The organism is Micromonospora chalcea, from assembly GCF_002926165.1.
In the GTDB taxonomy this organism is placed as follows: Bacteria; Actinomycetota; Actinomycetes; order Mycobacteriales; family Micromonosporaceae; genus Micromonospora; species Micromonospora chalcea.
In genome coordinates this window covers 54,223-111,893 of record NZ_MAGP01000154.1, presented here as the reverse complement: position 1 = coordinate 111,893, position 57,671 = coordinate 54,223, and the positions used below count along the sequence as shown (strand labels likewise).

General features: G+C 71.7%; 49 protein-coding genes (2 of these 49 only partly in view). 28 read left to right on the top strand and 21 right to left on the bottom strand.

The genetic code is table 11. The features are described from left to right. A protein-coding gene (locus BAW75_RS26870) for a helix-turn-helix transcriptional regulator (RefSeq protein WP_064447392.1) crosses the window boundary here: on the bottom strand, positions 1–54 show its beginning. Its footprint begins 786 nt before the window's first position; only the first 54 of its 840 coding nucleotides appear in the window; its start codon is at positions 52–54; the stop codon falls past the left edge of the window. 86 nt (positions 55–140) lie between these two features. Between BAW75_RS26870 and BAW75_RS26865 the strand changes: the two genes are divergently transcribed. Continuing rightward, positions 141–920 (top strand): SDR family NAD(P)-dependent oxidoreductase, encoded by a 780-nt coding sequence (locus BAW75_RS26865; protein ID WP_104115323.1) that lies wholly within the window; start codon positions 141–143, stop codon positions 918–920. A 5-nt stretch (positions 921–925) separates the two neighbouring features. Here the strand turns inward: BAW75_RS26865 and BAW75_RS26860 are convergent, their stop codons facing one another. The 13 genes from BAW75_RS26860 to BAW75_RS26800 form a co-directional block, all read right to left on the bottom strand. Then, positions 926–1,618, bottom strand: a complete 693-nt coding sequence (locus BAW75_RS26860) for a DUF4386 domain-containing protein (protein ID WP_104115322.1) — start codon at positions 1,616–1,618, stop codon at positions 926–928. 159 nt (positions 1,619–1,777) lie between these two features. Further along, on the bottom strand, positions 1,778–2,866 hold the full coding sequence (locus tag BAW75_RS26855; RefSeq protein ID WP_104115321.1) for a TFIIB-type zinc ribbon-containing protein: 1,089 nt from the start codon (positions 2,864–2,866) through the stop codon (positions 1,778–1,780). A gap of 46 nt (positions 2,867–2,912) precedes the next feature. Further along, positions 2,913–4,055, bottom strand: coding sequence for an SPFH domain-containing protein (locus BAW75_RS26850; protein WP_104115320.1), 1,143 nt, complete (start codon positions 4,053–4,055; stop codon positions 2,913–2,915). 114 nt (positions 4,056–4,169) lie between these two features. Next, positions 4,170–5,246: a glycosyltransferase family 2 protein gene (locus BAW75_RS26845; protein ID WP_223201151.1), complete on the bottom strand. Its 1,077-nt coding sequence runs from the start codon at positions 5,244–5,246 to the stop codon at positions 4,170–4,172. Positions 5,247–5,301: 55 nt separating this feature from the next. Next, positions 5,302–7,113, bottom strand: a complete 1,812-nt coding sequence (locus BAW75_RS26840) for a hypothetical protein (RefSeq protein ID WP_104115319.1) — start codon at positions 7,111–7,113, stop codon at positions 5,302–5,304. Between the two features lie 88 nt (positions 7,114–7,201). Next, positions 7,202–7,792 (bottom strand): DinB family protein, encoded by a 591-nt coding sequence (locus tag BAW75_RS26835; protein ID WP_104115318.1) that lies wholly within the window; start codon positions 7,790–7,792, stop codon positions 7,202–7,204. Between the two features lie 43 nt (positions 7,793–7,835). Further along, positions 7,836–8,252: a PPOX class F420-dependent oxidoreductase gene (locus BAW75_RS26830; protein WP_030499597.1), complete on the bottom strand. Its 417-nt coding sequence runs from the start codon at positions 8,250–8,252 to the stop codon at positions 7,836–7,838. 104 nt (positions 8,253–8,356) lie between these two features. Next, entirely contained in the window at positions 8,357–9,481 is a 1,125-nt protein-coding gene (locus tag BAW75_RS26825; RefSeq protein WP_104115317.1) for an RICIN domain-containing protein, read from the bottom strand. Positions 9,482–9,492: 11 nt separating this feature from the next. Further along, positions 9,493–11,232, bottom strand: coding sequence for a family 43 glycosylhydrolase (locus BAW75_RS26820; protein ID WP_244206285.1), 1,740 nt, complete (start codon positions 11,230–11,232; stop codon positions 9,493–9,495). Between the two features lie 124 nt (positions 11,233–11,356). Continuing rightward, positions 11,357–13,765 (bottom strand): ricin-type beta-trefoil lectin domain protein, encoded by a 2,409-nt coding sequence (locus BAW75_RS26815; RefSeq protein ID WP_104115315.1) that lies wholly within the window; start codon positions 13,763–13,765, stop codon positions 11,357–11,359. A 50-nt stretch (positions 13,766–13,815) separates the two neighbouring features. Next, positions 13,816–15,291, bottom strand: a complete 1,476-nt coding sequence (locus BAW75_RS26810; RefSeq protein WP_104115314.1) for an arabinofuranosidase catalytic domain-containing protein — start codon at positions 15,289–15,291, stop codon at positions 13,816–13,818. 329 nt (positions 15,292–15,620) lie between these two features. Continuing rightward, positions 15,621–16,937: a CE1 family esterase gene (locus BAW75_RS26805; protein ID WP_104115313.1), complete on the bottom strand. Its 1,317-nt coding sequence runs from the start codon at positions 16,935–16,937 to the stop codon at positions 15,621–15,623. A 353-nt stretch (positions 16,938–17,290) separates the two neighbouring features. Next, positions 17,291–18,478 (bottom strand): ROK family transcriptional regulator, encoded by a 1,188-nt coding sequence (locus BAW75_RS26800; protein WP_064447530.1) that lies wholly within the window; start codon positions 18,476–18,478, stop codon positions 17,291–17,293. Positions 18,479–18,821: 343 nt separating this feature from the next. Here BAW75_RS26800 and BAW75_RS26795 point away from each other — a divergent pair, with 343 nt between their 5' ends. The 19 genes from BAW75_RS26795 to BAW75_RS26705 all read left to right on the top strand — a co-directional run bounded on the left by BAW75_RS26795 (position 18,822) and on the right by BAW75_RS26705 (position 41,370). Beyond that, entirely contained in the window at positions 18,822–19,937 is a 1,116-nt protein-coding gene (locus BAW75_RS26795) for a substrate-binding domain-containing protein (protein WP_043325211.1), read from the top strand. A gap of 109 nt (positions 19,938–20,046) precedes the next feature. Then, complete coding sequence (locus tag BAW75_RS26790; RefSeq protein ID WP_104115312.1) at positions 20,047–21,039, top strand: phosphotriesterase family protein; 993 nt, start codon at positions 20,047–20,049, stop codon at positions 21,037–21,039. Then, the gene (locus tag BAW75_RS26785) at positions 21,039–22,004 is read left to right on the top strand and encodes an ROK family protein (protein WP_104115311.1); all 966 of its coding nucleotides are present in this window, start codon (positions 21,039–21,041) and stop codon (positions 22,002–22,004) included. The genes BAW75_RS26790 and BAW75_RS26785 overlap by 1 nt, the downstream gene beginning before the upstream one ends. Continuing rightward, positions 22,005–22,985: an ABC transporter permease gene (locus BAW75_RS26780; protein WP_030499606.1), complete on the top strand. Its 981-nt coding sequence runs from the start codon at positions 22,005–22,007 to the stop codon at positions 22,983–22,985. It abuts the gene before it with no gap. Between the two features lie 19 nt (positions 22,986–23,004). Continuing rightward, on the top strand, positions 23,005–24,180 hold the full coding sequence (locus BAW75_RS26775; RefSeq protein WP_104115310.1) for an alanine racemase: 1,176 nt from the start codon (positions 23,005–23,007) through the stop codon (positions 24,178–24,180). Further along, positions 24,180–24,968, top strand: a complete 789-nt coding sequence (locus BAW75_RS26770) for an ATP-binding cassette domain-containing protein (protein ID WP_043325207.1) — start codon at positions 24,180–24,182, stop codon at positions 24,966–24,968. The genes BAW75_RS26775 and BAW75_RS26770 overlap by 1 nt, the downstream gene beginning before the upstream one ends. Positions 24,969–25,278: 310 nt before the next feature. Further along, positions 25,279–26,934, top strand: coding sequence for an ABC transporter substrate-binding protein (locus tag BAW75_RS26765; RefSeq protein ID WP_043325206.1), 1,656 nt, complete (start codon positions 25,279–25,281; stop codon positions 26,932–26,934). A 15-nt stretch (positions 26,935–26,949) separates the two neighbouring features. Further along, positions 26,950–27,960, top strand: coding sequence for an ABC transporter permease (locus BAW75_RS26760; RefSeq protein ID WP_043325205.1), 1,011 nt, complete (start codon positions 26,950–26,952; stop codon positions 27,958–27,960). Further along, entirely contained in the window at positions 27,960–28,847 is an 888-nt protein-coding gene (locus tag BAW75_RS26755; RefSeq protein ID WP_064447403.1) for an ABC transporter permease, read from the top strand. Before BAW75_RS26760 ends, BAW75_RS26755 begins: the two co-directional genes overlap by 1 nt. A gap of 2 nt (positions 28,848–28,849) precedes the next feature. After that, complete coding sequence (locus tag BAW75_RS26750; RefSeq protein WP_104115309.1) at positions 28,850–30,883, top strand: ABC transporter ATP-binding protein; 2,034 nt, start codon at positions 28,850–28,852, stop codon at positions 30,881–30,883. Next, a complete protein-coding gene (locus BAW75_RS26745; RefSeq protein ID WP_064447405.1) occupies positions 30,880–32,931 on the top strand; it encodes a hydantoinase/oxoprolinase family protein in 2,052 nt (683 codons plus the stop codon). Before BAW75_RS26750 ends, BAW75_RS26745 begins: the two co-directional genes overlap by 4 nt. Continuing rightward, the gene (locus tag BAW75_RS26740; RefSeq protein WP_043325202.1) at positions 32,928–34,616 is read left to right on the top strand and encodes a hydantoinase B/oxoprolinase family protein; all 1,689 of its coding nucleotides are present in this window, start codon (positions 32,928–32,930) and stop codon (positions 34,614–34,616) included. Before BAW75_RS26745 ends, BAW75_RS26740 begins: the two co-directional genes overlap by 4 nt. Continuing rightward, the gene (locus tag BAW75_RS26735) at positions 34,609–36,279 is read left to right on the top strand and encodes a hydantoinase B/oxoprolinase family protein (protein WP_104115308.1); all 1,671 of its coding nucleotides are present in this window, start codon (positions 34,609–34,611) and stop codon (positions 36,277–36,279) included. The genes BAW75_RS26740 and BAW75_RS26735 overlap by 8 nt, the downstream gene beginning before the upstream one ends. Continuing rightward, on the top strand, positions 36,276–37,541 hold the full coding sequence (locus BAW75_RS26730) for an amidohydrolase family protein (RefSeq protein ID WP_043325200.1): 1,266 nt from the start codon (positions 36,276–36,278) through the stop codon (positions 37,539–37,541). The genes BAW75_RS26735 and BAW75_RS26730 overlap by 4 nt, the downstream gene beginning before the upstream one ends. After that, complete coding sequence (locus BAW75_RS26725) at positions 37,538–37,951, top strand: nuclear transport factor 2 family protein (RefSeq protein ID WP_064447407.1); 414 nt, start codon at positions 37,538–37,540, stop codon at positions 37,949–37,951. The genes BAW75_RS26730 and BAW75_RS26725 overlap by 4 nt, the downstream gene beginning before the upstream one ends. Then, a complete protein-coding gene (locus tag BAW75_RS26720; protein ID WP_064447408.1) occupies positions 37,948–38,952 on the top strand; it encodes a zinc-binding dehydrogenase in 1,005 nt (334 codons plus the stop codon). Before BAW75_RS26725 ends, BAW75_RS26720 begins: the two co-directional genes overlap by 4 nt. Continuing rightward, positions 38,949–39,278 (top strand): TIGR04076 family protein, encoded by a 330-nt coding sequence (locus BAW75_RS26715; protein ID WP_043325197.1) that lies wholly within the window; start codon positions 38,949–38,951, stop codon positions 39,276–39,278. The genes BAW75_RS26720 and BAW75_RS26715 overlap by 4 nt, the downstream gene beginning before the upstream one ends. After that, entirely contained in the window at positions 39,275–40,273 is a 999-nt protein-coding gene (locus BAW75_RS26710; RefSeq protein WP_104115307.1) for an LLM class flavin-dependent oxidoreductase, read from the top strand. Before BAW75_RS26715 ends, BAW75_RS26710 begins: the two co-directional genes overlap by 4 nt. Positions 40,274–40,278: 5 nt before the next feature. Next, positions 40,279–41,370, top strand: coding sequence for an alpha/beta hydrolase (locus tag BAW75_RS26705; RefSeq protein ID WP_244206282.1), 1,092 nt, complete (start codon positions 40,279–40,281; stop codon positions 41,368–41,370). A 70-nt stretch (positions 41,371–41,440) separates the two neighbouring features. On the opposite strand, the gene BAW75_RS26700 is transcribed toward BAW75_RS26705, so the two are convergent. The 7 genes from BAW75_RS26700 to BAW75_RS26675 all read right to left on the bottom strand — a co-directional run bounded on the left by BAW75_RS26700 (position 41,441) and on the right by BAW75_RS26675 (position 47,262). Further along, entirely contained in the window at positions 41,441–42,076 is a 636-nt protein-coding gene (locus tag BAW75_RS26700) for a helix-turn-helix domain-containing protein (RefSeq protein ID WP_222948663.1), read from the bottom strand. A gap of 165 nt (positions 42,077–42,241) precedes the next feature. Next, positions 42,242–43,219 carry a cyclase family protein gene (locus BAW75_RS26695; RefSeq protein ID WP_167435625.1) on the bottom strand — a complete coding sequence of 326 codons (978 nt, stop codon included), beginning with the start codon at positions 43,217–43,219 and terminating at the stop codon, positions 42,242–42,244. Positions 43,220–43,239: 20 nt separating this feature from the next. Beyond that, positions 43,240–43,698: an acyl-CoA thioesterase gene (locus tag BAW75_RS32460; protein ID WP_167435624.1), complete on the bottom strand. Its 459-nt coding sequence runs from the start codon at positions 43,696–43,698 to the stop codon at positions 43,240–43,242. An 8-nt stretch (positions 43,699–43,706) separates the two neighbouring features. After that, the gene (locus tag BAW75_RS26690) at positions 43,707–44,507 is read right to left on the bottom strand and encodes an HpcH/HpaI aldolase family protein (protein WP_104115304.1); all 801 of its coding nucleotides are present in this window, start codon (positions 44,505–44,507) and stop codon (positions 43,707–43,709) included. Further along, complete coding sequence (locus tag BAW75_RS26685) at positions 44,504–45,421, bottom strand: cupin domain-containing protein (protein WP_208635317.1); 918 nt, start codon at positions 45,419–45,421, stop codon at positions 44,504–44,506. Before BAW75_RS26685 ends, BAW75_RS26690 begins: the two co-directional genes overlap by 4 nt. Positions 45,422–45,451: 30 nt before the next feature. Then, positions 45,452–46,384, bottom strand: a complete 933-nt coding sequence (kce, locus tag BAW75_RS26680; RefSeq protein WP_104115303.1) for a 3,5-dioxohexanoate:acetyl-CoA acetone transferase — start codon at positions 46,382–46,384, stop codon at positions 45,452–45,454. Next, a complete protein-coding gene (locus tag BAW75_RS26675) occupies positions 46,381–47,262 on the bottom strand; it encodes a DUF6282 family protein (protein WP_208635316.1) in 882 nt (293 codons plus the stop codon). Before BAW75_RS26675 ends, kce begins: the two co-directional genes overlap by 4 nt. A 403-nt stretch (positions 47,263–47,665) precedes the next feature. Between BAW75_RS26675 and BAW75_RS26670 the strand changes: the two genes are divergently transcribed. From BAW75_RS26670 to BAW75_RS26635, 8 genes are all read left to right on the top strand, one after another. Beyond that, positions 47,666–48,448, top strand: coding sequence for an IclR family transcriptional regulator (locus BAW75_RS26670; RefSeq protein ID WP_158559985.1), 783 nt, complete (start codon positions 47,666–47,668; stop codon positions 48,446–48,448). Positions 48,449–48,488: 40 nt separating this feature from the next. Further along, positions 48,489–49,355 (top strand): ABC transporter permease, encoded by an 867-nt coding sequence (locus BAW75_RS26665; protein WP_158559984.1) that lies wholly within the window; start codon positions 48,489–48,491, stop codon positions 49,353–49,355. Beyond that, entirely contained in the window at positions 49,352–50,209 is an 858-nt protein-coding gene (locus BAW75_RS26660; RefSeq protein ID WP_104115299.1) for an ABC transporter permease, read from the top strand. Before BAW75_RS26665 ends, BAW75_RS26660 begins: the two co-directional genes overlap by 4 nt. A gap of 7 nt (positions 50,210–50,216) precedes the next feature. After that, a complete protein-coding gene (locus BAW75_RS26655; RefSeq protein ID WP_104115298.1) occupies positions 50,217–51,350 on the top strand; it encodes an ABC transporter ATP-binding protein in 1,134 nt (377 codons plus the stop codon). A gap of 161 nt (positions 51,351–51,511) precedes the next feature. After that, entirely contained in the window at positions 51,512–52,585 is a 1,074-nt protein-coding gene (locus BAW75_RS26650; RefSeq protein ID WP_104115297.1) for an extracellular solute-binding protein, read from the top strand. Positions 52,586–52,634: 49 nt separating this feature from the next. After that, positions 52,635–53,405, top strand: a complete 771-nt coding sequence (locus BAW75_RS26645) for an IclR family transcriptional regulator (protein WP_158559983.1) — start codon at positions 52,635–52,637, stop codon at positions 53,403–53,405. 370 nt (positions 53,406–53,775) lie between these two features. Beyond that, on the top strand, positions 53,776–55,809 hold the full coding sequence (locus tag BAW75_RS26640) for a nuclear transport factor 2 family protein (RefSeq protein WP_104115295.1): 2,034 nt from the start codon (positions 53,776–53,778) through the stop codon (positions 55,807–55,809). A 274-nt stretch (positions 55,810–56,083) separates the two neighbouring features. Continuing rightward, positions 56,084–57,671: the 5' portion of a nuclear transport factor 2 family protein gene (locus BAW75_RS26635; RefSeq protein WP_104115294.1), read on the top strand. The gene runs 428 nt beyond the window's last position; 1,588 of the gene's 2,016 nt are visible here — the first part of the coding sequence; the start codon lies at positions 56,084–56,086; the stop codon falls past the right edge of the window.

Sequence of the window (57,671 nt, the reverse complement as noted above, 5' to 3'; positions counted from 1 at the left end):
GGCGATCCGCTCCCGCCTGCTGCGCAGGAACACTGCCAGCTCACGTCGGTCCACGACCCCAGTGTGCCCGTGCGCGGCGGCTGGTAGCCAGGTACCGCCGGTGCCTGGATGGGCTCCGCGCCCGGCCGCAGGCTTGCCGCATGGACACCACACGAACCACTGAGGGCCTGCTCGCAGACAAGGTCGCGTTCATCACCGGCGCCGGGCGGGGCATCGGCGCCGCGGCGGCCCGGCTGTTCGCCGCCGAGGGCGCCCGGGTGCTGCTCGCCGCCCGGACCGAGGAACAGTTGAAGGCGGTCACCGAACAGGTCCGGGCCGCCGGCGGCACCGCCGAGTACGTCGTCTGCGACCTGGCCGACGCGGCGAGCGTGCGCGCCGCCGTGGACCGCGTCGTCGAGGTGTACGGCCGCCTCGACGTCGCCTTCAACAACGGCGCGACGATCGTGCCGCCCGGACCGATGGACCGGGTGCGCGAAGAGGACTTCGACCACCTCTACACCGTCAACCTCAAGGGACCGTGGCTCGCCATGGTCGCCGAGGTCGCCGCGATCCGGGCCACCGCCGGCACCGGCGCGATCGTGAACAACTCCAGCGTCGGCAGCCTGATGGGCAACCCCGCGCTGCCCGCGTACGGCGCGATGAAGCGCGCGGTGAACAGCCTCACCGAATCCGCGGCGATCACCTACGGCCCGGAGGGCATCCGGGTCAACGCGATCGCCCCGGGCAGCACGCTCACCGAGATGATGCGCGCCTGGGATGCGGAGTCACCCGGGATCATCGAGCGGCTCGCCGCCGCCAGCCCGTTGCGCCGGGCCGCCGAACCCGACGAGATCGCCCAGGCCGCCGCGTGGCTGCTCAGCGACCGCGCCTCCTTCGTCACCGGTACGGTGCTGCGGGTCGACGGCGGCGCGCGGGCCTGACCGGCTCAGACGGTGGCGTCCTGGACCGGCCGGGGCGCGACCGTGTCGTCCGTGACCGGCTTGAAGCCCTTGACGACCAGGTAGACGCCGAGCGAGAACTCCCACACCGCGATGGGCAGCGCGGCGACCGCCGCCACCGGGGACAGCCGGTCCCAGGCGCCGAACAGCGTGCCCAGATCGGAGGCGACGAGCAGCGGCGCCCCGGCGAGCCCGAGCACCGGCAGGATGCGCGGCACCAGGCGGGACTGGTAGAGCAGGGAGCCCAGCAGCAGGGCGTTCACGGCCGGGAGGAGCGCCTGGCTGAGCAGGAACACCGAGTCGTAGAAGGCGACGAGTGTCCGGCCGGTGACCAGCGCGTCCGGTTCGGCGCCGGCCCGCCGCAGGGCGACCAGGGTCAGGATGCTCGCGACGCCGATGAAGATGCCGGCGGCCTCCAGCACGCGGGCGGCGACGAAGCCCAGCGCACGCACCTCACCCTGCCGCTTGAGCACCGGGTGCAGCGCGATCGCGGTGCCGATGCAGGCGAGGGCGACGATCACCTCCAGGACGCCGCCGACGACGACAGGGGTGTCCGGCGTGCCGCCGAGTATGTAGTCCGCCTCGCGTATCGGGGCGTACAGCGTGAGGGTCGGGATCGAGACGAAGGTGAGCAGGTAGAACCCGCCCGCGACCAGCGACGTCTTGCGCAGTGAGTCCATCGGGGCTGCCCTCCGCCGCTCGGCCGGTGGTCGTTCCCTCACTCTGCGGCGGATCGGCGCGGCGGCGAATCGGCCGCTCGGTCAGACTCCTCGCGCGATGCGCACGGGCCACCGGTAACGGATACCGGTGGCCCGTGGGCGTACGACAGCGCGGCGACGCTAACGGTTCATCATGAGCGCCACCACTACGGCGACGAGCACCAGCGCGGCGAACACCGCCGCCGCGATCTTCGCGGCGCTGTACGGTCGCTCACCGATCACCTCGCCGGTGCGCGCGTTCACCAGCACCTGGTACGAGCGGCCGGCGTGCAGGTACGCGGCGATCCACACCGGCAGCAGGATCAGCTTGTACGACACGTCGGAGTACGTGGTGTCCACTGCGGACACCCGCTGCTCGTCACCGCCGATGTCCGACCGGCAGTCCCGCTCGATGACCGGCGCCATCCGCGCCTTCGCCTCGGTCAGGCCCGCCTCGGGCTCGGTGTCGTACCGCAGCGCCTGGTATCCGGCCAGGTAGTCGCCGTGGTACGCGGCCGCCTCGGTCAGCGGCCACGGCGCCAGCTTGTCCAGCTGCTCGGTGGGCAGGTGGGTGGTGGCGGGCACCAGCACGTCGTCGAAGTCCCGGCTGACGGTGCCGGCGGCCGGATGCCACCGGGTGTGCCGCACCTGCCGGGTCCGCGTCTCCTGCTTGCCGTCGACGGTCACCGTGTACGTCTCGGTGACGTAGTAGTACTCGCCCCGCTGACCCCGGTAGTCCGACACGGTCCGCGCGTCGAACGTCCAGTGCGGCAGGTACGTGCCCTTCAGCGTCTCCGCCTCGCTGACCTTCTTCAGGCTCCCCGGCGCGAACCAGCGGCTGCGGCACCACTGGCCCAGCGCCGTCCGTACGCCGTTGCGGTCCACCGCGAACGGCAGCACCGCCTCCGGCGCGATCAGCTCGCCCGCCGCGGCGTCGGCCACCAGCGGCGTGGCGCAGAACTGGCAGCGCTGCGCCAGCACGTCGCTCTCCGTCCGGGCCCCGCAGCCCGGGCAGACGAACGTGTGCGCCCCGACGCTCGCCACCGGCTTGCGGGGCAGCGACGCGAGATCCGCGTACGCGTGCTCGCGCACCTCGCGGCGCGCGCCGGCGATCTCCTGCCGGTGCCCGCAGTACGGGCAACTGAGCGTCGTCGTGCCCGGCGCGAACTCCACCCGGGCCCCGCAACCCCCGCACCGGTACGAGGGCGGGGAGACAGTCGTGTCGCTCATGCCGGCACCTGCCCGGTGCGGGGACGACTCACCCGCTGACGCGCGTTCATTGCGGCGGCAGCGGCGGCGGGACGCTGGCCAGCACCGACGCCAGCTCCGGCACCTGCCCGGCGGGCTGCCACTGCGCCATCCCGGCACGCCAGACCAGCGTGTCCGGGCCGAGCGCGCCGGCGCCCGCCTGCTCGGCCAGCCCGCCGAGGTCGTACGGGCCCTGCCGCTGGCCACCGACGCCGACGTACCACTGGGCCTGGCCCGGCAGCGGCGGCGGCTCGGCGGCGCCCGGGTGCGCGGCCGACGGCAGTGCTCGGGCCGGCGCCGGCTGCGTGGCCCCGCCGCCGCCCATCGTCCGGGCCATCTGCTGGCCCATCGCCATGCCCAGGCCCAGGCCGATGCCCGCGCCCGCCTCGCCGCCCGGGTTGTTCGCCGCGGCCTCCATCGCGTTCGCGGCCTGGAAGCGGGTGTAGCGGTCCAGGTCGCCGACCGCGCCCATGCTGGTCCGCTTGTCCAGCGCCTGCTCGACCTCCGGCGGCACCGACACGTTCTCGATGACGAACTTGGGGATCGCGATACCGACCTCGGCCAGTTCCTCGGTCAGCACGGCGGCCAGCCGCCGGCCGATCGCGTCCTGGTGCGCGGCGAGGTCCAGCAGCGGCACGCCGGCCGTGGCGAGCGCGCCGCCGAGCCGGCCCACGATCAGCTGCCGCAGGTACTCCTGCACCTCCTCGGTGCGGAACTGCGGGTCGGTGCCGACCAGCTCACGCAGCAGCTGCGCCGGGTCGACCACCCGCGCCGCGAAGGCGCCGAACGCCCGCACCCGGACCACGCCGAACTCGGCGTCGCGCAGGATCACCGGGTTCTGGGTGCCCCACTTCATGTCCGTGAACTGCCGGGTGTTGACGAAGTACACCTCGGCCTTGAACGGCGAGTTGAAGCCGTACTTCCAGCCCTTCAGGGTGGACAGGATCGGCAGGTTGCGGGTCTCCAGCGTGTACGTTCCCGGCGGGAAGACGTCGGCGATCTTCCCCTCGTTGACGAACACCGCCGTCTGGGACTCCCGGACGACCAGCTTGGCGCCCATCTTGATCTCGTTCTGATACCGGGGGAACCGCCAGACGATCGTGTCCCGGCTGTCGTCCAGCCACTCGACGATGTCGATGAGCTCGCCCCGGAGCTTGTCCATCAGCCCCATCGCAACCCTTTCCTCGGCGCCGTTCTCCGGCGTCGCGGGCGACGATAGCAACCCCCCGCCACCTGCGAAAAGAGAACAATGGTGCGCTGATCGGCACCTACCGATCGCCGTCGTTCAGCCGGTGTCGCCGCTCATCGATTCCCCGCCCCCGTGACGCCGGGAGGCATCTCGGGACGGATCCTCCCAAGCCGGCGCCGCACGTGGACCCCGGTCGGTGGACCACGCGGCGCGCTGGTTCGGCAGCCGGGGCGGGCCTCCGGTCTCCGGGACCGGCCGTTCGGTCTCCTGCACCAGATAGTGCGGCCGGCGTTTGGTCTCGTAGTAGATCCGGCCGATGTACTCGCCGATCACGCCCAGGATCATCATCTGAATCCCGCCGAGGCCGATCACGCTGACGATGATGGTGGTGTAACCGGGCACGTCGATGCCCTTCTCCACGGCGTCGGCGACCACCCACGCCATGTAGCCCACCGCGATGAGCGTGAGGAAGAGCCCGCCGTAGATCGCCAGGCGCAGCGGCCGGTTGTTGAACGACAGCAGACCGTCGAACGCGTAGTTGAACAGCTTGCCGAACGTCCACCGGCTCCGCCCCGCCTGCCTGCTCTCGTTGCGGTGCGCCACCACCACGGTGCGGAAGCCGATCCACGAGAACAGGCCCTTGGAGAAGCGGTTGTACTCGGGCATCGCCAGGATCGCGTTCACCGCGAGCCGGGACAGCAGGCGGAAGTCACCCGCGCCGTCCAGCAGGCGGACGTCTATCCACCAGTTGACCAGGCGGTAGAACGAGCGTGAGGCGACCATCCGGATGAACCGGTCGCCGCGCCGGTCGCGGCGGGCGATCACCTGGTCGAAGCCCTGGCGGTAGAGCGCGACCATCTCGGGCAGCAGGCGCGGCGGATGCTGCAGGTCGGCGTCCATGATGACGACCGCGTCGCCGGTGGCCCGGTGCAGCCCGGCGAGCATGGCCGCCTCCTTGCCGAAGTTGCGGCTCAGCGACGTGTAGCAGACCGTCGGGTCGGCGGCGGCGAGCCGGCGCAGCGCCGCGAGCGTGCCGTCCTCGCTGCCGTCGTCGACGTACACCACCTCGACGTCCACGTCGGGCAGCTCGGCGAGCGCGGTGCTGAGCATCTCGTGCAGCCGCTCCACCGACTCTTCCTCGTTGAAGCAGGGCACCACCACCGACAGCCGCATCGGCGTCGTCCCGCCCGGCCCGGCGCCCGGGCGCGGGCCTCCGGCGCCGGCGGCGTCAGAGCCGGTAGACGAGCGTGCCATCGAGGTCCTCCCGGGTGATGCCCAATCCGTCGACGGGCCGGTTCTCGATGCCCTCCCACGGCGTGCCCGCCGCGCGGCTCGGCACCGCGACGACCGACTGGACGCCGATCCCGCGCAGGTACGCCACGCTGCCCGCGTCGGGGAACGTCGCCACGGCGACCCGGGTCTGCGCCTGGGTGACCGGCTCGAAACCGCCGAGCCCGTTGGTGATCCGGGGGAATCCGTCGGTGGACCAGAGCATGTAGTTCAGGTCGCCGATCCCGCCGGCGGGCAGCACCAGCATCGGCTCCGGCGCGGTACGCATCGCGGCCGGCGGCGTCGGCACGACCGGGTGCGGCGTGCGGTTGACGCCCTCCAGCGTCACCAGCGCGAGCGGCACCAGCAGGACCAGCGGCGCCACGGCCCGGGACCAGCGGTGGGCCGAGGGCCGGTGCCAGGACTCGGCGAGCGCGGTGACCAGCCCGGCGGCCAGCACCGCCAGCAGCAGGCTGGTCCAGTGCATCATCCGGCCCGGCGTGCGCAGCGCGTCCCAGCCGGGCAGGAGCGTGGACAGCGTCAGATAGCCGGGGTCGCCGTCCCCGCCGAGGGTGGCGCCCAGACCGAGCAGCACGGTGCCGACCACGCCGAGCCCCAGCGCGACCCGGTGCCGCACCGGGAACGACGAGACGAACAGCCCCGCCGCGGCCAGCCCGATCAGCGTCATCCCGGGCAGCAGCGCCATCTCCGGCGGCCAGGTCAGCTGTTCCCGGGCGGCGGCGTGCCGTTCCCCCCACAGCCACGAGTCGCCGGGCGCGGTGATGAACCCGATCAGCGGAGGGGAGAACATCTTGGTCCAGTCCAGCGAGCGGACGGCCTGCGGGTTGAGGTCGACGACGCGCAGGTAGACCAGGCCGAGCAGCAGCGTCACGGCGCCGAACACGGCGCCGCCGGCCAGGTCCGCGATCAGCAGCCGGCGGCCGAACGGCGGACGCTCCCGCTTGCGCCACCAGGACCAGCCGTAGCAGCCGGCCGCCACCAGCACGGCGGCCAGCAGGAAGTAGACGAGCGGCAGCCCGATGCCGAAGCCGAGCGTGACCTGCCAGGCGGCGACGAGCCACCCGGCCACCGCCCAGCCGGGACGGCGGCGCTCCGGCCGGTAGCCGTGGCGCAGCGACCAGCCGTGACCCCGGGCCAGCATCGCCAGGGCCAGCGCGATCCCGCCGCTGGACAGGATGTTCAGGTGGCCGGAGTGCGCCAGCCGCCAGGGTGCGTACGCCCACGCGATCCCGGCGACCGCGCCGCCCCAGCGGTTCGCGCCGAGCTGCCGGGCCAGCGCGTACGCCCCGAGGAACGCCAGCGCGTGCAGCAGCACGTAGAGCACGTTGTAGCGGATCACGGCGGCCTCGAAGCCGGAGCCGACCATTCCGAACGGCGCGTAGCCGAGCAGCGTGTCGCTGTAGGCGTAGGTGTAGCGCTCCGGGAAGAACGTGTTCGAGTGCCAGAGGTTGGCCGGGTCGTTGAGCAGGGCGTGCCCCGACCAGGCGACCTGCCACGCCTGCAACGTGGGGTCGCCCAGGTCGCCGGGGATGGTGGTCGCCGGGTGCCGCATCGTCGGCCAGGTCAGCACCACCGCCAGCAGCAGGCTGCCCAGGATCGCCAGCGTCCACTCCGGGTTCGGCCGCCATCGGCGTCTGCCGTCCACAGGCCGTTCGTCGGAGGGGCGGTCGTCCGAGGGCCGGTCGGCGGGAGGCTGCTCGGGACCGGTGTCCTCAGCGGTCGGCGGGGCGACGGCGGGCCGGATCTTCATGGGATAGATGCTTCACGATGCTGCTGGTCCTGTCGATCCACTGTCCGAAATGTGGTTGAAACTTCCGGCCGCATTACCGGAAAACCGCCTACGCGAACCGGTCGGCGAGCGCCGACAGCCGGTCGACGTACGCCGGCCAGTCGTAGCCCTCGGGGACGTTCCGGTTCTCCTGCCCCAGCCCGATCGCGGCGTCGTGCTGCTCGCGCAGGATGTCGGCGTGCCCCGCGTGCCGGGCCAGGTCGACGCAGACGTGCACGAGGACCTGGTGCAGCGTCACGTCCTGCCGGCCGGGCAGCCACCACGGCACCCGCCCCGGCGCGTCCAGCGGCAGCATGTCGATCGTCTCGTCCGCGAACGCCGCGACGCGGCGGTACAGGTCGATCAGCCCGTCCTTGGTCTCGTCCTCGCGGGCGTACCAGTCGGCCTGCGGGTCGGCGTCGAACGTCTCGGTGGCGACCAGCTCCGCCGGTGTGGGGAACTCGCGGCCGAACGTCGGCCCGAAGTAGCCGGCCTCGACGTTCAGGCAGTGCTTGAGCACCCCCAGCAGGTTGTTGCCGGTCGCGGTGCGGGGAAGCCGGGCCTCGCGTTCGCTCAGCCCGTCGAGCTTCCAGATCAGATTCTCCCGGATCGCGCGCAGGTAGTGGTGCAGCGCTGCCTTCGGGTCGTACGGCTCACTCATGCCCGACACTCTTCCGCATGGGTCGGACATCGTGGGGGCGCCGTCAGCCGGTCTGGCTGTTGTCCTTGTGCGCGCCCCACCCGTGCCAGCGCTCGATCTCGATCCACGCGCTGACCCGCTTGCGGTCCCGCCGGGGGTAGGGGCGCCCGGTGTAGTGCTGCGAGATCCGGTCGATGTCCGCCAGGCCCTCGTCGTCGCGCAGCTCGACCACCCGCCCGATCAGGCTGACGTGGGTGTACCAGTTCCCCTCGTCCAGCACGGTCAGGGAGACCCGGGGATCGCTGCGCAGGTGTGCCAGCCGGCGGCGGCCCTCGTCCATGTTCACCAGGACGCGGCCGTCCTCCCAGAGGTACCAGGTGGCCGCGGACACCGGCTGGCCGTCGCGAAGCGTGGCGATGACGGCGGGATTCGGCTTGCCCAGCATGGCGACGGCGGGCTCGGGCAGCGGCGGCTTCGACATGGCTCTCACTCTACGTACCCGCCGGGCCCGCCGCTGGTCATGCGGCGGGCGCCGCCCGGACGGGCTCCCCGGCGGCGTCCGCCGGGGAGCCCGTCGCACGCCGGTCAGGCGCGCGCGCTCCACTGCTGGTTGGTGCCGCCGTGGCAGTCCCAGAGGTTGATCCTCGTCCCGTTGGCGGTGCCGTAGCCCGCCGCGTCCAGGCAGCGCCCGGACTGGACGCCGCTGATCGTGCCGTTGGCGTTGAGGTTCCACTGCTGGTTGGGCTGGCCGTTGCAGTCCCAGATGATCACGCTGGTGCCGTTCGCGGTGCCCCGTCCGCTGGCGTCGAGGCACTTGTTGCCGAGCACCTGCAACTGCTTGTCCGAGGTGTAGGTCCAGCGCTGCATGGTGCCGCCCCAGCAGTCGTACAGCTGCACCGCGGTGCCGTTCGTGGTGCTGCCGTTCGGCACGTCCAGGCACCGGCCGGAGCCGGCGCCGACGAGCTGCACGTTCTGGTACGTGCCGCCGCCGCTGCCGGGGGTGCCGATGCTGCCGGACACCGACTGCAACGCCTGGTACCAGACCGCCGCCATCTTGTCGTAGCCGGTGGCGGTCGGGTGGATGCCGTCGATCAGGTCGGCGGTGGTCAGCGCCGAGTACTGGTCGACCAGGTGGACGCGCTTGCCGGCGTTCACCTTCGACTGCACGATGCCGGGCAGCGCGGCGTTGAACGTGCGTACCGCCGCCGCCTGGCCGGAGTTGGCGAGCGGGATGATCTGCGCGACGAACACGTCCGCGTTCGGCGCGGTGTTGGTGATGCGGTCGATGAGCGAGGAGAGCCGGTTCGGCGCGGTGGAGACGTTGTAGTTCTGCAGGATGTCGTTGGTGCCGATGTGCAGCAGCACGGTGCGCGGCTGGTAGGCGTTCAGCCAGCCGGTGATGTTGGCGTCGATCTGGTCGATGCGCCAGCCGGGGTGGCCCTCGTGGTCGTGGTCGCCGAGGTTGCCCGGCCCGTTGAACTGGGAGCCGACCAGGTCGACCCGGTAGCCGCCGCCGGCCAGCCGCTGCCACAGGCCGATCCGGTAGCCGCCCGGCACCTGGGTGCCCTCGGTGATGGAGTCACCGAGCGGCATCACGCGGGTGCCGCCGTTGGACTCGGCGGCCGCCGGTCCGGTCGCCGTCAGCACACCGGCGGCCAGCACGGCGAGCGCGGCGCCCGCGGTGAGCCATCTCCGCACAGTGGTACGCATGTGTGCTCCTTTCACGGGGTGGTGCAGGTCAGGGACGGGGTGGTCGGCGAGCCGTTGGCGATGAAGCCGAACGTGGTGGAGCCGGACGCGGGCACGGAGCCGTTGTACGCGGCGTTGCTGACTGTCGCGGTGGAGCCGCTGGTGCTCAGCGTGCCGCTCCAGACCTGGCTGATGCTCTGGCCACCGGCCAGGTTCCACCGCACCGACCACCCGTTGAGCGCCGCGGCGCCGGCCGTGACTGTCACCTCGGCCTGGAAGCCGCCCGACCAGGAGTTCGTGGTGCGGTAGGTGGCGGTGCAGGCGCCACCGCCCGGCGGCGGCGTGGTGGGCGGCGCAGTGGTCGGCGGGGGATCGATCGGCGGCGGCGTGGTGGTCGGCGGGTCGGTGGGCGGCGGCGTGCTCCCGGCGGGGGTGAACCGCCAGTGGTCGATGTTGAACAGCGAGCCGCTGCCGCCGGTGAACCGCAGGTAGAGGTCGTGGGTGCCGGTGTCGCCGCTGACCGCGCAGGTCGTGTCGGCCCAGGTCTGCCAGCCGCCGGTGCCGGACACCCGGCAGGTGCCCACCACCGGGCCGCTGGTGCCGTCCAGCCGCAGCTCGATGGTGCCGCCGCTGCCCGCGGAGGCCACCCGGGCGGTGTACGAGGTCGCGCCGGACCCGAAGGCGACGCCCTTGATCTTGAGGTAGTCGCCGTTGTCGATGAAACCGACGTTCATCCCGCCGCCGCTGGCCGGCTCGGTCTCCACGCCGGACGCCCAGGCGCTCGTCTCGGCCTCCTGCCGGATGTACGGGTTGAGCGTGCCGATCTGCGGCGCGCCGGTGGTGGTCATGTTGATCGTCGGGATCGAGCCGTCAGCGCCGTAGGAGAACTTCTCCACCGCCACCGACCTGGTGAAACCGCCGCCGCCGGGCAGCGCGCCGTTGTGGTAGAAGAAGTACGAGCCGCCCTTGTAGTCGGTGATGCCGGGGTGGTTGGTGAAGCTGCTGCCCTGGGTGGGCATGACGGTGCCGCGGTACGTCCACGGCCCCAGCGGCCCGGGCGCGGTGGAGTAGGCGATGAACTCCGAGCAGCACTTGGCCGCGAAGACCATGTAGTAGAGGCCGTTGCGCTTGTACACCCACGGACCCTCCTCGTAGAGGGTCGGCCGGTTCGCGTCACCGGTCCGCGCGCCGAAACCCGCCGCGGTCAGCGGGATCTGGGTCGGGCTGCCCGAGTACGAGATCATGTCTGCGTTCAGCTTGACGTACCACAGGCGGGGGTTGCCCCAGTACAGGTACGCCTGGCCGTCGTCGTCGATGAACACGGTCGGGTCGATCTCACCGTTGCTCACCAGCGGGCGCCCGATGGCGTCCCGGAACGGCCCGGTGGGGCTGTCCGCCACCGCCACCCCGATGCCCATCTGGCCGGTGGCCCGCACGACCATCGGCACGTACCAGTAGAACTTTCCGTTGCGGTGGACCGCCTGGCCGGCCCACGCGTCCTGCTTGGCCCAGCTGAACGTGGCGAGGCTGAGCGGCGATCCGTGGTCGGTCCAGTTCACCATGTCGTCGGACGAGTAGACCCGCCACTCCTTCATGGTGAACCAGGTCGAGTTGTCCTCGTCGTGGCCGGTGTACAGGTAGACCCGGTTGTTGTACACGAGCGGGGCCGGGTCGGCCGTGTAGATGGTCTGCACGATCGGGTTGTCCGCCCGGGCGGCGGTCGGGCTCAGCCCGCCGGCGATGGCCGGGGCCAGCCCGAGCAGGGCGAGCAGGGTCACCGCCAGAGCGAGCCATCGTCTGGTCCGGCGGTCGGTTCTCCATAGCGTTGACGTCACAGGTCATCTCCCGGGGTAGGCCGCGCCGCGGCGGATGGTGTGGTCGGCGAGGGTCGGGCCGTCACGCCCGGCTCCACCTCTGGCTGTTCGCGCCGGTGCAGGCGGACAGGACGATCGAGGTGCCGTTGCCGGTCCCGCCGCCGTTCGGGCTCAGGCACAGTCCGGACTGGACGCCGGTGATCGTGCCGTCGGTGTTGACGTTCCACTGCTGGTTGGCGCCGCCGTTGCAGTCCCAGATGATCACCCGGGTGCCGGACGAGGTGCCCTGCCCCTCGGCGTCCAGGCACTTGCTCCCGTACACCTGGAGTTGCCGGCTCGACGTCGCCGTCCACTGCTGGTTGGTCCCGCCGTTGCACTCCCACAACGTCACCTGGGTGCCGTTGGTCTGGGACTGGTTCGGCACGTCGAGGCAGCGGCTGGAGTTGGGGTTGAGCCACGCGCCGCTCGTACCGCCGGGGTTGCCGCCCGGGCCGGCGACCACCGACAGGTTGTCGAACTGCGCGGTCTCGCCCTGGCTGGTGCCGAAGCCGACCTGGCCGGAGCCGAAGGTGGAGTCGGTGGCCGTGCCGACGGTGGCGCCGTCGATGGTGGCGGTGATGGTGGTGCCGACGAAGCCCAGCGCGAGGCTGTGCCAGCGGTTGGTGCCGAGCGCCGCCACGTTCCCGCTGCGCAGCGTGGTGAGCTGCCCGGCGGTGTTGTTGCGCAGGATGGACCACGCGCCGGCGTCGGTGACCCGCAGGAAGTAGGCGTTGTAGCGGCCGATCGGGTCCAGGTTGGTGCTGCCGACGCGGCCCTGGATCTGGGCGTAGCCGGACTGTTCGAGCAGGACGTCGGCGGAGACCGTGTAGTTGCCCCAGCTCAGGTTCCCGCCGTAGGTCGCCGGGTCGGCGAGGGTCTTCCAGGTGATGGGCGCCTGCGCGGACATCTGGCGCAGGCACATGCCGGATCGGCCGCCGCCGCAGCCGACGATCTCGAAGGCGCCCTGCATGTCCTGGAGGTACTTCGGGAACCGCCCGCTGGCGTAGCTGTCGAAGTCGTCGCGGTACGGCAGGCCCAGCGAGCCCTGCGCCGGGCTGGTGGCGGTGCCCTTGCCCTGCCCGGTCGTGGTGGTGACGGTGTAGAGGTGGCCGGGCTGGGCGGTGAACGTGAACGACCCGCCCGACGGGGTGACGTCCGCGGTGCGGACGAAGAAGTCGTTCGGGTTTGTCGAGTTCAGGTTCGTGGCCCAGATCTGCGCCTGGCCGGTGGACAGCCCGCCGGTGACGGTCATGGTGACCTGCTGGGCGGCGGTGGCGTCCATGGTCTCGATGACGGTGCTGTAGTCGCCGGTGGTGGGCGAGCGCAGCGACACGTAGCTGCCGTTGTTGCGGTTGCCGCCCAGGTAGCCCGAGGCCGAGTCCAGGTAGCGCCAGCCGGGTGCGGTGAACTGGGTGGTGTGGGCCAGCGCCCAGGTGTTCTTGCCGACCGAGTACCAGCCGGACCAGGGCTGGTTGGCCAGGATCAGCCCGACCGTGGACCAGGGCAGGTTCGGCGTGATGGCGGCGATCAGGTCCCAGTTGAGGTAGGCGACCATCCGGCCGTCGATGTAGCCGCGGTTGATGCCGCGGGCCAGCGGCTTGGCGCCGTCGTTGTAGTCCTGCGAGCCGCCCTCGCTGTTCCACAGCGTCTTGCCGGTGGAGGTGGCTGTCGAGGACACGGTGCAGGTGGTCTGCGCGCTGAGGTAGCCGCACGGGTAGTGGCCGCTGAGCACGTCGATGCTGTTGCGCAGCGTGGCGTTGCCGGCGACGGCGTTGGCCGGGCCCCAGCTACCGGGGTAGTCGTCCCCGTAGATGATCTTCACGCCGCTGTAGCCGTTGGCGTTCAGCGCCTGGCGCAGGCTGATGGTCCAGTTCGCGTCCGTCCGCTTCTCGTTCTGGGCGGCGGTGATGTAGTCCATGGTCAGGTTGTGCTGCCGCGCGCAGCCCAGCCAGTCCACGAAGTAGTTGATCATGTCCTGGGACATGAAGTTGCCGTTGCCGATCCACCCGGGAGCGCCCCACGGCAGGGCCGCCAGCTTGATGGCGGGGTTGCGGGCCTTGGCCTGCTCCATGATCCACCACTGGTAGCCGCGGTTGCAGTTGAGATCGCCCCGGACGTGCTCGTGACTCGGCTCGGACCCGCTGGTGGAGTTGGTGTCGCCGCCCATCTCGACCTTGAGGATCTGCAGCGCGGCGCCGTATCCGGGCTTGAACAGGTAGTCCAGGATCTGCCCGCGCTGCGGCTCCGGATAGTCGATCAGCAGCCGGCTGTTGCCGCCGCCGCCGCTGACCGCGCCGACCCCGTCGAACGTCTGGCCGCCGGAGGCGCCGTTGACGGTGATCGAGGTGGCGGCCTGTGCGGGGCCGGCGGTGAGGATCAGGCCGCCGGCGGCGGCCAGGACGGTGACGGAGAACGCCGCCAGCAGTCGGCGTATCCATCTCGGCTCGGACATGACGAGTCCTTTCGGGAGATGCGGAGTGTGGTCGCCGAGTGGCTCGCCGGTCAGCGGTAGCCGGCGGCGACGATGTCGGCCTGGACGGCGTTCTCGGTCGCGTCGGACGGATAGCCCGCGACCATGGCGCCCTCGTAGAAGGTGCCGGCGCTGAGGTTCGCGCCGCCGCCGGGCTTGCAGCAGTCGCCGCCGCTGCCCAGGATGATCGCGCCCTGCTTACGCATCGGGCTGTAACCGGCCGGCAGCGACCCGTCGTAGAGCGTGTAGAGGCCGCCGGACTGGGCGTTGCTGCCCTTGATGGCGAACTGCGAGGTGCCGTTGTTCTTCAGGGTGGCGGTGACGAACCGGTTGGTGAACGCCCGCTGGTTCGGGTTCCAGGACTGGCTGCCGCCCGGGTAGAGACCCCACTCCAGGTCGGCCTGCACCCAGGGGCCGCTGCCGGAGCAGCCGCCGAACCAGCAACTGGTGCTGAAGTTGATCGCGTCCATCGCCCCCGCCGCGTCGGCGCTGCGGGTGGTCTCGCTGTTGCCGTAGTCGAAGCAGCAGCCGCTGTTGACGTGGGTGCCGCTGGTCACCATGTACATGCCCTCGGGGGCGGAGCCGGTGGGGACGCCGGTCAGGTGGCCGTCCCGCCAGTAGCTGTTCCCAGGGTTGATGTAGAGGGAATACGCCCGGGCGCCGCCGACCGTCAGCGACTCGCTCGTCGCGTTCGCGGGCCGGCTGGAGGTGGAGCCGGGGACCTGCGCGGAGCCCTGGTACCACAGGTCGTTACCGCGTCCCGACTGGTCGAACACGGCGGTGATCACGCAGCTCGTACCGGAGCAGAACGCGTCCTGCGCAGCGGCGTCGGCGTAGCCGCCCGCGCTCACCAGCCCGATGTTGCGGGTGGCGTTGTCCGAGGAGCGGCGGACCTGGTAGAGGTTGCCGCCGTACGCCGAGAACAGCGCCCGGGTGGTGCTGTGCGCCGCGACGCACGGGGTGCCGCCCGCGGCGTAGATGTCGCACGGCCGGCCGCCGGGCGGTGGCGTCGAGGTGGGCGGCGGTGACGACGGTGTGGTCGAGACGTTCCACCGCTGGTTTGCCTGTCCGTTGCAGGTCCACAGGATGATCCTGGTGCCGTTGGCGGTGCCCGCGTTCGTCGCGTCCAGGCACAGCCCGGACTGCTGACCGGTGACGGTGCCGGCCGAGGTGATGTTCCACTGCTGGTTGGCCTGGCCGTTGCAGTCCCAGATGATCACCGTCGTGCCCGGGCTGGTGCCCTGGCCGTTGGCGTCCAGGCATTTGTTGCCGTACACCGTGAGCTGCTTCGCCGACGTGTACGTCCAGCTCTGCGGCGTGCCGCCGGTGCAGTCGTACAGCTGGACCTGGGTGCCGTTCGTGGTGCTGCCGTTGGGGACGTCGACGCAGCGGCCGGACTGCACGCCCACGATGGAGCCGGGCCCGGGGGCGGCCACGGCGCTTCGGGTCTGCGCGGCCACGGCGGCGCCGGCGACGGCCAGGACGAGCACCAGGGCGGAGATGGTCATACGCGGTGGTCCGGATCGGACGGACCGGGGACGGGGGATCACCATGACGGCTCCTCGGATACGCGCGAGCACCCGACCGTCCGGCACGGTGCCTCGCGAGTTGTGGATGGCCGTCGGTGTAAGCGCTAACAGTGGTGTGGCGGCGGCCCCGACATGTCGGTGGTGGTGGCCTGTGGGGTCGTAAATGTTAGCGCGAACATCGACCAGAGTTAATTAGAGCACATCCCGGCTTCCGGCGGGACCTCAGTTGTCCCGGCGGTGCCGGGCCGAGGGCGGCGGCGTGCCACCCACGGCCCGGCTCCCCGTGCGGGGGTTCGGCGGTACGGAGATCAGGGACTGGTGCAGCTGACTCCGCTGGGCGCGGTGGCCCCGTTTCCGGTGGCGGTGAACCCGAACGTGGTCGAGCCGTTCGCGCCGACCGTGCCGTTGTAGTCGGCGTTGCGGACCGACACCGAGCCGGTGGTGCCCGTGTTGACGCCGTTCCAGAGGCTGCTGATCGCCTGGCCGGAGGCCAGGGTCAGGCGTACGGTCCAGCCGTTGAGCGTGGTGGCGCCGTTGTTGGCCACGGTGACCTCGGCCTGGAAGCCGCCCGGCCAGGTGTTCACGGTCCGGTAGGTCGCGGTGCAGGCGCCCGGCTCACCCGGCGGCGGGGTCGTGACCGGCCGCGTCGTGGGCGGTGCGGTGGTGACCGGCGGCGTGGTCGGCGGCACGGAGGTCGGCGGCGCCGTGGTCGGCGGGGTGGTGGACGCGAACTGGCTGAAGAACCGCCAGATCTCCCCCGAGGTCCAGGTCCGGGAGTCGTTCGGGCTGGACGACCCGTCGACCGGGCTGGGGGTGTGGTCGCCGTCGAACGCGGCCCACTGCACCGGGTAGCCCTCGCGGCAGCCGGAGTACGTGGTGGTGATGTGGGTGAGGCTGCCCCGGCTCGGCTCGCGCGGGCTCTGCGCGGTGCAGCCGTTGTTCCGGACGAACGTGTCGCGCAGCGAGCGGCCCATGGAGATGTTCAGCACGCTGTCGTAGATGCCGTGGATGCCGAAGTAGGCGACCGGCTGGGTGCCGCCGTTGCAGCCGCTCAGGTTCGCGCCGGAGATGACGGTGACCGCGCGGACGACGTTGGGCCGGGCGCAGGCCACCGCGTAGCTCATCGCCCCGCCGTAGCTCCAGCCGAGCGCGAACCGCTGGGACGTGTCGACGCAGAGGTCGTTCTCGATCTGCCGGGAGATGTCGTCGAACAGCGTCAGGTCCCGGCCGTTGGTGTTGGCCCAGCCGTTGTCGATGCCCTGCGGCGCGACGAAGATCGTGCTGTTGTTCGACAGCGGCAGCAGGCCGTAGTAGCCGGCCGAGGCGACGTTGTTGGCCGAGCCGTTCAGCCAGTGGAACCCGAAGATCAGCCGGTACGGGTGGTTGCGGTCGTACCCGTCCGGGATGCGCAGGATGTAGCTGCGGTTCTGCCCGCCGCTGGAGATGGTGCGCGTGCCGCTGGACAGCGTCGGCGCCTTGCCGCAGCCGGCGGTCGCCGCGAGCGTGCCGTTTGTCGACGCCTGCGCCGTCTCGCCGAGGTCGGCGCTGAGCGCGCCGCCGGCCGCCGCCGCGAGGAGCACGGCCGCGGCGGCGACGGAGGTGAGAAGGGATGTTCGTTTCGCCATTGCTGGACTCCTTGCCCTGGGTGGTGGTGCAGGCCGGGCCGTCCGTCGATGCCGACGTCGCCTGCGAAGAGGGCGCGGAGCCGTGCGTGCGGCTGGGCCGAAGTCGTCCGGTGGCCGCCTGCGTCGGCGTGCATCGGCGGAGCGGCCCGGACTGGTCACCGATCGGCCGGACGGCGAGGGGACCCTCGTGCGCCGTGCCGATTGCGGGGGTGACGGGGAGCGTGCCCTTCGCTCCCGTGCCGGAACATAGCAGGTTATCGATAACATGTTCAACCGGTCGGTTCCGGAGAAGGAGCGGGCCGGCCGCCGGGTGAACGCTCACAGCAGCGCCCGGCGGGGACGCTGCCGCCTGCTCAGGCGTGGTCGGCCAGGGCCGGCAGGTCGCAGCCGGCGAGGGCGTCCGGCTGGGGAACGCGGGCGAGGTCCGCCTCGGCGAGCCCGAGCCGCCGGTACGCGGTGTGCAGCGCCGCGACCACGGCGCCCAGCGCGCCGGAGAGGTCACCGAGTTCCGCGCCGTGCACTGCCGCCTCGGCGGCCGGCACGATCTCGTGCAGCCGGCCGCGTAGCCGGACCAGGTCGGGTGTGAGCGCGTGGGAGACGCCGCCGCCGAGGACGATCACCTCCGGTTCGTAGGCGACCACCGCCGCGGTGAGGACCACCAGCAGCGCCTGCTCGACGTACTGCCTGACCGGCGCCAGTCGCGGGTCGGCCGAGCGGAACACGTCGGCCGCGTTGTCGAACGACAGGCCGAGTTCGCGGGCGCGGGCGAGGATGCCGGACCCGCTGATGATCCGTTCGAGCGGCGCGCCGAGCGGGCCGGCCGGCAGGTGGCCGAACTCGCCCACCAGGCCGCTGCGGCCCCGGAACAGCCGGCGGTCGATGGCGACGCCGGCGCCGAGTCCGGCCCCGATGGTGAGCATCACCGCTGTCTGCGCGTCCCGGGCGGCGCCGAAGCGCAGTTCCCCGAGCAGCGCGTAGTTGGAGTCGTTGTCGACCTCGACCGCGGCGCCCAGGTGCTTCTCCAGCAGCCGCAGGAACAGCGGGTCCTCCACCTGGGGCAGGTTCGGGGCGTTGGAGACGGCGCGGTCTCCCTGCCGGACGGCGCCGGGCAGGCCCACCGCTACGCAGTCGAGCCGCTCCCGGTCGGCGCCGACGGTCCGCATGATCAGGTCGGCCAGCCACTGGGCCAGCCGGGGCGCGTCGTAGTCGGCGGGTGTGGGCACGGTCCGGCCGGTCAGCGGCCGGGCGGCGAGATCGGCGACCACCAGCCGGACGTTGGAGCCGCCGACGTCGACGCCGCAGACCACGCCGCGTCCGGCGGCGATCGCGACCTGGGTCGCCCGGCGGCCCCGGTTGGTGGTGGGTGCGCCGTCGGTCTCGGTCAGCAGCCCCTCGTCGAGCAGCTGTTCCACGATCCGCGACACGGTGGCGGGGGAGAGGTCGGTCTCGTGGCCGATGGCCGTGCGGCTCACCGGGCCGTGGGTCAGCACGTGGGCCAGCACTGTGGACCGGTTCGCCGCCCGTGGTGCTCGAGATTCCACGCCCACCTCCGCCGATTTTCTTTCCGCCCGAATGTTAAAGCCGCGCCGCTGGATGAGCAACCATCCGGACCATGTCGTCTTCCGGCCCGCACCCGGGCGACGGATCCCACTGAATTCCGAGGTGAGGCCGGTGGTGACGGTTGAACCGAGTGGGTCGAATCTCTGACCAGCGCTCTTGACGGACTGTGATGACCGCGATAATACTTTCACCCTGAACGGAAATAGAGGTTGCCGGCCCCAGGGAGGCGGCGCGTGCCCCCGTACGCGCCGTGCCGGTCGCATCGGACCCCCGTGTCAGTCCGGAATCCCGGTTCCGGACCCCGTTGCTGTGAAGGGAAGAGCAATGATTCTCAGCCGTAGACGTGGCGCCGCCCTCGGCGCGCTCTGCGCCCTGGCGCTCATGGTCGGCGCCTGCTCGAACGAGACCTCCGGGAGCGGCGGCGCGTCGAGCGGCCCGCGTACCGAACCCAGCCTGTCGTTCGTCGGCCCCGGCGGCGAGACGCCGACCGCCGCCGACCAGCTCTCGCTGACCGACGAGGAGCGGCAGAAGGTCAAGGACGGCAACTACTCCGCCGCCTTCGTCTGGCACGAGGGCTCCGCGCTGACCAAGGCCGTCGAGTCCGGCGTCCGCAAGGAGTTCGACCAGCTCGGCATCAAGGTGCTCGCCAGCACCAGCGCCGAGTTCGACGCCGCCCGGCAGGCCAACAACGTGCAGACCGTGCTGGCGCTCAAGCCCGACCTGATCGTCACCATCGCCGTCGACCCGACCGCTGCGGCCGCCGCCTTCAAGCCCGCCGTGGACGCCGGCGTCAAGCTCGTCGTGATGACCACCCCGCCGAAGGACTACAAGTCCGGGCAGCAGATCGTCGGCATCGTCACCGCCGACCTGACCGCGTTCGGCAAGGCCAACGCGGAGATGCTCGGCAAGGCGCTCGGCGGCAAGGGCAAGGTCGGCTACGTCTACCACGACGCCGACTTCTGGTTCACCAACCAGCGGGACAAGGCGTTCAAGGACTGGCTGGGCTACCTCTACCCGGACATCGAGATCGTCGAGGAGGCCGGGTTCTCCGACCCGGCGCGCACCGAGGACATCGCCACCGCGATGCTGACCCGCCACGCCGACCTCAAGGGCGTCTACGTCGCCTGGGCCACCGCCGCCGAGGGCGTGCTCGCCGCGACCCGCCAGCAGGGCCGCACCGACGTCAAGATCGTCACGAACGACCTGGAGGCGAACCTCGCCGCCGACATGGTCAAGGGCGGCAACGTCGCCGGCATCGTCGCCAACGGCTCGACCCGGCTCGGCCAGAACCTGGGCGTCGTCGCCGCGTACGGCCTGCTCGGCAAGAAGGCCCCGGAGCTGGTCGTCGGATCGCCGATGGCCGCGACCAAGGACAACATCGCCGACGCCTGGCGCGACGACTACGGCCAGGAGCCCCCGGCCGAGGTGCTCGGCAACTGACGCCGGGCGGCGAGGTCCGGGGCCCGGCCGAACGCGCCCCGGACCTCGCCGGGCGCGGTCCGGCCCACCGCCGGGTCCGCGAGCACCGCGAGACGAGAGGAAGAAGCACATGGGGTACGTCCAGACAGTCCTCGGACCGGTGCCTCCCGAGTCGCTCGGCCGGGTGCTGAGTCACGAGCACCTCGGCGCGCTGGTGCCCGGGCCGTGGCTGTCCGGCGGCGTCGCCGACGACCGCGCGGACCTCGCCGCCGGGGCGGTACGCGACCTGCCCGAGCTGGGCTTCGGCACGATCGTGGACCTGTCCCCGTACGAGGTGGTCGGTCACGACGTGACGCTGCTGCGCGAGGTGGCACTGCGTACCGGCCTGCACGTGGTCGCCGGATCGGCGATCTACCTGGAGCCGTACTCGCCCGGCTGGGCGCTGCGCGCGAGCGTCGACGAGATGCGGGAACGCTTCGTCGCCGACGCCACCGTCGGTGTCGGGGACACCGGGATCAAGGTCGGCATCTTCGGCGAGCAGGCCACCGGGCTGAACGAGATCACCGCGCACGAGGAGAAGTGCCTGCGTGCCGCCGCCCGCGCCGCCGTCGCCACCGGCCTGGCGCTGAACACGCACACCACGCACGGCACCATGGCGCTGGAGCAGGTCGAGATCCTGCGCGAGGAGAAGATGGACCCCTCCCGCGTCGTCATCGGCCACCTGGACATCAACCCGGACCCGGACTACCTGCGGGCGGTGCTGGCCACCGGCGTCAACATCGCCTTCGACACGCTCGGCAAGCAGTTCTGGGACTTCGTGCTCGCCCCGCTGCCGGAGAATCCGCCGGAGGGCGAGTTCGGCAAGCGGGCGTACCACCGGCCCGACCGTGCCCGGCTCGACATGCTTGCCGGTCTGGTCCGCGACGGGTACGGCGACCGGATCCTGCTCTCGATGGACCTGACCGGCGCGGAGGCGTACCTGAACCCGCGTACGCACGGCCGGCTCGGCTACTCCTACCTCGGCCGGGAGATCGTGCCGGGTCTCACCCGCCTCGGTGTGCCGCCGGAGGCGATCGACCAGATGCTGGCGGCCAACCCGGCCCGACTCCTGACGGTCGGCTGATGGCCGCGCATCCGCGTCCGTCCGGCTACGTCGCCGGCGTCGACCTCGGCGGCACCAAGCTGCGGGCCGCGCTGGCCGACCTCGACGGTCTCGTCGTGAGCGAGCAGGTGCAGCCGACCGACCCCCGGGGCGGCACGGCGGTGGCCGCGCAGATCGACACGCTGCTGCGCCAACTGGCCGCCCGGGCCGGCGTCGACTGGTCCGACGTGCGGGCCAGCGCGATCGGCCTGCCCGGCGTCCCCGACCCGGCGACCGGCGCGATCGAGCTGTCGCCGAACGTCTCCGACCTCGAGGCGCTCGACGTGCGGGCCGAGCTGACCCGCCGCCTGGGGCACCCGGTCGTGCTGGACAACGACGTCAACATGGCCGCCGCCGGGGAGCGGTGGCTGGGCAGCGGGCGTACCCACCGGCACTTCGTGTTCGTGGCGGTCGGCACCGGAGTCGGCATGGGCATCGTGCTGAACGGTGAGCTGGTCCGGGGCGCGCGCGGCGCGGCGGGGGAGATCTCCTACCTGCCGCTGGGAACCGACCCGTTCGACCCGGACAACCAGGTGAAGGGCGCGCTGGAGGAGGCAGTCGCCGGCGCCGCCCTCGCCGCCCGGTACCGGGCGGTGTCCGGCGAGCAGGCGAGCGTGCCCGACGTCTTCGACCGGGCCGCCGCCGGCGATCCGGTCGCGCTGGCGGCCATCGACGAGGAGGCCCGGCTGATCGCCCTGGCGGTCGTCGCGGTCACCGCCGTCCTGGACCCGGAGGCGGTGATCCTGGGCGGCGGCATCGGCTCCCGGACCGAGCTCGTCGAGCCGGTCCGGCGCTGGGTCGCCGCGCTGAGCACGGGCGTTCCGTTGATCAAGACCAGCCTGCTCGGCGACCGGGCCGGCCTGCTCGGCGCCGTCGCGGTGGCCCGCCGGGAGGCCGGCGTCCACGACGGCACGACCACCTCTTTCCAGACAGCGGAGGGACGATAGATGACCCACACCGATGCGGCGGTGAAGACCAGCGCCGCCCCGGCCTGGCGCCGGATCAACTGGCGCGACTACGTGGTCTACATCGGCTTCGCGGTCGTGTTCCTGTTCTTCGCCGTCACCCAGGGCAGCAACGGCTTCCTGACCACGAGCAACCTCACAAACATCGTCATCCAGACCGCGCCCATCACGATCATGGCGGTCGGGCTGGTCTTCGTGCTGGCCGCCGGCGAGATCGACCTGTCGATCGGCTCGGTCGTCGCGCTCTCCGCGCTGGTCGGCGCGGTGACGCTGCGGGAGACCGACAGCATGCTGCTCGGGGTGGCCGCCGGTCTCGCCGCCGGCGCGGCGGTCGGCCTGGTCAACGGCGTCTTCGTCACCCTGGTCCGGCTGCCCTCCTTCCTGGTCACGCTCGCCACCATGGGCGCGGTGGCGGGCCTGGCCCGCGAGGTCACCGGCCTGCAGTCGGTGCCGGTCAGCAACGACGCGTTCCTCTCCTTCTTCGGCCAGGGCGAGATCCTCGGCATCCCCGGGCTGGTGCTCTGGTCGGTGGCGGCGGCGGTGGTGGGGTACCTGGTGCTGCGCCAGACCCGGTACGGCGCGCACACGCTCGCCATCGGCGACAACGTGGCGGCGGCCCGGGTCAGCGGCATCAAGGTGATCCGTGTCAAGATCATGGTGCTGATGGGCAGCGCGATGTGCGCCGCCCTGGCCGGCCTGCTGTACGCCGGACGCCTCCAGGGCGCCCGGTACACCCTCGGCGAGGCCGACCTGATGTCCGTGATCGCCGCCGTGATCGTGGGCGGCACCAGCCTCTTCGGCGGCAAGGGCTCGATCGTCGGCGCGGTGCTGGGCAGCCTGCTGATGGGCATGCTCAACAACGGCCTGATCCTGGCCGGCCTGTCCGTGTCCCAGCAGATGATGGCGCGCGGCGCGATCATCCTGGTGGCCGTCTCCCTCTCGCTGCGCGAGCGGCGAAGCTGACCCGGAAGGAAGCAACCGCATGTTTCTGGACCTGCTGCGACGCCGCAATCCGGGCCTGCTCGCCGCCGCCGCGCACCTGCACGACAGCGGTGACCTGCCGGCGAACTCCTACGCGTTGGACCTCGACACGGTCGCGGCGAACGCCGCCGCCATCCGCCGCGAGGCCGACCGCTTCGGTCTGTCGGTCTACGCGATGACCAAGCAGGTCGGGCGCAACCCCGACTTCTGCCGGACGGTCCGCGACGCGGGCATCACCGAGGCGGTCGGCGTCGACCTCCAGTGCGCGCTCGTCGACCGGCACGGCGGGCTCGGCATCGGTCACCTCGGTCACCTGGTGCAGATCCCCCGGCACGAGGCGGCGGCCGGGCGGGAGCAGGCGCTGCTCGCCCGGATCGCCGCGCCCGGCGACCGCTTCTACCGGGGCCACGAGGGCGGCTGGGCGGCCGACGAGATCGTCGCGGTCGCCGACCGGCTCGACGCCCTTCCCGGCGCCCGGTTCGCGGGTGTCACCAGCTTCCCGACCCAGTTGTTCGACCCGGCTGCCGGACGGGTCGTGCCGACGCCCAACCTCGGCACCCTGCGACGCGCCGCCGCCGCGCTGCGCGCCGCCGGGCGGTCGCACGTCGAGATCAACGCCCCGGGTACGACGTCGACGGCGATCCTGGCCACGCTGGCCGAGGCGGGCGTGACGCAGGTCGAGCCCGGCCACGGGCTCACCGGCACGACGCCCTGGCACGCGGTGACCGACCTGGTCGAGGAGCCCGCCGTGCTCTACGTCAGCGAGGTGTCGCACCTGTGGGACGGTCGGGCGTACGTCTTCGGTGGCGGCCTCTACGTCGACCCGGTGCTCGGCCGGGGCGGCACCCGGGCGCTGATCGTGCCCCGGGGCGGTGGTCTCGACGACGCCTACCTGGTCGACGTGGAGATGCCCGCGCCGGAGGCGATCGACTACTACGCGATGGCCGACGTCAGCGCGGCGCCGAGGTGCGCCCCGGGTGACACGGTCCTGTTCGGCTTCCGGCCGCAGGCGTTCGTCACCCGGGCGCTGACCGCCGGCGTGACCGGCATCCGGTCCGGCGCTCCGGCCGTGGCCGGGGTGTACGCCGCCGACGGCTCGGCGCCGATCGGGTTGGAGGACACCGCCGCGGGCGACGGCCCCGGCATCCAGGCGGCTCGCCGCGCAGGGAGGGCATGATGAGCACCGTCACCCACAAGGACGACGCGACCCGGGCGGGCGCCCCGGCGCTGCGGTTGCGCGGCATCCGCAAGCAGTTCGGCGGCGTCGTGGCGATCGAGCGCTTCGACCTGGAACTGGCCGCCGGGGAGATCACCGCCCTGGTCGGCGACAACGGCGCCGGCAAGTCCACGCTCGTGAAGATCATCTCCGGTGTGTACCAGCCGACCGAGGGTGAGCTGGAGATGCACGGGCGGCCGGTGACGTTCCGGGACGCCTCCGACGCCCGCCGGCAGGGGGTCGAGGTGGTCTACCAGGACCTGGCCCTGGCCGACTCGCAGCCGGTCTACATGAACATGTTCCTGGGCCGGGAACTCACCCGTGGCCCGCTGCGCCTGCTCGACCGGCGCCGGATGGCCCGGGAGACCCAGGATCTGGTGGACGCGCTGGACGTACGCATCCCCAGCGCGAAGGCGACGATCCGGGACCTGTCCGGCGGCCAGCGGCAGGCGGTGGCGATCTGCCGCGCCACCCACTGGGCCAGCGGCCTGGTGCTGATGGACGAGCCGACAGCGGCGCTGGGCGTGGCCGAGACCGCCAAGGTGGAGGAGCTGATCCTGAAGCTGCGGGAGCGGGGCGCCGCCGTGCTCGTCGTCAGCCACAACCTGGACCAGGTGTTCCGGATCGCGGACCGGGTGGCGGTGCTGCGCCGGGGACGCCAGGTCGGCGTCCGCGGCATCACCGGGACCAGCCGCAACGAGATCGTCTCGATGATCACCGGCGCCTCCGAGGAGACCGCCCGTCCCTGAACCGCGCGGCCGGCCGCGCGCACGATGACCCCGGGTGTCCCTCCCGGGGTCATCGGCGTTCCGCGTCCGGTTCGCGGGGCGGCGCTCCATGATCAACGCCGATGGCGGACGGCTCGTGCGTAACGGTCGTGTGAACTTGTGTGAACGCGGCTTCGTGCGTTGTCTCGCAGTTCGGGAGCGTTATCAAGCCGAGTCCATGAGGGCTCAGTGAACGCCGTTCACCCTATTGTTCACTGCTGCTAAATCCGGTAGAACTCCTGATAGGTCCGCTGCTCGGGCCATCTGCCTCGTGCTTCTAGGAGGACTTCTCATGGCTCGTTCACCCCGTCCGGGCGCCTCCTCGCCCGCGCTCTCCCGCCGCGGCGTCCTGCAGCTGGGGGGTGGCGTCGCGCTCCTGCTCGCCACCAGCGCCTGCGCCGCGGACAGCGGCAACAAGTCCACCGACGGCAAGTCCGGCGGCGCCGCCGCCAAGACGCTGCGCATCGCCGTCTCCAGCTACCTGTCGAGCTGGGACCAGGACTTCGTCGGCTTCGACCTGACCGCGCTGATGCTCTACAAGAACGTCTTCCCATACCTGATCGACTACGGCGTCACCAACGCCGGCGGCAGCCAGATCCTCGACACCCAGAACATCACCCCCACGTTCGCCGAGTCCTTCGAGCCCGACGCCGAACAGAAGGTGTGGACGCTCAAGCTGCGCCGCGGCGTGAAGTTCGCCAGCGGCAACGAGATGAAGGCCGCGGACGTGAAGTGGTCGAAGGACCGCGCGTTCGCCGCCCAGGCCAACGTCGCCGGCGTCTACCGCACCATCGGCCTGACCAGCGCCGACCAGGTCAAGGTCGTCGACGACTACACGGTGGAGTTCCACCAGGCCTTCCCCAGCGCGCTCACCCGGCAGATCCAGGCGATCTCGCTGTACGTCTTCGACTCGGTCGAGGCGAAGAAGCGCGCCAGCTCCAGCGACCCCTGGGCCAAGGAGTGGTTCGCGAAGAACCCGCCGACCGGCGGCTACTTCAACGTCGCCAAGGCCACCCAGGGCCAGGAGATCGAACTCAGCGCGAACACCGACTACCCGGGCCCGGACCCGGCCAAGACGCCGACCATCCGGATCTCGGTCGTGCCGGCCGCGTCCAACCAGCGGCTGCAGCTGCAGGCCGGCGACATCGACATCGCGCTGGGCATCAGCCAGCGCGACATCCAGGACCTCAAGAAGGCCCCGGGCATCAAGGTCATCTCGGCCGCCAGCAACCGCCAGGTCGCGATCCAGATGTCGGTGACCGCCGCGCCGTTCAACGACGTGAACGTGCGCAAGGCGCTCGCGTACGCGGTGCCCTACGAGCAGATCATCAACAACGTGTACGGCGGCGACGCCCGCGCGGCCAAGAGCCCGGTCCCGCTGGACATGCCCGGCTACGACGAGAGCGGCTACCCGTTCACCTACGACCTGGACAAGGCGAAGGCCGCCATGGCCGCCGCCGGCCGGTCGTCGCTCGACTCCGAACTGGTCTTCGAGGCCGACAACGAGGAGCAGCAGAAGATCGCCGTCCAGGTGCAGAGCGAGGCGGCGAAGGCGGGCATCCGGCTCAAGCTGACCCCGCTGGACCCGGCCACCCTGGGTGAGCGGCGGACCAAGAAGAACATCCCGCTGCAGATCACCTCCGGGCAGCTCTGGGTGGACGACGTCGAGTACATGCTGGCGACGAGCTTCGTCAAGGGCGCCAACCTCAACTACTCCAACTACAGCAACCCGGAGATCGAGCAGATCTACGAGAAGTCGCACACCACCGTCGACACGGCCGCCCGCAACGCGCTCTGGAAGCGGGTCCAGGAGATCCTCGCCGCCGACGTGCCGTGGGTGGTCATCTGCCAGCCCAACTTCAACCTGCCCGTCCGGGAGTCCGTCGCCGGCTGGGTGCAGCCGATGGACGGCCTCGCCCGCCTGCGCTACCTGAGCGCGTCGGCCTAGGGACGTCAACCGCCCATGCGAATCTTCCGCTTCGTCGTCAGGCGACTGCTCCAGCTGATCCCCGTTCTGCTCGGAGTGGTCGTCCTGGCGTTCCTCCTGGTCCGGGTGCTGCCGGGCGACCCCGTCCGCAGCATCCTCGGGCAGAACGCCACCGAGGAGGACGCCGCCGCCGCCCGGGCCCGCTTCGGGCTGGACCAGTCGCTGTGGCAGCAGTTCCTCGACTACCTCAGGGGACTGGTCACCGGTGACTTCGGGACCTCCATCCAGAGCGGCAACTCCGTGGGATCGGAGATGGCGCTCCGGGTGGGGCCCACCCTGGAACTCGTCGTCATCGCCGTGAGCATCGCGCTCGTCGTGGCGACGGTCCTGGGCATCTGGTCGGCCAAACGGGCCAACCGGGTCGGTGACCACAGCGTGCGGATGTTCGCCCTGGTCGGCAACTCGATCCCCGAGTTCTGGCTCGGCCTGGTGCTGGTGCTGGTCGGCTACAGCATCCTCGGCTGGTTCCCGGCGCCGAACGGGCGGGTCGACCCGGACACGAACCTGACCCCGCTCACCGGGGCCGATCTCGTCGACGCCGTGCTCACCGCCAACGGCCCGGCGATCGCCTCCGCCGCGGCGTACCTGGTGCTGCCCGTGCTGACCCTGGTGGTCGGCGTGGTCGCGCCGCTGCTGCGCAGCGTCCGGGCCTCCGCGCTGGAGGTGCTGCACTCGGAGTCGTACGCCGCGGCGAAGGCGCACGGGCTGCGCGACCGCACGCTGCACTACGGCTACCTGCTGCGGGCGACGCTGGTCCGGCTGCCGTCGCTGGCGGCGCTGGTCTTCGGCACGGCGATCGGCTCCACCGTGCTCGTCGAGTACGTGTACTCGTGGCAGGGCTTCGGCCAGTGGGCCCTGCGCGGCCTGCTCTACCGGGACTACCCGGTGGTTCAGGCGTCGGTGCTGGTCATCGCGTTGTGCTACGTGCTGGTGTTCCTCATCGCCGACGTGGTCCACGCGATCCTCGACCCGAGAGTGAGGCTCTGATGGCCGAGTTGCGCGCCGCCGTCAGCGGCGACTCCGCACAGACGCCGGTGGTCGTCGCCGGCGGCGACCGGGACAGCCGGTTCGCCCGCCGCATGATCATCGTCGGTGCGACCATCCTGTCGGTGGTGGCGCTGGTGGCGGTGTTCGCGCCGCTGCTGAGCCCGTGGGGCGAGACCGAGATCGACCCGGCGAACACCCTGGTGGCGCCGGGCGGCAACCACCTGCTCGGCACCGACGGCAACGGCATGGACATCTGGAGCCGGGTGCTCTACGCCGCCCGGCTCGACCTGGGCATCGCCCTGGCCGCGGTGGCGCTCGCGGTGGTCGTGGGCACGCTGCTCGGCCTGGTCGCCGGCTACTTCGGCGGCTGGCTCGACGACGTGCTGATGCGGGTGGTCGACATCTTCCAGTCGTTCCCCACGTTCATCCTGGCGCTGGCGGTCGCCGCCCTGCTCGGCAACGGCACGATCAACCTGATCATCACGATCGCGGCGGTGAACGCGCCGGCGTACGCCCGGCTGGTCCGCGCCGAGGTGCGGTCGCTGCGGGAACTGCCGTTCGTGGACGCCGCCATCACCTCCGGGGCGTCGCCGGTGGGCGTGCTCTGGCGGCACCTGCTGCCCAACAGCCTCACCCCGGTACGGGTGATCGCGCCGCTGAACTGCGGCTGGGCGATGCTCACCCTGGCCGGGCTCTCCTTCCTCGGCCTGGGCGTGAGCATTCCCGAGGCGGAGTGGGGGGCGATGATCAGCCTGGGCGCCGCGGACGTGGTCGGTGGCCGCTGGTGGACCTCGGTCCCACCCGGCCTGGCCCTGTTCGTCTGCGTCCTCGGGTTCAGCCTGCTCGGCGAAGGCCTGCAGGACCGCGCCAACGCGAAGCGGCGGTAACCATGCTGTCGATCGAGAACCTCTCGGTGACCATCCGGCGACCCGGCCGGCAGGTGGCCGCGCTCAGCGGCGTCACCTTCGCGGTACGCCCCGGTGAGGTCGTCGGCCTGGTCGGGGAGAGCGGCGGCGGCAAGAGCATGGTGGCCCGCGCCATCGTCGGGCTGCTGCCCGGCGGCTCGCACGCCACCGGCCGGGTCCTGTTCGGCGACTCGGACGTGCTGCGCATGGACGACGCCGCGCTCGCCGCGCACCGCGGACGCGGCGTGGCGATCTGCTTCCAGAACCCGCGCGGCGCGCTCAGCCCCACCCGCACCATCGGCAAGCAGCTCGTCGACCGGCTCGCCACCCACCAGGACATGTCCGGCGACCGGGCCCGGGAGGCGGCGCGCGAGCTGTTCGAGGCGGTCGGCATCCGCAGCCCGCAGCGGCGGCTCGACGCGTACGCCCACGAGCTGTCCGGCGGCATGGCCCAGCGGGTGATGATCTCGCTGGCCACCGGCTGCGCGCCCGACCTGCTGATCGCCGACGAGCCGACCACCGGCCTGGACGTGACACTGACCCGGGAGATCCTGCGCCAGTTCCGGCACGCCGCCGACACCGACGGCCGGGGCGTGCTGCTGATCTCCCACGACCTCGCCTCGATCGCCGAGGTCTGCGACCGGGTGGTGGTGCTCTACGCCGGCACGGTGGTGGAGAGCGGCCCGGCCGCGCAGGTGCTGCGGGAGCCCGCGCACCCGTATACCCGGGCGCTGCTGCGGTCGGTGCCGGACGTCGGCGGCCGGCCGGTCGTCGCCACCCCCGGCGCCATGCCCCTGCTCACCGAGGCGCCGGAGAACTGCCCGTTCGTCGCCCGCTGCGCGCACGCCGACCGCACCTGCTCGTCCCGGCGGCCGGGCACCCAGCCGATCCCCGGCGGCCGCGAATGGTCGCTCGCCTGCTTCCACCCGCAGACCCGGCCGCTCGACGCCGACCTGCCGTCCACGTCGCACACACCGGACGCGGGCGACGCCCAGCCGGCGGCTGCGGACCCGAAGCCCGCCGTGCTGGAAATCGAGGACGCCCACGTCGTCTACCGCAGCCGGTTCGGCTCCGGCGGTCACCACGCGCTGCGTGGCGTCACGCTGCGGCTCGCGCCGGGTGAGACGCTGGGCGTGGTGGGCGAAAGCGGCTGCGGCAAGAGCACCCTCGCGAAGCTCGTCATGGGCCTGGTCGCGCCCACGTCCGGCACCGTCACAGTCGCCGGTCAGGCCCTGGTCAAGCAGCCGGGCCGGCCCCGCCCACGCGGCCGGGCGCTGCGCCGGGCCCGGACCCGCGCCCAGCTGGTGTTCCAGGACCCGATCGGCTCACTCAGCCCGCGCCGCACCGTCGGCGACTCCATCGCCGAGCCGCTGCGCGCCGCGGGCCTGTCCCCGGCCCAGCGGGAGGAACGCGTCACCGCCGTGCTGGACCGGATGGAGCTGGACCGCTCGATCCTGCAGCGGTACCCGCACGAGCTGTCCGGCGGCCAGGCCCAGCGCATCGGCATCGCCCGCGCGCTGGTCGGCGAGCCGGACCTGATCGTCTTCGACGAGCCCACCTCGGCCCTGGACGTCACCGTCCAGGCGCAGATCCTCGACGTGATCGCCGACGTGGCCGCCGACGCCGACCGCGCCTCGGTGTTCATCTCCCACGACCTGGCCACGGTGCGCGGTTTCGCCGACCGCGTCGTGGTGCTCTACCTCGGCCGGGTGGTCGAGGAGGGTCCGGTGGACGTCGTCTTCGACACGCCCCGGCACCCGTACACCCGCGCGCTGCTGGGCAGCGCCCCCCGCCTCGGCGGGACGGCCGGCGCCGACGGCGAGGCCGTCGAGCTGGTCAAGGACCTGGAGGAAGCCGACGCCGCAACCGGGTGCCCGTTGGCCGCCCGGTGCCCGTTCGTCACCGACCGGTGCCGATCGGAGCAGCAGGAGCTTCAGTCGTACGGCGAGAGCCGGGCCGCCTGCTGGCGCGTTCCCGAGCTTCCCGCCCTCATCGGAAGGCAGGCTGTCACGCCATGACCCGTCGCCCCATCCGGCTCGCCGTCGACATCGGCGGGACCTTCGTGGACGCCATGGAACTCGACACGCGCACCAACCGGGTCCGCTTCCGCAAGGCGGCGACGACCCCGGCCCGGCCCGCGGACGGTGTCCTCAACGCGATCAGCGCGCTCGGCACCGACCTGTCCGAGGTGGAGCTGTTCATCCACGGCACCACGCTCGGCCTCAACGCGGTGCTGGAGCGTCGCGGTGGCCGTACCGGAATCATCACCAACGAGGGCTTCCGGGACATCTTCCTGATCGGGCGCGGCAACGTGCCCTCCGACCACATGTACGACTTCCAGTACCAGCGGCCGGAGAGCCTGGTGCAGCGCCGCTTCACCGCCGGGGTGCGGGGCCGGCTCGACTACCGCGGCCGGGTGGTGGAGCCGCTGGACCCGGACAGCGTCCGGGCGGCCGCGCGCACGCTCGTGGTGGACCAGCAGGTCACCTCGATCGCCATCTGCTTCCTGCACTCGTTCCTCGACCCGAGCCACGAGCGGGAGGCCGCGCGCCTCATCCACGAGGAGTTCCCCGACGTCAGCCTGTCGCTGTCGACGGACATCGTGCGCGAGTACCGGGAGTACGAGCGGACCAGCACCACGGTGCTGGAGGCGTACATCCGGCCGATCTTCGAGCGGTACGTGGACGAGCTGGAGTCCGGCCTGGCCGAGCGCGGCTTCGCCGGGCGCTTCCTGATCATGCGCTCCGGCGGCGGCTCGATGACCAGCGCGGTCGCCAAGACCGCCCCCACGCACACCGTGCTGTCCGGACCGGCCGGCGGCATCGTCGGTGCCGCGTACGTCGCTTCCGAGCTGGGCCGGGACAACGTGCTCACGTTCGACATCGGCGGCACCTCGCTGGACGCCTGCGTGATCGAGCGCGGCAACCCGGTCGCCGCGTACGAGGCTCAGCTGGAGCACTTCCCGCTGCTCATCCCGACGTACGACATCCGCACCATCGGCGCCGGCGGCGGTTCGATCGCCTGGCTCGACCACGGCCTGCTCAAGGTCGGCCCGCAGAGCGCCGGCGCCGACCCCGGCCCGGTCTGCTACGGCCGGGGCGGCACCAAGCCGACGGTCACCGACGCCGCTGTGGTGCTCGGCTACATGGACCCGGAGCGCTTCCTCGCCGGCACCATGGGCCTGCGCGACGCCGAGGCGCGCGCCGCAATTCAGGAGCAGCTCGCCGAGCCGCTCGGACTCACCGTGGAGAACGCGGCCGCCGGCGTGTTCGACGTGCTGCTGGCCCGCACCGTCGGCGCGGTCCGCCAGATCACCGTCGAGCGGGGTCACGACCCCCGGCAGTTCGCGCTGCTCGCGTTCGGCGGCGCCGGGCCGCTGCTGGCCCCGCTGCTGGCCCGCGAGATGGGCATCGGCGAGGTCATCGTGCCGTTCGCGCCGTCCGGCTTCTCCGCCTGGGGCATGCTCTCCGCCGACATCGTCAACGACTTCAGCCGTACCGTGATGGCCACGCTCGACGACGCCGACCTGGCGGAGCTGGAGCAGCTGTTCAAGGCCGTCGAGGCCGAGGCGGTCGCATCGCTGGTGGCGCAGGGCGTGCCGGCCGGCGAGGCGGTGCTGGAGCGGCAGTTCGAGCTGCGCTACCTGGGCCAGGAACACAGCCTGATGGTCACCGTCGGGCGCGAGCTGGACCGCGACGCGATCCGCGCCGCGTTCGACGAGACGCACCGCGCCCGGTACGGCCACACCATGGGCAACCCGCTGCAGATCCTCAACCTGCGGGTGCGCGGCATCGGGCGCACCGACCGTCCCGAGCTGCAGACCCTGCCGCGCGGCGACGGCGACCCGTCGCAGGCGCTGCTGACGCACCGCGACGCCTACGACTTCGGGCAGCACGCGGTGGTGCCGTTCGCGGTCTACGACCGGGCCCGCCTGGAGCCGGGCGACACCTTCGACGGACCGGCGTTGATCGACGAGGGCACCTCGACCACTGTGGTGCCCAGCGGCCAGCGGGTCACCGTCGACGACCACGGATACCTGCTCGTCACCCTGGAGGAAGCCGCATGACCACGCTGGACGGAGCCCAGGTCGAGGTCGTCCGCAGCTATCTGCTGTCGGCCGCGGAGGAGATGCGGGCCACCCTCATCCGTACCTCGTTCAACCCGGTCATCTACGAGGTGCACGACTTCGGCCTGTCGATGTACGACGCCGACCTGCGGCTGGTCGCCGAGGCCACCGGATTGACGTTCTTCCTCGGCGCGAACGACTTCTCGCTGCGCAAGGGCGTGGAGTACGTGGGCCGGGAGAACCTGCACCGCGGCGACGTGGTGCTGCTCAACTACCCGTACTGGAACGCGGCGCACGCGTACGACGCGACGCTGTTCGCCCCGGTGTTCCGGCCGGACGAGGCGGACCCGGACGCGGACGGCGACCTGGTCGGCTTCCTCTGCGTCCGCGCGCACTGGATGGACCTGGGCGCCAAGGACCCGGGCTACGTGCTCGACTCGACCGACATGCACCAGGAGGGGCTGATCTTCCCGGGCACCAAGGTCGTGTCCCGGGGCGAGCCGGTGCGCGAGATCCACGAGCTGATCCGCTTCAACTCGCGGATGCCCGACGCGGTGCTCGGTGACCTGCACGCGCAGATCGCCGCGCTGCGCACCGGCGAGCGCCGGATGCTGGAGATCATCGAGAAGTTCGGCCGGGACACCGTGGACCAGGCGATCGACCGGATCATCGCCGACGGTGAGGCCCGCGCCCGCGCGGCGCTGGCTACGCTGCCGCAGGGCACCTGGACCGCCGAGGACTGGGTGGACGACGACGGCATCACCGACGACCCGGTGAAGATGCGCGTCACCGTCACCATCGACGACGGGCGCTTCATCGTCGACTTCGCCGGCTCGGCCCCGGCCACCCGCGGCCCGATCAACATGCCGTTCGGCGCGACCGAGGCGATCTGCAAGGTCGTGCTGAAGTCGCTGACGTCGCGGGACGAGCCGTCGAACGCCGGCACCGTGGCTCCGCTGGAGGTGCGGGCCGAGCCGGGCAGCCTGTTCCACGCCGTCTACCCGCAGCCCACGTTCACGCTCTGGACCGGCATCGTCGCGGTGGAGCTGATCCTCAAGGCGCTGGCCCAGGGCATGCCGGACCTGCTGCCCGCCTCCTCCGGCGGCGACGTGCCCGGCTTCATGATGGTCGGCCTGCACCCGGACACCGGGAAGATGTTCGCGGTCAGCAACAACGACCTGGTGGGCTGGGGCGGCACCGCGACGCACGACGGCATGGACGCCGCCACGCACGTCTCCGGCAGCACGGGCCGGGGTACCCCGATCGAGGTCATGGAGGCCAAGACCGGGATGTTCTTCGAGCGCTGGGAGATCCGCGCCGACTCCGGTGGCGCGGGCCGGTTCCGGGGCGGCTGCGGCCTGCGGCGGGACATCCGGTTCGTGACGCCCGGCGAGTTCCTGACCGTGATCAAGAAGACCAAGAGCGCGCCGTGGGCGCTGGCCGGCGGCGAGCAGCCGGAGCCGAACCAGGTGGTCGTCTTCCCGGGCACCGACCGCGAGCACCGGGTGAGCACCAAGCGCACCGTGGTGGCCGCGGGCGACCGGGTCACGCTGCTGACCGCCGGTGGCGGCGGGCACGGCGACCCGCGCAGCCGCGACCCGGAGGCGGTACGGCGGGACGTGGCCGAGGGCTACGTCTCCCGGGAGGCGGCCCGGGACGTCTACGGAGTGGACGTCGATGGGTGAGCCGACGGTCGACGGGGCAACCGTCGAGGTCGTCCGCAGCCATCTCGTCTCGGCCGCCGAGGAGATGCGGGCCGCGCTCGTGCGCACCGCGTTCAACCCGGTGATCTACGAGGTGTACGACTTCGGCATCTCCATCTACGACCGGCACCTGCGGCTGGTCGCGGAGTCCACGGGGCTGTCCCGCTTCCTCGGCGCCAACGACTACTCGCTGCGCAAGGGCGTGGAGTACGTCGGCCGGGAGAACCTGCGCCGCGGCGACGTGGTGCTGCTCAACTACCCGTACTGGAACGCGGCGCACACGTACGACGCGACGATGTTCGCGCCGGTCGTCCTGCCGGACAGCGAGGAGCTGATCGGTTTCCTGTGCATCCGGGCGCACTGGATGGACCTGGGCGCCAAGGACCCCGGGTACGTGCTCGACTCCACGGACATGCACCAGGAGGGGATCATCTTCCCCGGCACGAAGGTGTACGACCGGGGCGAGCCGGTGCGCGAGATCCACGAGCTGATCCGCTTCAACTCGCGGATGCCGGAACTGGTCATCGGTGACCTCAACGCGCAGATCGCCGCGCTGCGTACCGGCGAGCGGCGGATGACCGAGCTGTACCGCGACTACGGCCCCGCAGTGGTCGACGCGGTGATCGACCGGGTGATCGACGTCGCCGCGCAGCGCGCCGGGGAGGCGGTGGCCGCGCTGCCGCAGGGTAGCTGGACCGCCGAGGACTGGCTCGACGACGACGGCGTCAGCGACGAGCCCATCCTCATGCGGGTCACCGTCACCGTCGCCGACGGCGAGTTCACAGTGGACTTCGCCGGTTCGTCGCCGGCGGTGCCCGGGCCGGTGAACCTGCCGCTGGGCGCCACCATCGCCACCTGCCGGGTCGCGTTCAAGGGCGTCACCACGCCGCACGAGCAGACGAACGCCGGGCACTTCGCGCCCCTTCGGGTACGCGCCGAGCCCGGCACGCTGTTCCACGCGCAGTACCCGGCCGCCACGTTCACCCAGTGGACCGGCACCGTCGCACTGGAGCTGATCCTCAAGGCGCTGGCGCAGGGCATGCCGGACCGGCTGGCCGCCTCCTCCGGCGGCGACGTGCCCGGGTTCATGATGGTCGGCCGGCACCCGGACACCGGCGACATGTTCGCGGTCAGCAACAACGACCCGGTCGGCTGGGGCGGCACGCCCCGGCACGACGGGATCGGGCCGGCGAACCACCTGTGCCAGACCCAGGCGCGCAACACGCCCGTCGAGGTGCTGGAGTCGAAGACGGGAATGTTCTTCGAGCGGGTGGAGATCCGTACCGACTCCGGTGGCGCGGGCCGGTTCCGGGGCGGCTGCGGCCTGCGGCGGGACATCCGGTTCGTGACGCCCGGCGAGTTCCTGACGGTGATCAAGAAGACGAAGAGCGCGCCGTGGGCGCTGGCCGGCGGCGCACAGCCGGAGCCGAACCAGGTGATCGTCTTCCCGGGCACGGACCGGGAGCACCGGGTGAGCACACGGCGTACCGCGGTGGCGGTGGGGGATCGGGTGACGTTGCTGACCGCCGGTGGCGGCGGGCACGGCGACCCGGGGAGTCGGGATCCGGAGGCGGTGCGACGGGACGTGGCCGAGGGCTACGTCTCCGCGCGGGCCGCCCGAGACGTTTATGGAGTGATCGCGTGAGTGCCGCCTATTCGCCCGAGCAGCCGAGCACGCTGCTCGGCAACTGCACAGTGCTCGACGCCCGCGTGGTGGACGGCATGGCGCCGGTGACCGGAGCCGGGGTGTGGGTCCGGGGTGACCGGATCGCCGCCGTCGGGCCGTACGCCGAGGTGGCCGAGCAGGCGCGGGCCGCCGGCCGGCTGACCGAGGTGGACCTCGACGGCGCGTACGTGACGCCCGGCCTGGTCAACATGCACACCCACTTCTCGTTGTCGCTGCCCGGCTCCGCCGGCGAGGGCGTCAAGGGGATGGGCGCGTACGACCTCGCCCACTACATGGCCGACGGGGCGCGGCGCACGCTGCACTCCGGCGTGACCACTGTGCGCTGCGTCGCGGAGAAGGACCACGCGGACTTCGCGCTGCGGCGGGCGATCAACGCCGGGCGGGTCCCCGGTCCGCGCATCTACACCGCGGGCCGGGCGCTGGTGTGCACCGGCGGGCACGGGCACGAGAGCAACGACACGCTCGAGTGCGACGGCCCGGTGGGCTTCCGCCACGGCGTGCGCAGCCAGATCAAGGCCGGCGCGGACCTGATCAAGGTGATGATCTCGGGCGGCATCGCCGGTGAGCACGAGAGCATCCACACGCCCCAGTTGTTCGCCGACGAGATGACGGCGGTGATCGAGACGGCGCACGCGTGGGGCCGCAAGGTGACCGCGCACGCCGGGCCCGCCGACGTGATCGGCGCGGCGGTCGAGCTGGGACTGGACTGCGTGGAGCACGGCTACCAGCTCACCCCGCAGGTCGCGGCGCGGATGGCCGAGCGCGGCACGGCGCTCGTGCCGACGCTGCTGGTGACCCGCTGCAAGGAGTTCTTCGACGAGCTGGGCGTGCCGGAGTGGATGCAGTGCCGCTCGCTCGGCGCCGGCCCCCGGCACCTGGAGAGCTTCGACATGGCGATCGCCGCCGGGGTGGAGGTCCTGCTCGGCAGCGACATGCCCCCGTTCTGGGAGTTCGAGGGCACCACCGCCTCGATCCGGGAGCTGGAGTACATGTCCGAGCGGATCGGCGCCGCCCGGGCCATCCACGCCGGCACGCTCGGCCCGATCCGGTGGCTCGGCGCGGAGTCCGACCTCGGCACCGTCGAGGTCGGCAAGCTGGCCGACCTGATCGCGACGGACGCCGACCCGCTGGCCGACACCTCGGCCTTCCGGGACGTGCGGTGGGTGATGAAGGGCGGGCAGATCGCCCGCGACGACCGCAACCAGGAGGAGACGCGATGACCTTCGCGCAGGCAGGCGCGGCGGAGATCGCCGCCGGCATCGACGACATGTACGACGCGTTCCTCGCCGGGGACCAGCAGCGGTTCGACACGCACCTGGACCCCGAGGTGACCACCTGGGAGACGCACCTGCCGGGACCGCTGCGGACCCGGGCCGAGCTGGACGAGTACCGCGCCCAGCGGGACGCCGCCGGTCAGCGGCCCCGGCTGGCGGTGCTCGCCGCGCGGGGCAAGCGCATCGACGTGTGGGACGACTTCGGCGTGGCCCGGTACGAGCTGGTCGCGCAGCTCGGCCCGGACGACGAGCCGGAGATCACCCGGGTCACCGACGTGGTGCGCCGGGTCGACGGCCGCTGGGTGATCGTGCACCACCACGCCGAGCTGGTCCGGGAACCGGTGGGCGCGGCATGATCCGGCGGCTGGTCGCCGGGCGGACCGGTGAACCGGCGGACGTGCTGTCGGTCGCCGAGCTGCCCGACGACCCGCCGCCCGGCCCCGGCCAGGTGCGGCTCGCCGTCCGTACGGTCGGGCTGAACTTCCTGGACGTCATGCTCTGCCGGGGCGAGTACCCGGTGCGTCCGGATCCGCCGATGACGCCGGGGGTGGAGGCGGCCGGGCGGGTCGTCGCCGCCGGCGACGGGGCCGGGCACCTGCTGGGTCAGGAGGTGCTGGCCTGCCCGGCGCTGCCGCGCGGCGCGCTCGGCACCACAGTCACAGTGGACGCCGCGGTGGTGGTGCCGCGGCCGTCCACAGTCGACCCGGTCACCGCGGCGGCGTTGCCGGTCACCTATCAGACCGCGTGGTTCGCGCTGGAGCGGGCGGGCGTCACCGCCGGGCAGACGGTGCTGGTGCACGCCGGCGCGGGAGGTGTCGGCATCTCCGTCATCCAGCTCGCGGTCGCCCGCGGCGCCCGGGTCCTCGCCACCGCCGGCGGCCCGGTCAAGACGGCGATCTGCCGTGACCAGGGCGCCGAGGTGGCGATCGACTACACGGCGGAGGACTTCGTGGCCGCCGTGCGGGAGGCCACCGGCGGGCGGGGCGTGGACGTCGTGGTGGACCCGGTGGGCGGCGACGTGTTCGCCCGCTCCTGGGAGTGCCTCGCCTTCGAGGGCCGCCTGGTCGCGGTGGGCGCTGCCGGTGGCGCGCCGCCGCCCGTCGATCCGCTGCGGCTGATGGCGGCGAACGCGACGCTGGTGGGCCTGTCCTGGGGCTCGCAGTACCCGTGGCAGCGCCCGTCCGCGGTCGAGGCCGCCTACCAGGAACTGTTCGACATGTGCGCCTCCGGCGCGGTCCGGCCGCCGGTCAGCCGCGTCGTGTCGCTGGACGAGACGCCCGCGGCGCTCACCGAGCTGGCCGAACGCCGGACCACCGGCAAGATCATCGTACGGATCGACGAAGGGGAGGGGCCGTGAGCGACACCGCCGACGGCGACATGGAGATCTACGACCTGAAGGTGACAGTCGACCGGATCGAGGGCCGGTCGGTGTGCGGCATGGCCGTGGGCGACTCCTTCGAGCTGACCAACAGCGCCCACCTGCGGCTGCCCGAGGGCAAGCACTTCTGCGTGTACGCGCTCGCGTCCGTGCTGCCCTTCCTCGCCGCCAAGCAGCGTGACCTGGCGCCGGGGGACTGGCTGGCCCAGGACTCCCACTTCATCTGCCCCGACCCGGAGGAGCGGCTCGTCATGAAGGTGGAACGGACCTGCCGGCGCACGATGAACTCGGCGGACCTGACATGACCGTCGAGATCGGACTCGGCCTGCAGAGCGACAAGCCGGCCGGCGCGTACGCCCGGCTGGCCCGCGCCGCCGAGGCGCACGGCTTCGACGTGCTCACCGTCTTCGGCGACCTGATGTACCAGCCGCCGATCTTCCCGCTGCTGGAGATGGCGCAGGCGACCGAGCGGGTACGCCTCGGCGCGGCCTGCCTGAACCCGTACTCGATGGCGCCGTACGAGATCGCCGGTCAGCTCGCCGCCCTGGACCTGGCCTCGCACGGGCGGGCCTACCTCGGCCTGGCCCGGGGGACCTGGCTGGGTTCGGTCGGCCTGCCGCAGCCGCGGCCGCTGACCACCATCGAGGAGGCCGTCCAGGTCGTCTACCGCCTGCTGCGCGGCGACCGCAGCGGCTTCACCGGAAAGGTCTTCTCGCTGGAGGCCGGCACCGCGCTGCGTTACGACGTGCAGCGGCCCGACCCGCCGCTGCTGCTGGGCGCGTGGGGTCCGCAGGGCGCGGCGCTGGCCGGCCGGGTCGCCGACGAGATCAAGGTGGGCGGCAGCGCCAACCCGGACATGGTCCCGGTGATCCGCGAGCGGCTGCGGACCGGCGCGGAGAAGGCCGGGCGCGACGTCGCGGACGTCGGCATCGTGCTCGGCGCGGTGACAGTCGTCGACACCGACGGCGCGGCCGCCCGCGCCAAGGCCCGCACCGAGGTGGCCATGTACCTGGCCGTGGTGGCGGAGCTGGATCCGACCGTCGTGCTCCCCGACGACCTGGTCAAGCGCGTCGGCGACCTGGTCGACGCGGGCGAGGACGAGGCGGCGGGCCGGTTGATCCCGGACGACGTGCTGGACCGGTTCGCCTTCTCCGGCACCCCGGAGCAGGTCGCCGCCCAGGCCCAGGCGCTCATCGACGCCGGCGTGCGCCGGGTCGAGTTCGGCACGCCGCACGGCCTCACCGACGAGCGCGGCGTGGACCTGCTCGGCTCCGCCGTCCTGCCCCTGCTGCGCAGGTGAGCGCGGTGCGGCTCACCGTCGTGGTCGGCCCCGGCCTGGTGGCCGACACCGAACTGCTGGCGTCGCTCGTCGCCACCAGCAGCGCCGAGCTGGACAGCACCGGCACGGTCGTCACCGCCGCCTCGGCCGACGAGCTGCGCTCGCTGCTCGCCGCGGCGCAGGGCCCGACTGTGGTGCTGCCCGGCCCCACCACACCGGCCCGCGCCCTGATCGGCGCGCAGCCGCCGCACGCGGTCTGGTACGACCTCACCGTCGAGACGCCGGTCCCCGGCGCGGTCCACCTGGCCGGCCGGGGACTGTGGGGCGTGACCTGGGCGATCCGGCACGCCGTGCACCGCTTCCGCGCGCCGGCCGATCGGATCGCCTACGGTCCCGGCCCGGAGCAGTGGGGTGACCTGCGGCTGCCGTCGGACCCGCACACCGGGCCGGCGCCGGTCGCAGTGCTGCTGCACGGCGGATTCTGGCGGTCGGTCTGGGGCGCGGACCTGATGGACGCGCTCGCCGTCGATCTGGCTGCCCGAGGCTGGGCGTCCTGGAACCTGGAGTACCGGCGTCCGGACCGGCACGGCTGGGACGCCACCACGGAGGACGTCGAAGCCGGCCTCACCGCGCTGCGGGACCTCGCCGCCGACCGGCCGATCGACCTGGAGCGGATCGTGGTGCTGGGCCATTCGGCCGGCGGGCAGCTCGCGCTGCGCGCCGCGGCGGACCTCGCCGCGCGAACGGGCGGGCCACGTGTCGCGCTCGCGGTCTCGCTGGCCGGGGTGCTCGACCTCACCGAGGGCGAGCGGCGCTACCTCGGTGACGGCGCGATCGCCGCGGCGCTGGGCGGCTCACCGGCCACGGCCCCGCGCCGGTACGCCGAGAGCGACCCGATGCTGCGGCTGCCGACAGGGGTGCCCACGCTGCTCGTGCAGGGGACCGCGGACAGTCTCGACCTCGTCGACGCCAATCGGCGTTACGCCGCGGCGGCGGCAGCCGCGGGCGACGAGATCCGCCACCTGGAACAGCCGGGGGACCACTTCGCCGTCATCGACCCGGCGTCGGACATCTGGCGGGACACCATGACGGCGGTGGATGACCGCCTCGGTCGCTGACGTCGCGCCCGCAACCGAATCGCCCTCCGAGTTCACGTAGGTGAACACGGAGGGCGGTTGGTGGCGCCGGTCAGAACAGCCGGGGCGTGACCACCGAGACCACTGTGGTGACCGAGTCGGTGTCGTTGTACATCTGGTGCGGCACCGACGAGCGCAGGTGCACGCTGTCGCCCGGGCACAGCCGGTGCTCCACGCCCTCGACCTCGTAGAGCAGCTCGCCGGAGATGACGTAGGCGAACTCCTCGCCCCGGTGGCCGTACGCGTTCTCCCGCCGCCCGCCCGGCGCGATGTGCACGAGCATCGGCTCCAGCACCAGGTCCGGCCCCCGGTCGGAGAGCATGCGGTAGGTCTGCTGCCCCGACACGTACTGCGTTGCCGACGTCTCCGCCCTGGTCAGCGTGAAGTGCCGGGGAAGCTGGGAGACGTTGCTGTCGGACGTGCCGTTGCCGGCGTCGAAGAAGTCGGCCACCGACTTGTCGAGGGCCTTGGCGACGCTGCCCAGCGCGGTCAGGCCGATCGAGGAGATGCCGCGCTCGACCTGGGACAGGAAGCCGATCGACAGGCCGGAGCGGGAGGCGAGGCCGCGCAGGGTGAGCCCGCGCTCCTTGCGGTAGCGCCGGATCCGGGCGCCGACCACCCCCGCCGGGGTGCTCTCGTCCGCGGGGCCGCCGGGGGCGGCCTGCTCCGACGGCGGCTGACTGTCCATGGACCGCACGGGGACCTCCTGTTGCGGTGGCGGGGGGATCCGCCCGGGATGTTCGATCCTATCGAACATGCCCGCACTTGTGCGAGGGGTGGCCGGGGGATTTCCTGGTCCGCTCCGGCGGTGTCATCCCTGGTGGACAGCGGTGCGGCCGGCGTCGCCGGCCGCTCACTTGAACGCGAGCGCGTTCGGCGGCGACCCGACGCCGCCGGGCAGGTTCAGCGGCTTGCAGGTCAGGAAGAACTCGTAGACGCCGTCGGCGGCGCAGTCGGCGGCGAGGTCGTCGAGTTTCCACAGCTCGCCCAGGGCCATCCCGAGCAGCGCGATGAGCGGCCGGTGCAGCATGCCGCTGTGGTCGACCCCGCGCGGCGGCGGCCGGTCGTCGGGCGTGCGGAAGTCCGAATCCAGCACCGGATCCGCCTCCACGGCCAGGTTGTCGGCGGCGACGAGCGCGATCTCGTGGTCCCACAACCAGCGCAGCACCGACTCGCGCTGGGCGAGCCCGGGGGAGCGGTTGCGCGTGTTGAACTCGATCCGTTCCTCGACGGACTTGGCCAGGTAGTTCTCCGCCCACCCGGTACGCAGCAGCAGCATGTCGCCGCCGCGCCAGGACACGCCCTGCGCCTGCGCGACGGCGTCCAGCACGGTCTCGTCCAGCGCGATCGTCTGCTCGCAGTCGTACGGCCGGCCCTCGCTGGCGAAGTGCCGGGGGACGTCGAGCAGCACGCCCCGCCCGGCGATCCCGGCCTCCGCCCAGTGGTGGATGCCCAGCGTGGTGGAGCCCTGGTTGTTGTCGTCAGCGGACAGGCCGCCGTAGAAGCCGTGGGCGGGGTGCCCGATGTGGCGCAGCGAGTCGAGCTGCGAGCTGGACTGCAGGTAGAACGAGTCGATCCAGTCGTCGCGATGCAGCGGGTTGTTGGCGAAGACGTGGTGCTCGGCGGGACGCCGGGTGCCGGTCGGGTAGGGCTCGAAGGCGTTGACCGGGTAGTCGAGGTTGAACCGCTCGCCCCGCCGTACCAGGCGGGCGGCGGCGGTCACGCGCTCGGGCGTCAGCCGGTTGATGCTGCCGAGCTGGTCGCCCGGCCCGAAGACGTCCCAGGCGGCGCCGGGCACCGCGGCCGTGGAGAGCTCGTCGTAGGTCGGCACGGTGATTCCTTTCGGGCGGCTCAACGGAAGGTCAGCGGCTCGCCCCGGTAGGGCGCCAGCGCCTCGCGTTCGGCGCCGGTCAGCGGCCGGGGCCGGCGGTCGGCCAGGTCGCAGACCACGAGAGTGGTCTGCGCGAGCAGGTACGTCGACGTGCGGGCCAGGTCGAGGAAGCGGAAGCTCAGGTCGAGGCTGCGGGAACCGGTGCGGGACAGCCAGGCGTCGGCGAGGATCGACTGCCCGTGGTAGGCGAGCTCGCCGGTGAACTCCAGCCGGGCCGCCGCCGTCATGGTGAACGTCCCGGCGCCGAGCACGGCCAGCGCCGGCGGCCGGTCCGGGTCGAACGTGCCGGGCAGGTCCGGCAGCCCGAACGTGCGGATCCGGGCCTCCTCGACGTACCGCAGCCAGGTGACGTTGTTGACGTGGCCGTAGTGGTCGGTGTCGGCCCAGCGCAGGTGCAGCGTCGTCGTGAGGGGTGCCACGGCGTGCCTCAGCGCCGGTGCCGCACGGTGCGGCCCGCCTGGACGGCGGCCCGGGCCGCCGCGCCGAGCAGGCTGGCGTCGTTGCTCAGCAGCGTGAAGGAGAAGCCGGCGTCGGCCGCCCGCCGGACCGCGTCGGCGTCCGCCCCGCCGGAGTTGCCGATGGGTACGCCGGCGGCGAGGCAGTCCTTGACGGCGGAGCCGACGAGCGCGACGACCCGTGGATCGTCCTCGGTCGTGCCCTCGGACGTCGACAGGTCCGCGGCCCCGACGAGCAGCCGGTCGACACCGGGCACCGCCGCGACGGCCCCGGCGGACGAGGCGGCCCGGGCGCTCTCGATCTGGACGACCAGCACCACCTCCTCCTGGCCGTAGCGCAGGTACTCGGCGCGGGGCATGGCGCCCCACGCGCCGGCCCGGCTCGTGCTGCCGACGCCGCGGGCGCCCAGCGGCGGGAACCGTACCGCTGCGACAGCGGCTCGCGCCTGCTCGACGGTGTCCACGTGCGGGACCATCACGCCCTCGGCCCCCGCGTCGAGGATCCGCTGCGTGAGGCCCGGGTCGAGCGCCGGGATCCGGACGATCGGGGCCAGCCCGAGGTGGTTGGCGGTGCCGATCAGCTGATAGGCCGTCTGCAGGTCGATCGGGGCGTGTTCCAGGTCGACGACGACGAAGTCGAACCCGGCGAGCGCGAGCAGTTCCACGCTCTCCATCACCGGCAGCTTCACCCAGGTGCCCAGCGCCGGGGCGTCCGGGCGGGCGAGCGCCGCCCGGAACCGGCTGCGCCTCGGCGCAGCCACGTCGGTGCTCATGACGGCATCGGGTAGTCGTCGGCGTTGCGTACCCAGCCGGGCTTGGCGGAGAAGTCCGCCCGCGGCGGCGCGAACATGTCGATCAGCTGCTGGTGGTCGCCGACGCCCTGGGTGGTGTGCACGGTCGGCGGCGGGATGACGCAGAGCGAGGGCACGCCGAGGCGGCCGTGGTCGTCCGGGCGCCAGCGGGTGGAGTCGGGGCCCCAGGGGTAGCGGATGTGGTGGACGAACTCGCCCTTGACGCCGAACGAGAGCTGCTCGAAGTCGTCGTGCGAATGGGGGGACAGGCGCAGCGGGTCCCGTGGCGTGGGTTCCTCGGCCAGAAAATTGATCATCATGTTGGTGGTGCGGAAGATACGCCCGAACCGGCCCGGCTCGATCGGGTGCTCGGCGAGCGGGTACACCCGCAGGCGGAACCCGTCCACCGGGTCGGGCCAGGCCACGAGCGGCGCGCACCGGGGGTCGGGCTCGCGGTACGCCGCCGCGTTTGCGGCAGCCCCGGCCAGATCCGGGGCGACTGTGGAGAACACCCGGATCACCGGGCCGTCGGCGAGCGCCTCGACCACGCTGTCGCCGGGCGGCACCACCACGAACGCCTCCTGCGCCACCTCGGCGGAGCCGTCGCCGGCGCGCACCCGTACCGGGGCGCTGCCGGAGTACATCAGCACCGCGTACTCGTCCGGCTGCGCGGAGCGGGCGAACCGGTCGCCGGTCACCGCCTCGGTCCAGGAGAGCACGAGGTGCTGGCCGCGTACCAGCCAGGTCCGGCTGCCCGCCTCGGTGACCGCTGTGGGTGCCGTGTCGTACAGCGCGAGGTACTGGGCCGGGCGGACGGGCGTGGACGGGTCGACAGTCCGCGACGGAGCCGCCGCGGCCAGTTGCGACCGGATGTCGTCCTTGGCATACATGGTCATGTCATCAGTCCCTGCGAGGTGTCGGTGGCGTCAACGGCTGATGTTCCGGCCGCCCTTGAGGCCGAGGATCGCCCGGGCCTCGTCGGGCGTCGCGATCGTGCGGCCCAGGTCCTGGACGATCGACCGGACCTTGCGGACCTGCTGCGCGTTGCTGGTGGCGAGTTCGCTCTTGCCGATGTAGAGGTTGTCCTCCAGCCCCACCCGGACGTGCCCGCCCAGCCACGCGCTGTGGGTGCAGAACTGCATCTGATGCCGGCCCGCGGCGAACGCGGAGAAGTGGTAGTCGGCGCCGAACAGCTTGTCGGCGATGGCGATCATGTGGGTCAGGTTGGCGTGGTCCGCGCCGATGCCGCCGAGGATGCCGAAGACGCCCTGGATGAACAGGGGTGGCCGGGCGAGACCGCGATCCACGAAGTGGGCCAGGGTGTAGAGGTGCCCGATGTCGTAGCACTCGTACTCGAAGCGGGTGCCGCCCTTCTCGCCGATCTCGCGCAGCGCGTACTCGATCTGGGCGAACGTGTTGATGAAGGGCTGCCGGTAGGTGTTCTCGACGTAGGGCTTCTCCCAGTCGTGCTTCCACCGGCTGACCCGGTCCGCGATGCCGGAGTAGACGAAGTTCATCGACCCCATGTTCAGCGAGGCGAGTTCGGGGCTGAACCGGGCCGCGGCGGCGAGCCGTTCCTCGATCGTCATCGACGAGGCGCCCCCGGTGGTGATGTTGATGACCGCGTCGCACCGTTCGACGATCGGGGGGATGATCTGCTCGAACGTCTCCGGTTCGAACGCGGGCCGTCCGTCCGGGTGCCGCGCGTGCAGGTGGATGACCGCGGCGCCGGCCTCCGCCGCCTCCAGCGACGACCGCACCACCTGCTCGGGGGAGAGCGGAAGGTGGTCGCTCTGCGAGGGCACGTGCACGGACCCGGTGACCGCCGCGCTGATGATGACCCTGTCCGCCCTGATCACGACGGGCTGTCCTCCAGACCGAGCAGGTAGGCCGGGTTGCCGGCGATCATCCGCCGGACGTCCTTCTCGGACACCCCGTGGTCGAGCAGGCGCTGCACGAGGTAGATGTAGCCGTCGACCGGCAGCGGGTTGCCCTGCTGGCCCAGGTCCGAGCCGATGGTGGTCCGTTCCGGCCCGACGCGCTCGATCCAGCGCACCAGCTGCTCGACCGGCCAGCCCGGCTTCGGGACGCCGGGGTGGTACATCGCGATCTCGTGCTCGACGTACGCCCCCATCCGCAGCAGCTCCTCGATGTCGCCGTCCGAGGCGCCCACGATGAAGTCGGGGTGCTGGACGAGAAGCCGGCGCACGCCCTTGTCGACGGCGACCGTGAACAGCGCCTTCATCGAGTCGGCGTCGAGGTGGCCGCCGGTCAGCAGCGCGTCGGCGTCCGCGACGACCTCGACGACCTGCTCGGTCTGCGCGGAGACGGACCCGCTGTCGTCGAACACCGAGACCTCGCTCTCCAGCAGGTCCAGGCCCGAGGTCGGAAACCCGTGCTCGTGGCTGTGGTGCTCGATGTGCTGGCGCGCGGACACGGTGGGCGCCCAGACGCACCGGCCGCCCATCCGCAGGCTCATCGCGACGGCCGACGGGTTGATGCCGCCGACCTCGGAGTTCAGCGCGACGCCCCCGTAGACCGGCGTCGGCGCCTCCTTCAGCCAGGGCCCCATGGCCAGCAGGTCCATGACGGTGTTGTGGTGGTGCGACTTCACCAGCAGCGCCCGCACGCCGATGCGCGCGGCGTCGTACGACGCCTCGACGTGGTTGATCCGCCGCGGGAACGGGCTCGGGCCGGAGTGGCAGTGCAGGTCAACCGTGCCATCCAGAACCTTCAACAGCCCTGGCGGGACCGGCTGGTGACCTTTCGAGACGCCCATCGACTCCTCCTGTTCGTCCCATGAACTTGGCGTTCAGCATACGGACGAGCATCGGTCGTGTCCATGGGTGGCCGAGCGGCGTAACAGCTGCGCCAGGCCCGCGAAAGGACCATTGTGTTGCGTGCGGGTTACCGGTTATCGTCCGCATACCGAAAGCGGGAGCTCGCAAAACGAACGCCCGATCTCGGGCCAACCATCGGTCGTGCCGGATCCGCCCAGCGCCAGCGCCTCGTCGGCGTGCTCGTCGAGGCGTCGAACGGAAGAGCCGTCGTTCGCATCGTGCATGCCTTTGCCCGCATGCGAACTTTCGCTTGCCCTGGACCGGGCCCTGGAAATGGATGCGTCCGGTAAGGAGGTGACGATGAGCGCCGATCCTGACCCCCAGCGAACCGGCCCCGGGCCGGCGACGGTGGAGACGGATCGCACCATGATCCAGTCCATCGACCGGGCGGCGAACGTCCTCGCGCTACTCGATCAGCACACCCGGAGTCTCGCCCCCGGCCTGGTGGCCGAGCGCCTCGGCCTCAACCGCACGACCGCGCACCGCTATCTCCAGTCCCTGCAACGGGCCGGCTTCCTGAGCGCGTCGTTCGGCCCCGGCCCGCTGCTCGACCAGCTCTTCGCCCTCGTCTCGGTCCGCCAGCAGCTCCTCACGCTGGCGCCGGCGATCATGCGGCAGCTCTCGGACACGACCGGCCTCACCACAGTGCTCAGCTTCCTCGGCCGTTCCGGCGCGGTGGTGACGCTCGTCGAGGAGCCGCACCAGGGCACCATCGTGCTGACGGCCCGGATCGGGACGGTGCTGGAACTCAAGGCCGCGCAGACCCGCGTTCTGCTCGCCTTCCAGGCCGACCCGGCCACCGTGACCCGGGCCCACGCGAGCCTCACCCCGGCCGAGGCGGCGGTGGAGCGGCAGGCGCTGGCCCGGGTACGGCGCCACCGGATCGCCTGGGCGGACCTGGATCGGGCCGGTCTGGCCTCGGTGGCGGTGCCGATCTTCGCCACCTACGACGTGCAGGCCGCGATGGGCCTGCTCGGCACGACCGAGATGCTCAACCCCGCGGAGCGGTCCTCGGCGCGCGTCGCCGCGCTGGAACAGGCGGCCGAGACCCTGGGCTCCATGATCGCGACCAGCCATGCATGAAAGGCGAGCCCGGGACGCCGGGCGGAAGGCGGAAACAGACATGCCAGGTCTCCTACGGCGGCTCCGGCCGCGTCCGCAGTGGCTGCTCCTCGTGCCGGCGCTCACCCTGCTCGCCTGGATCCTGCTCGTGCCGCTCGGGAACAGCTTCCTGCGCAGCGTCGGCAACGGCGACTGGACCCTGCGGCACTACGAGTCGCTGTTCACCGACGGGGTGACGATGCGGGTGCTCGTCCGCACCGCGCTGACCGCGGCCGCGGTCACCGTCATCGCCTTCCTGCTCGGCTACCCGTACGCCTACCTGATGACCCGCGTCGGGCCGCGCATGCGCGGCGTCCTGCTGATCATCGTGCTGATCCCGTTCTGGACGTCGGTCATGGCCCGCAACTACGCCTGGATCGTCATCCTGCAACGCAACGGACCGGTGCACTCCTTCTTCGAGCTGTTCGGCCTGGACGTCGTGCTGTACGGGACGGTGGCCGGCGTGACGGTCGCGATGAGCCAGGTGCTGCTCCCGTTCATGGTGCTGCCGTTGTTCAGCGCGCTGTCCGGCATCGACCGCCGGCTCCTGCTGGCCGCGCGCGGCCTCGGCTCCCACCCGCTGGTCGCGTTCTGGAAGATCTACTGGCCGCTGTCGCGCGCCGGCGTGGTCGCGGGCCTGATCCTCGTGTTCACCCTGAGCCTCGGCTTCTACGTCACGCCGGCCCTGCTCGGGTCGCCACAGCAGTCCCTCGTCGCGCAGCTGCTCGGCCAGCGCACCACCCTGCTGCTCGACTTCTCGGGCGCGGGCGCGCTGGGGATGCTCGTGCTCGTCGTCACCCTCGTGCTAGTCGCCTGGGCGAACCGCCTCGGCGGAACCATCTCGGCGATCGGCGTGGTCGCCGCCGCCAGGACGAAGGACCAGCCATGACCGCGACGAAGACCGACAACCCTCCGGGTACGCAGAGGCGACCCGCCCCGGCCCGTCGGCGCCGCCGCGCCACCTCCGTGGACCCGATCCCCTGGTGGCTCAAGCTCGTCGGCGCCCTGGTGGCGCTGTACTTCATCCTGCCGACCCTGTTCGTCATCCCGATGAGCTTCAGCACGGCGTCGACGTTCCAGTTCCCGCCCACCGGCTTCTCGCTCAAGCTGTACGAGAACTTCTTCACCGACCCGACCTGGCTCGCGTCGTTGCGTACCTCGGTGCTTGTCGGCGTGCTCGCCGCGTCGCTCGCCACAGTGGTCGGCACCGCCGCCGCCATCGGCCTGCACAGCCTGACCGGGCGGCTCGCGCGGCTCGCCCGGACGTTGCTGATGGTCTCTATCGTCACGCCGTCGATCGTGATCGCGGTCGCGGTCTACATCTCGTTCCTGAAGTGGCACCTCGTCGGCACGCTGAGCGGGTACGTCCTCGCCCATGCCGCGATCGGCGTGCCGTTCGTGCTGGTGTCGGTGACGAGCGCGCTCAGCGGCTTCGACCCGAAGCTGCTGCGGGCGTCGGCGTCGCTGGGCGCGACGCCGATCCGGACCTTCCTGTTCGTGACCATGCCGCTGATCAGCCGGGGGATCGTCACCGGCGCCATCTTCGCGTTCGTCACCTCGTTCGACGAGGTGGTGATCGCGCTGTTCCTCCGCGCGCCGACGTTCCAGACGCTGCCGGTGCAGATGTACAACAGCGTCACCGTCGAGATCGACCCCACCATCGCCGCGTCGTCGAGCCTGGTCGTCGTCGCGGTCACCGTCATCTGCCTCGTGCTGTTCGTGGGCAACCGAAAGAGCCGATAGGAGCATCATGTCCGCATCCACGTTCCGCACGGCCGAGCCCGTGCCGGCGTCCACCCGGGCCGGGACCCAGATCCGGCTCAGCAACGTGACGAAGGACTACGGACTGACCCATCCGGCCGTCGACGACGTCTCACTGACCATCGAGCCGGGCGAGTTCATGACCCTGCTCGGGCCCAGCGGCTCGGGCAAGACCACCACGCTCAACCTCATCGCCGGGTTCGAGACGCTCACCACCGGCGCCATCTCGTTCGACGGCGTGGACGTGAGCCGGCTGCCACCGCACAAGCGCAACCTCGGCATGCTCTTCCAGAACTACGCGCTCTTCCCGCACATGACAGTCGCCCAGAACGTCGCCTATCCGCTGCGGGAACGCCGCATGTCCAAGCCGGACATCGCGCGCAAGGTCGCGGAGGTGCTCGAACTCGTCCAGCTGACCGGCCGGGACGGGCACTACCCGGCGCAGCTGTCCGGTGGGCAGCAGCAGCGGGTCGCGCTGGCCCGGGCCATCGTCTTCGGCCCGACCGCGCTGCTGCTGGACGAGCCGCTCGGCGCGCTGGACCGCAACCTGCGCGCCACGCTGCAACTGGAGATCCGCCGCATCCACCGGGAGGTCGGCTCGACGTTCGTCTTCGTCACCCACGACCAGGAGGAGGCGATGAACCTGTCCGACCGGATCGCGCTGTTCAACGACGGGCGGATCGAGCAGCTGGGCCGCCCCGAGGCGCTCTACCGGTCGCCGGAGACGCTGTTCACCGCGCGGTTCCTCGGTGACTCGACGGTCTTCACGCTGTCGCAGGCGACCGGTACGACGGCGGTCTGGGAGGGCGAGGTGTGGTCGGTCGACAGCCGTACCGTGTCGGGCCTGGTGCGTGAGGGCCGCCCGGCCGCCCTGGTGGTACGGCCGGAGGACGTCCGGATCGCGGCCGACCGGGACGCGGTTCCGCCGGACGCGAACTGCGCGGCGGCGATCGTCCGCGACATCGAGTACATGGGGGCGTACCGGACCGCCATGCTGTCGCTCGGGGGCGCCGGCAACGTGATGGGCCGCGCCCGGCTGGACGCGCTGGAGAGCGACCTGCGGATCGGCCAGCCCGTGGTCGCCTGGTGGCGAGTCGACCGGCAGCGCGTCGTCGCGGGGTAGCTCGTTCACCATACGCACATTCGACCGCACTCTTTGGTAACGAACGGGTTCCACGCTCTTGTTGGGTACGTTACGCCCTCGCTACTGTTCACTATACGAAGCGCCAATCCATATTCCGAACAGTACGCCCGCGTTCGCGGGCCATAGCCGAAGGAAGTGACATGGTGTTGAGAACATCCCGCGTCCTCGCGGTCCTCGTGGCGACCGCAGTCGTGTCGATGACCGCCGCCTGCGGCGGAGACGAGCCGGCCGCCGCGGTGGACCCCGAGGGGGACGTCAAGCTCACGTTCGTCGCCTACGGCGGCGTCGGCCAGGACGCGATGATCAAGCACTACCAGGAGCCGTACACCAAGGCGCACCCGAACGTGACCTTCACCAACACCTCGCCGCCCGACGTGGCGCAGGTGAAGGCCCAGGTCGAGAGCGGGGCGGTGCTCTGGGACGTGGTCGCGACCGCGCCGGCCGCCGCGACCCAGAACTGCGGGACGCTGTTCGAGCCGCTCGACTTCTCCGGCGTTGACAAGAGCAACCTGGCCGAGGGCACGATCGGCAAGTGCTACATCGGCAACTTCATCAACGCCTCGCCCTTCGCCTACCGCACCGAGGCGTTCCCGGACCCGAGCAAGGCGCCCAAGACCATCAAGGACTTCTTCGACGTCCAGAACTTCCCCGGCCAGCGCGGGATCCTGACCAACCTGCAGAACGGCATCCTCGAATACCCGCTGCTCGCCGACGGTGTGGCGCCGGATGCGCTCTACCCGCTCGACGTCGACCGCTCGCTGAAGAAGCTCAACACGATCCGCAAGGTGACCACGTTCGCCCCGAACGTCGGCGCGCTCCAACAGGCGGTCGGCTCCAAGCAGGTCGACATGTTCCTGCTCGCCGACGCGCGGCTCGTGCCGCTGATGGACGAGGGCGCGGACATCACAGTGGTGTGGGACGTGACGGTGGCCTCGATCAACTGCTTCGCCGTGCCGAAGGGGTCGCCGAAGAAGGTGGCCGCGGAGCGGTTCCTGTCCACGGTGGTCAGCCCGGAGGCGGTGGCCGGCATCTCCGAGGCGCTCGGCACCGCGCCGGTGAACCTCGCCGCCAAGCCGAACCTGTCGGAGAACGCGAAGAAGGTCGAAGTCTACGGCGACGCCAACACCGGCAAGACCGTGCTGCAGGACGTCCAGTGGTACGCCGACAACTTCAACGAGGTCACCGCCAAGCTCACCAACTGGCTCGCCGGCTGAGGTGACCCCCAGGTAGCGATTCGTCCGTCATGTGAACTACGCTTCGGGGGTGGCGAACTTTGATCCGAACGAAGCCTCGAACTCGGACATCCGGGCGGTCGCGCGCGTGGGACAGATCTGCGCGCTCTTCGGTCCCCGGGTCGTCGAGCTCACGGCCGCGGACGTCGCCGAACGGACGGGTCTGAACCGCACCACCGCCTACCGATACTGCGCGTCGATGACTGCCGCCGGCATTCTCGAACGGGGGACGCGCCGCGGGACGTTCGCCCTCGGCGGACTGATGCTGGAACTGGGAATTCGGGCGCTGGGACGCCAGCGGATCGTCGAGATCGCCGGGCCCCACCTGCGGAAGCTGAGCACCGACGCGCGAATGACGGCGGTGCTCAGCGTCCGTGGCGCCCAGGGGCCGGTGGTGACCCTGGTCGAGGAGGACACCAGCCGCCAGGTCGTGGTCACCGTGCATCCCGGCACCAAGCTCGACGCGAGCGCCGCGCAGACGCACGTGTACCTCGCGTACGCCGACGAGGCCGTGATGGACCTGGTGGCCGCCGGCATGTCCCCGGCCGAGCGCGCCCGGCTGGACTCCGAGGTCTACGCCGCACGCCGGCAGGGCTACAGCGTGGCCCGGCACAGCGGCGGCCTGTTCGCGGTGGCCGCCCCGGTCTTCGACGAGAAGGGGCTGTGCGCCACTGTCGCACTCCTCGGCGCCGGCGACATCGCCGAGCTGTCCGCCGCCATCGAGTTGCTGGTGGCGACCGCCACTACCCTGACCAGCGAACTCGGCGCCCCCGCAGACAGCGCGCCGACGGCAGACGAGTAACGGGCCCGATCTTCCCCGCCCCGCCCGCGCTCTCCGGCCGCCCACTCGTTGACCAAGGACTTTGTGTCCAGATCCGCCCCCGGTCCCGCACCCCTAACTCCTTGATCACCGGCACCCCGGCGCGCGCCACCCACCCCGCGCGCGAGGACCCACGCGCTGATCATGAAGTTGACCGGGAGAAAACGGGCGAAAATCGCGGTCAACTTCATGATCGACGGCGTCAGGGGGCCCGCTGGGCGGCTGGAAGTTCGTATGCCGGAATGCTTCTTGCGGTAGGTGAACACGTCACGTACGTTCCTCGCATCGCCCTCCGGCCGGACCTGGCGATGCCAGAGCTCTTCGCACGGCATCTACGGACAGGGATGTGACGATGAAACCTCTGACAAGACGGCTGACGGCGGCGGCGACCGGGCTCCTGCTGGTGGTCGGCGTGAACATCGCGGTACGGGCGCCGCACGCGGCGGCGAGCGGAAACGTGCCGGTGAGCATCGACTCGCTGGCCCGGGACGTCGAACGGGTCGAGTCGCTGCGCGAGGTCAAGGACGTGCAGCGGTCGTACGCCCACCTGGCCCAGTTCGGGCGCTGGGCGGACATGGCGAAGCTGTTCAGCGCGAACGGCACGCTGCAGTGGGGAAGTCAGGTGGTGAGCGGCCACCACGCCATCAAGGGATGGCTCGCGGCGGAGGCCGGGGACATGAACGGCGCCCGGCCGGGCGCGCTGCACACCACGGTGATCGACCAGCCGCTTGTCAACCTGTCGCCGGACGGCCGTACCGCGAAGGGCCGCTGGTCCGGGATCCGCTTCCTCGGTGACGGGGCCGGCGCGGCGCGCATCGACGGCGGCATCTACCAGAACGAGTACGTGCTGGAGAACGGCGAGTGGAAGATCTCGCTGCTGCGCTACTACCCGCTCTACGAGGGCGACTACGCCACCGGCTTCCGGACCATCAACCGCCAGCCGGTGCCGGTGGTGCCGTACCACTTCACGCCCGACGTGGCCGGCGTGCCGATCCCGGCGGCGACCGGGCCCGCGCCGAAGACCCGGTTCAACGCGAAGGAGCTGGCCGACCGCATCACCGCGCTCAACGACGAGGACTCGGTGCGCAACCTGCAGCACGCGTACGGCTACTACGTCGACCGCCGGATGTGGAGCGACGTGGTCGACCTGTTCACCGACGGCGCGAAGGTCACCATCGACGGCGTGGGCGTGTTCCGCAACGCCGCCGGTGTCCGCCAGGCGATGGAGCGGATGGGGCCGGAGGGCCTGACGCAGGGCGTGCTCAACGACCGGCCGCTGTTCGACACGATCGTCGACGTGGAGGACAACGGCAAGAAGGCGACCACCCGGGGCATCGAGGTCGGCATGCTCAACGACGCCGGCGGCGCCTCGTGGCAGTTCTCCGTCTTCACGAACCGCTTCGTCAAGCAGGGTGGCCTGTGGAAGCTCAAGGAGATGCACCTGACGCCGCTGGTCACGGCGCCCTACAGCACCGGCTGGGGCGACGGCGGGACCGGCCCGGTCGCCTCCGTCAAGCCGCCGAAGTTCCTCGACGTGGCCGGGCGTACCCCGGCGCCGAAGCCCGGCAAGGCGGCCGGCGCGCCGAAGGGCCCGAAGGCGGACCTGGCCGACCTCCAGCGGAGGCTGAACCGCTCGGTCGCGTTCGACGGAGCGGAGAACGTCTCGGCGGCCTACAGCTACTACATCGACGACAGCAGGTGGCCGGAGATGGCGGCCGTGCACGCGGTGAACGGCCACAAGCTGTCCCCGTTCGCCGGCTGGAACGTGACGCGCGAACGGATTCTCGGCTCGGTGGTCTCGACGTACGGCAACACGCCACCGCCGACGCAGAAGTCCTTCCTGGTGCTGCACTGGCGGCCGCAGCCGGTCATCGACGTCTCGCACGACGGCCGGTCGGCGTCGGTCCGGGCCCGGCTCATGCACGTCAACGCCTCGACGGTCAACGCCGGGTACATCAACGGCGCGATGTACAACGACCAGTTCGTGCTGGAGGACGGCGTCTGGCGGATCTGGAGCCTGGACATCGACGAGTTCTACTGGCAGTCGCCGACCTGGGCCCAGGGCTGGGGTGGCGTGGCCCCGCGTGACCCGAGCCTGCCCGACCCGCCGCCGAGCAATCTGGTGAACACCTACCCGCCGGACGTCCTGCACAGCGCGCTGGGCGAGCGGTCGCGCGGCTTCCGCGGCGGCAGCCCCGGATACATCCAGTGGCCGGACATCGTGCCGATGTGGTTCCACTACCGCAACCCGGTCAGCGGACGGGTGCCGCCGCACTTCTGGTACGACTGCGCGCCCTGCGAGGTGCGTCCGGACTGGAGCATGACGCGGCACGGCTACCAGCTGCCGCCGACCGGACCGCAGATCGACGGGCTGGAGGTGGGCTGATCCGTCAGTGACGGCGGCTGCCGCCGCGTCCGTTCCGAGGCGCCTCTTCCCGCATCCCGTGGGGAGGGGCGCCTCCGCGCGCCCGCCGCACTCCGGTGTCCCCCAGCCGGCGGCGAGATGGTGTGGGTTGGGCAAAGTTCATCTGGCGTAATAGCTCATGCGCCCTGCGAACATGTCCCGTACGTTTCCGGCAACTGCCTCCGGTCGTGACCTCCACGGCCGCCCGCCGACCACGGGGATTCCACATACGCCAGCAACGGACAGGGATGTGAAGATGAGACGTCTGACAAGACGGCTGACCGCGACAGCCTCCGCACTGCTGCTGGTCGCCGCCGGCATGGTCGCCCTCCAGGCGCCCCCGGCCGCGGCCACCACCCCGACGATCACCCTGAACTCCCTCGCCCGGGACCTGGTCCGCGTCGAGTCGCTGCGCGAGGTCAAGGACGTGCAGCGCACGTACGCGCACCTCGCGCAGTACGGCAGATGGTCGGACATGGCGGCGCTGTTCAGCGCCGACGCGACCTTCCGCTGGGGCGACGAGACGGTCACCGGCCGCGCCGCGATCCGCGACTGGCTGGAGGCCGACGCCGGCGCGATGAACGGCATCAACCCGGGATCCCTGCACACCGTGATCGTCGACCAGCCGCTGGTGAACCTCTCCGTCGACGGCCTGTCCGCGAAGGCGCGCTGGAACGGCTTCCGCTTCCTCGGTGACGGCGCGGGCGCGGCCCGGATCGAGGGCGGCATCTACGAGAACGAGTACGTGTTCGAGAACGGCCGCTGGCGGATCTCCCTGCTGCACTACTACCCGCAGTACGAGGGGGACTACGCCACCGGCTGGCGCAACAAGGACCTCGAGCTGCTGCCGATCGTCCCGTACCACTTCACTCCGGACGAGGCGGGCGTGCCGATCCCGGAGCCGGTCGGTCCGGCGCCGCCGGCCGGCACGACCGTCAACAAGGTGGCGGCCCGCATCGACAAGCTCAACAGCGAGGACTCGGTCCGCAACCTCCAGCACGCCTACGGCTACTACGTCGACCGGCGGATGTGGTCCGACGTGGTAGACCTGTTCGCCAACGGCGCCACGGTGACCATCGACAACGTGGGCACGTTCCGGGGCGCCGCCGGCGTCCGCCAGGCCATGGAGCGCATGGGCCCGGAGAACCTCAGCCAGGGCATCCTCAATGAGCGTATCCAGTTCGACACGATCGTCGACGTGCACACCAGTGGCACGCAGGCGACCGCCCGGGGCATCGAGTTCGCCATGGTCGGCGACGCCAACACCCGCGAGGCGTCGTGGGAGATCTCCGTGTTCCACAACCACTTCGTCAAGCAGGGCGGGCTGTGGAAGCTCAAGGACATGAACATCACGCCGCTGGTGATCGCCCCGTACTCCACCGGCTGGGGTGACGGCGGCATCGCGCCGGCGCCGACCCGGGTGCCGGCCTTCCTCGACGTGCAGGCGCGCAGCCAGAAGAACGCCGGCGGCGCGGCGTCGTCGAACCGGAACCTGACCGACCTCGACCGCCGGCTGGCCCGGTCGCTGGCGTTCGACGGGGCGGAGAACGTCTCGATGGCGTACACCGCCTACCTGGACGACCTCCGGATCTACGACATGGCGCAGATCCACGCCGAGTTCGGCCACAAGCTGTCGCCGTTCGCCGGCTACTTCCAGGGCCCGGAGCGGATCCGGCAGGCCGGGGTGACGGTCTACGGAACCAACCCGTCGACGATGCGCGCCAGCATCTCGTACCACTGGCGGCCGCAACCGGTGATCCTCGTGTCCGAGGACGGACGGTCGGCGACGATGCGCGCCCGCCTGCTCCAGCCGCGGACGTCGAGGACCAACGCCGGCGCGTTCA

What these genes read in the sequence shown, in the direction of transcription:
- BAW75_RS26825 (WP_104115317.1), bottom strand. Translation starts at nt 9,481, where the DNA reads ATGCGTACCACTGTGCGGAGATGGCTCACCGCGGGCGCCGCGCTCGCC.
- BAW75_RS26745 (WP_064447405.1), top strand. Translation starts at nt 30,880, where the DNA reads ATGACCCGTCGCCCCATCCGGCTCGCCGTCGACATCGGCGGGACCTTC.
- BAW75_RS26835 (WP_104115318.1), bottom strand. Translation starts at nt 7,792, where the DNA reads ATGAGTGAGCCGTACGACCCGAAGGCAGCGCTGCACCACTACCTGCGC.
- BAW75_RS26665 (WP_158559984.1), top strand. Translation starts at nt 48,489, where the DNA reads ATGCCAGGTCTCCTACGGCGGCTCCGGCCGCGTCCGCAGTGGCTGCTC.
- BAW75_RS26840 (WP_104115319.1), bottom strand. Translation starts at nt 7,113, where the DNA reads ATGAAGATCCGGCCCGCCGTCGCCCCGCCGACCGCTGAGGACACCGGT.
- BAW75_RS26855 (WP_104115321.1), bottom strand. Translation starts at nt 2,866, where the DNA reads ATGAGCGACACGACTGTCTCCCCGCCCTCGTACCGGTGCGGGGGTTGC.
- BAW75_RS26810 (WP_104115314.1), bottom strand. Translation starts at nt 15,291, where the DNA reads ATGACCATCTCCGCCCTGGTGCTCGTCCTGGCCGTCGCCGGCGCCGCC.
- BAW75_RS26865 (WP_104115323.1), top strand. Translation starts at nt 141, where the DNA reads ATGGACACCACACGAACCACTGAGGGCCTGCTCGCAGACAAGGTCGCG.
- BAW75_RS26725 (WP_064447407.1), top strand. Translation starts at nt 37,538, where the DNA reads ATGACCTTCGCGCAGGCAGGCGCGGCGGAGATCGCCGCCGGCATCGAC.
- BAW75_RS26755 (WP_064447403.1), top strand. Translation starts at nt 27,960, where the DNA reads ATGGCCGAGTTGCGCGCCGCCGTCAGCGGCGACTCCGCACAGACGCCG.
- BAW75_RS26670 (WP_158559985.1), top strand. Translation starts at nt 47,666, where the DNA reads ATGAGCGCCGATCCTGACCCCCAGCGAACCGGCCCCGGGCCGGCGACG.
- BAW75_RS26830 (WP_030499597.1), bottom strand. Translation starts at nt 8,252, where the DNA reads ATGTCGAAGCCGCCGCTGCCCGAGCCCGCCGTCGCCATGCTGGGCAAG.
- BAW75_RS26805 (WP_104115313.1), bottom strand. Translation starts at nt 16,937, where the DNA reads ATGGCGAAACGAACATCCCTTCTCACCTCCGTCGCCGCCGCGGCCGTG.
- BAW75_RS26785 (WP_104115311.1), top strand. Translation starts at nt 21,039, where the DNA reads ATGGCCGCGCATCCGCGTCCGTCCGGCTACGTCGCCGGCGTCGACCTC.
- BAW75_RS26690 (WP_104115304.1), bottom strand. Translation starts at nt 44,507, where the DNA reads ATGAGCACCGACGTGGCTGCGCCGAGGCGCAGCCGGTTCCGGGCGGCG.
- BAW75_RS26845 (WP_223201151.1), bottom strand. Translation starts at nt 5,246, where the DNA reads ATGCGGCTGTCGGTGGTGGTGCCCTGCTTCAACGAGGAAGAGTCGGTG.
- BAW75_RS26765 (WP_043325206.1), top strand. Translation starts at nt 25,279, where the DNA reads ATGGCTCGTTCACCCCGTCCGGGCGCCTCCTCGCCCGCGCTCTCCCGC.
- BAW75_RS26860 (WP_104115322.1), bottom strand. Translation starts at nt 1,618, where the DNA reads ATGGACTCACTGCGCAAGACGTCGCTGGTCGCGGGCGGGTTCTACCTG.
- BAW75_RS26750 (WP_104115309.1), top strand. Translation starts at nt 28,850, where the DNA reads ATGCTGTCGATCGAGAACCTCTCGGTGACCATCCGGCGACCCGGCCGG.
- BAW75_RS26780 (WP_030499606.1), top strand. Translation starts at nt 22,005, where the DNA reads ATGACCCACACCGATGCGGCGGTGAAGACCAGCGCCGCCCCGGCCTGG.
- BAW75_RS26700 (WP_222948663.1), bottom strand. Translation starts at nt 42,076, where the DNA reads ATGGACAGTCAGCCGCCGTCGGAGCAGGCCGCCCCCGGCGGCCCCGCG.
- BAW75_RS26660 (WP_104115299.1), top strand. Translation starts at nt 49,352, where the DNA reads ATGACCGCGACGAAGACCGACAACCCTCCGGGTACGCAGAGGCGACCC.
- BAW75_RS26760 (WP_043325205.1), top strand. Translation starts at nt 26,950, where the DNA reads ATGCGAATCTTCCGCTTCGTCGTCAGGCGACTGCTCCAGCTGATCCCC.
- BAW75_RS26720 (WP_064447408.1), top strand. Translation starts at nt 37,948, where the DNA reads ATGATCCGGCGGCTGGTCGCCGGGCGGACCGGTGAACCGGCGGACGTG.
- BAW75_RS26775 (WP_104115310.1), top strand. Translation starts at nt 23,005, where the DNA reads ATGTTTCTGGACCTGCTGCGACGCCGCAATCCGGGCCTGCTCGCCGCC.
- BAW75_RS26710 (WP_104115307.1), top strand. Translation starts at nt 39,275, where the DNA reads ATGACCGTCGAGATCGGACTCGGCCTGCAGAGCGACAAGCCGGCCGGC.
- BAW75_RS26815 (WP_104115315.1), bottom strand. Translation starts at nt 13,765, where the DNA reads ATGTCCGAGCCGAGATGGATACGCCGACTGCTGGCGGCGTTCTCCGTC.
- BAW75_RS26655 (WP_104115298.1), top strand. Translation starts at nt 50,217, where the DNA reads ATGTCCGCATCCACGTTCCGCACGGCCGAGCCCGTGCCGGCGTCCACC.
- BAW75_RS26735 (WP_104115308.1), top strand. Translation starts at nt 34,609, where the DNA reads ATGGGTGAGCCGACGGTCGACGGGGCAACCGTCGAGGTCGTCCGCAGC.
- BAW75_RS26740 (WP_043325202.1), top strand. Translation starts at nt 32,928, where the DNA reads ATGACCACGCTGGACGGAGCCCAGGTCGAGGTCGTCCGCAGCTATCTG.
- BAW75_RS26795 (WP_043325211.1), top strand. Translation starts at nt 18,822, where the DNA reads ATGATTCTCAGCCGTAGACGTGGCGCCGCCCTCGGCGCGCTCTGCGCC.
- BAW75_RS26685 (WP_208635317.1), bottom strand. Translation starts at nt 45,421, where the DNA reads ATGACCATGTATGCCAAGGACGACATCCGGTCGCAACTGGCCGCGGCG.
- BAW75_RS26850 (WP_104115320.1), bottom strand. Translation starts at nt 4,055, where the DNA reads ATGGGGCTGATGGACAAGCTCCGGGGCGAGCTCATCGACATCGTCGAG.
- BAW75_RS26640 (WP_104115295.1), top strand. Translation starts at nt 53,776, where the DNA reads ATGAAACCTCTGACAAGACGGCTGACGGCGGCGGCGACCGGGCTCCTG.
- BAW75_RS26650 (WP_104115297.1), top strand. Translation starts at nt 51,512, where the DNA reads ATGGTGTTGAGAACATCCCGCGTCCTCGCGGTCCTCGTGGCGACCGCA.
- BAW75_RS26770 (WP_043325207.1), top strand. Translation starts at nt 24,180, where the DNA reads ATGAGCACCGTCACCCACAAGGACGACGCGACCCGGGCGGGCGCCCCG.
- BAW75_RS26790 (WP_104115312.1), top strand. Translation starts at nt 20,047, where the DNA reads ATGGGGTACGTCCAGACAGTCCTCGGACCGGTGCCTCCCGAGTCGCTC.